Below are 54,256 nucleotides of genomic sequence, written 5' to 3'. Positions count from 1 at the left end.
TCGCCCAGATGTACACCGACAGCCGTGGCGCCCAGGCACGTCTGGAGATGTCGATTCTCAGCCAGGAAGCGCGTCTGAAAACCTGCCTGACCCGCCTGCAGGACACCGCCGAGCACCTGACCGAGCAAGCCAGGCAGTCCGACGCCCTGGCTCACAGCAGCTCCAGTGGCCTGGAACGTCAACGCGTCGAAACCGAGCAAGTGGCCACTGCCGTCAATCAGATGGCCGCCACCACGCAGGAAGTCGCCAGCCACGTGCAGCGCACCGCGGACGCCACTCAGGAAGCCAATCGCCTGACCGGTCGCGGTCGCGACATCGCCGGTGAAACCCGCGAAGCCATCCAGCGCTTGTCGGTGGTGGTCGGTGAAACCGGGATGACCGTGACCCAACTGGCCAAGGACAGCGACGAAATCGGTGGCGTGGTCGATGTGATCAAAGGCATCGCCGACCAGACCAACCTGCTGGCGCTGAACGCCGCCATCGAAGCGGCCCGTGCCGGCGAGATGGGCCGTGGTTTTGCGGTGGTCGCCGACGAAGTGCGTCAACTGGCGCAACGCACCAGCGAATCCACCGGGCAGATTCACGCGCTGATCGCCAAGCTGCAACAAACCGCCAGCACCGCAGTGCAAACCATGGAAGCCGGGCATCGTCAGGCTGAAGAAGGCGTGGCGCGGGTACTGGAAGCGGATCAGGCGCTGGTGGGGATCAGCGAAGCGGTGGCCAACATCACCGACATGACCACCCAGATTGCGGCGGCGACCGAAGAGCAAAGTGCTGTTGCCGAAGAAATCAGCCGCAACATCAGCAACATTTCACAACTGGCTGACCAGACCTCGGAACAGGCACAGCACTCGGCGTTGTTGAGTGAAGAGCTGACGAAGACGGCGAATACCCAGTATTCGTTGGTGGAGCGGTTTAACCGCTAACCGCTAACTGTAGAACTGGAACCCGGGCGGTGAAAACCTCCGGGTTTTTTATATTTGGACATCGTGAAATGTTGACAACCGGAGAGCACCTGTCAGATCTGACAGTAGACGGATAAACCCAGGAGGCTTATCAAAGAGACAGTCGCGTTGTCGATCGGACAATGACGACCAATCTCTTACCAGCAAAAGGATTTCATGATGACAACTCACACTACCTTTATTCCAAAAAAACACGGCACGCTTGCGAATGAAAACATCCTCAAGTGGAAATACGGTGCCATCGAAAAAAAAGCAGAGTTCAGTGACTTCCTCCAAGGTGATTTTAACGGTGAGCGTTACTGGAGTATTGGTGGAGGAATGGGAACAGTCGAAGAGGACAACGTTTTTATTTTCAGTATGACGTTGCCCTACAAAGGTGACGACGCGCTTAAGGGCATCTATACGCTCGCTCACGGACTGACGTTCTTACATAGCCACTCGATTCCCGCACCGCCCGGTTTCCATGGTTTCCGAACGGTGGAGGCAGACTCCGCCACCCTGAACATCATCAGTTACGATCGCAAGACAGACATCGTCGTTGGCACATTCGACGCCCTGTTCAAAAGCCACGGCTATCGTCTGAATCCGAAAGGCACTTTCACAATGAAGAGACTGCGGCCGCCAGCGCAAAAGCCAAGCGAACAAGGAGAAAGCGCCCTGTGAGTCTGAAAGAGTCAAAATAACCGGACGAACCCGCCCCTCATAGGTTTTCAGTGTTGAAAATCTCACTCACAACACAACCCAAAAGTGGGAGCGGGCTTGCCCGCGAAGAGGCCCTCCTCGGCGCTCATTATTTCACTGAAGAAATGCAGCTACTCGACTCGCCGCAGCCGCCAAATGTTGCTCATGGGTAAACCCCGAAGCCTTCAGCGGCTTCAAGTCATGATCCCCCGCGACCAGCCAGAACACCTCGATGCGCGGTGCCAACGTGTACGCCTCGACTGCCTCCCGATTGCCCAGCGCATCCCGCTCACCCTGCACGATCAATGTCGGCGTCTTCAACGAAGACAAATGTTCGACCCGAGGCCTCTCCGGTTTACCCACCGCATAAAACGGATAACCGAGGCACACCAGCGCATCCGCCCCCAGTTCATCCGCCAGAAGACTGGCCATCCGCCCGCCCATGGACTTGCCGCCAATGGCCAGACGCCCAGTGACATGGCGTCGCACCACGGCATAGACCTCACGCCAGCACTCGAGCAGTTTCGGTGCCGGATTCGGTGGGCGCTTGCCCCCGTCAACACGCCGCTGCGCCATGTACGGAAATTCGAAACGCAACACGTTGACGCCTTGATCGGCGAGGCGCGCAGCCATGTCGTTCATCCAGCCGCTGTCCATCGGCGCACCGGCACCGTGGGCGAGGATCAACGTGGCCGATGAAGGTCCTGAGGCGGCATTCCACAACCATCCATGATCCTGCATACACCGCGCCCATTGATCCCCGTCAATACTGGCCTTGTGCTCTTTGTCCATGCTTGCCTCGCTTTTAGTCTGCCTATAACTCCAGGCGAAGGACGCGCTGCTCGCGTTCACTTCGGCTGAACCGTGGATGGGGAACCATGAACACTTCTATCAGTACCGCCTACAACTACAAGGTGGTCCGCCAATTCGCCATTATGACGGTGGTGTGGGGCATCGTCGGCATGGGGCTCGGGGTTTTTCTCGCGGCCCAATTGGTCTGGCCTCAACTCAACTTCGATTTGCCGTGGACCAGTTTCGGCCGGTTGCGCCCGCTGCACACTAACGCAGTGATCTTCGCCTTCGGCGGTTGCGCCCTGTTCGCCAGTTCGTTCTATTCGGTGCAGCGCACCTGCCAGACCCAATTGTTTGCGCCGAAAATCGCCGCGTTCTGCTTCTGGGGCTGGCAAGTGGTGATCCTGCTGGCGGCCATCAGCCTGCCGCTGGGTTACACCAGCTCCAAGGAATACGCCGAGCTGGAATGGCCGATCGACATCCTGATCACCATCGTCTGGGTCGCCTACGCCATCGTGTTCTTCGGCACTCTGGCCAAGCGCAAGACCAAGCACATCTACGTCGGCAACTGGTTCTTCGGTGCATTCATCATCACTGTGGCGATTCTGCACATCGTCAACAACGTTGAGCTGCCGGTGAGTTTCACCAAGTCCTACTCGGTGTACGCCGGTGCCACCGATGCCATGGTCCAGTGGTGGTACGGCCACAACGCCGTAGGCTTTTTCCTCACTGCCGGTTTCCTCGGGATGATGTACTACTTCGTGCCGAAACAGGCTGAGCGTCCGGTGTACTCCTATCGCTTGTCGATCGTGCACTTCTGGGCGCTGATCACCCTGTACATCTGGGCCGGTCCGCACCACTTGCACTACACCGCGCTGCCGGACTGGGCGCAGTCGCTGGGCATGGTGATGTCGCTGATCCTGCTGGCACCAAGCTGGGGCGGGATGATCAACGGGATGATGACGCTCTCGGGCGCCTGGCATAAATTGCGCAGCGACCCGATCCTGCGCTTCCTCGTCGTGTCCCTGGCGTTCTACGGCATGTCGACCTTTGAAGGGCCGATGATGGCCATCAAAACAGTCAACGCGCTGTCCCACTACACCGACTGGACCATCGGCCACGTTCACGCCGGGGCACTCGGCTGGGTGGCGATGATTTCCATCGGCGCGCTGTACCACATGATCCCGAAAATCTTCGGTCGCCCGCAGATGCACAGCATCGGTCTGATCAATGCGCACTTCTGGCTCGCAACCATCGGCACCGTCCTGTACATCGCCTCGATGTGGGTCAATGGCATCGCCCAGGGCCTCATGTGGCGCGCAGTCAACGAAGACGGCACGCTGACCTACTCCTTCGTCGAAACCCTGGTGGCCAGCCACCCAGGCTTCGTCGTGCGACTGGTAGGCGGGGCGATCTTCCTCAGCGGCATGTTCCTGATGGCTTACAACACCTGGCGCACCGTGCGGGCCTCGCAGCCTGCCGAAGTCGCCGCTGCCGCGCAGATGGCCTGAGGAGTCCGCCATGAAACACGAAACAATCGAGAAAAACGTCGGCCTGCTGATGCTGCTGATGGTCCTGGCTGTGAGCATCGGTGGTCTGACCCAGATCGTCCCGCTGTTCTTCCAGGACGTGACCAATAAACCGGTGGAAGGCATGAAGCCCTACACCGCCCTGCAACTGGAAGGCCGCGACATTTACATCCGCGAAGGCTGTGTCGGTTGCCACTCGCAGATGATCCGGCCGTTTCGCGCCGAGACCGAACGCTACGGGCACTACTCGGTGGCCGGGGAAAGCGTGTGGGATCACCCGTTCCTCTGGGGCTCGAAACGCACCGGGCCGGACCTGGCACGGGTCGGCGCACGTTACTCGGATGACTGGCACCGTGCGCACTTGTACAACCCGCGCAACGTGGTGCCGGAGTCAAAAATGCCTGGCTACCCATGGCTGGTCACGCAAGCGGTCGACAGCAGTCACACCGAAACCAAGATCCGCACCATGCGCACCCTCGGCGTGCCGTACAGCGATGACGACATAAGTGGCGCCGTCGCCAGTCTCAAGGGCAAGACCGAAATGGACGCACTCGTTTCTTACCTGCAAGTGCTCGGCACTGCCATCAAGAGCAAGAGGTGAGCCATGACGATGCCCTTCGAAATAGTGAGCGAGATGAGCAGTGGAATGATCCGCGGCCTTGGCACAGTCGTGGTGTTCGTCGCCTTCGTCGGCCTGACGCTGTGGGTGTTCAACAGCAAGCGCAACCCGGAATTCGCCGAAGCGCGTTTGCTGCCGTTCGCCGATGACCCCCTGCCCGACGATGCCACCCAAGAACCTGAAACAAGGAGTACCCGGCCATGACCACCTTCTGGAGTACGTGGATCTGCGTACTGACCATCGGCAGCCTGATCGGCCTGACCTGGCTGCTGATCGGCACCCGCAAGGGCGAAACCAAGGGCAGCGTCGACCAGACCATGGGCCACAGCTTCGACGGCATCGAGGAGTACGACAATCCGCTGCCGCAGTGGTGGTTCATGTTGTTCGCCGGCACGCTGGTGTTTGCCGTGGGCTACCTGATTCTTTATCCCGGCCTGGGCAACTGGAAAGGTGTCCTGCCGGGTTACGAGGACGGCTGGACTGGCGTTCACGAATGGGAAAAGGAGATGAACAAGGCTGACGCGAAGTTCGGGCCGATCTTCGCCAAATTCGCGGCCATGCCCGTTGAAGAAGTGGCCAAGGACCCGCAAGCGCTGAAAATGGGCGGTCGCCTGTTTGCGTCCAACTGCTCGGTGTGCCACGGCTCGGACGCCAAGGGCGCTTTCGGCTTCCCGAACCTGGCCGACAGCACCTGGCGCTGGGGCGGTGATGCCGAGATGATCAAGACCACGATCATGGGCGGTCGCATGGCGGCCATGCCGGCCTGGGGTGAAATCCTCGGTGAGGCCGGCGTGAAGAACGTGGCCGCGTATGTACGTCATGAACTGGCCGGCCTGCCTCTGCCAGCGGACGACACCGCCGATCTGCAAGCCGGACAGCAAGCATTCAGCACCACGTGCGTAGCCTGTCATGGTGCAAACGGCAAAGGCACTGAAGCCATGGGCGCGCCGAACCTGACGCAACCGGCCGGATTCATCTACGGCACCAGCCTGGCGCAACTGCAACAGACCATTCGCCATGGCCGCCAGGGCCATATGCCGGCGCAGAACGAACTGCTCGGCAACGACAAGGTGCAATTGCTGGCTGCTTACGTGTACAGCCTGTCCCACGGCTTGAACACCGACCGTTTGCAAGCCGAAGGCAAACGCGAATAAATCTCGACCGCTCTATTGCCGCATTCTCCCGGATGCGGCAGTTCCCTGCCTCTTTGCGACCAAGTGTCGCACCCCTCCGTTGGTCCTCCTTTCGGTTCACCAGATTCGGGTCTAAGCTTGCTTCGATGCGGACTGGCATGAGCCGGTTCCAGGTCGACCTTGCCCGATGTGTTCGACGAATCTGCTCGATGACAGGCCGCAAAGGCTGGTAGATACCGGCTGTCGTGCCAATTGCCATCCGTCACCCGATCGTTGTGTTTGAACACACCCCGTTACATCCGACCTGACCCCCTCACCCTTTTCGTTCGCTGCGACATTTTGTCCGAGGCCAATTTTGTCCTTACGCTGCGCATGGAAAGGCCGCAGAATCAGCATTTGAAAGCATTGACCCAGGTCATGGCGCGTTGCAATGACCCCCTGCTTTCTCCATACTTGCGGCCGATTTTTACTCCTAATAAAACACCCAAACCGTGGAACCTTAGAATGAGCACAGCAATCAGTCCGACTGCTTATAACTATAAGGTAGTCCGCCAGTTCGCCATCATGACGGTGGTCTGGGGGATCCTTGGCATGGGGCTCGGTGTCTTCATCGCCTCACAGCTTGTATGGCCGGAATTGAACTTCGGTCTGCCGTGGACGACTTTTGGACGCTTACGCCCGTTGCACACCAACCTGGTGATTTTCGCCTTCGGTGGTTGTGCTCTGTTTGCCACTTCTTATTACGTCGTGCAGCGAACCTGCCAAACGCGACTGATTTCCGACAGCCTCGCGGCCTTCCACTTCTGGGGATGGCAAGCGGTGATCGTCGGTGCCGGCATTACATTGCCGCTGGGCTACACCACGACCAAGGAATACGCGGAACTGGAATGGCCGCTGGCAATTTTGCTGGCTATTGTCTGGATCGTTTACGCACTGGTGTTCTTTGGCACCATCGTCAAGCGCAAGACAAAGCACATCTACGTGGGTAACTGGTTCTACGGCGCGTTCATCGTCGTGACCGCGATGCTGCACATCGTCAACCACGCGTCCTTGCCGGTCAGTTTCTTCAAGTCCTACTCGGCTTACTCGGGTGCGACCGACGCCATGATCCAGTGGTGGTACGGCCACAACGCGGTCGGTTTCTTCCTGACCACCGGCTTCCTGGGGATGATGTACTACTTCGTTCCGAAGCAAGCCGAACGTCCGATCTACTCCTATCGCCTGTCGATCGTGCACTTCTGGGCGCTGATCACTCTGTACATCTGGGCCGGTCCGCACCACCTGCACTACACCGCTCTGCCGGACTGGGCTCAGTCCCTGGGCATGGCGATGTCGATCATCCTGCTGGCTCCGAGCTGGGGCGGCATGATCAACGGCATGATGACCCTGTCGGGCGCCTGGCATAAGCTGCGCACCGACCCGATCCTGCGCTTCCTCGTGGTGTCGCTGGCCTTCTACGGCATGTCGACCTTTGAAGGCCCGATGATGGCCATCAAGACAGTGAACTCGCTGTCGCACTACACCGACTGGACCATCGGCCACGTACACGCCGGTGCCTTGGGCTGGGTAGCGATGATCTCGATCGGCGCCATCTACCACATGATCCCGAAACTGTTCGGTCGCGCGCAGATGCACAGCATCGGCCTGATCAACACGCACTTCTGGCTCGCGACCATCGGTACCGTTCTGTACATCGCTTCGATGTGGGTCAACGGCATCACCCAGGGTCTGATGTGGCGTGCAATCAACGACGACGGCACCCTCACCTACTCGTTCGTCGAAGCGCTGCAAGCCAGCCATCCTGGTTTCATCGTTCGCGCCCTGGGCGGTGCGTTCTTCGCCAGCGGCATGCTGTTCATGGCCTACAACGTATGGCGTACCGTACGTGCCTCGAACCCGGCTGAAGCCAAAGCTGCTGAACAGATTGCTGTAGTTGGAGCTCACTGATGAAGCATGAAGCAGTCGAGAAGAACATTGGCCTGCTGGCCTTCTTCATGGTTATCGCCGTCAGCATCGGCGGCCTGACCCAGATCGTTCCGCTGTTTTTCCAGGACGTCACCAACAAGCCGGTCGAAGGCATGAAGCCTCGCACCGCCCTTGAACTGGAAGGCCGCGACATTTACATCGCCAACGGTTGTGTCGGCTGCCACTCGCAGATGATCCGCCCGTTCCGTGCTGAAACCGAACGTTACGGCCACTATTCGGTTGCCGGTGAAAGCGTCTGGGACCACCCGTTCCTGTGGGGTTCCAAGCGTACGGGGCCGGACCTGGCCCGTGTCGGCGGTCGTTACTCCGATGACTGGCAGCGTGCGCATTTGTACAACCCGCGCAACGTGGTGCCCGAGTCGAAAATGCCGGCCTACCCGTTCCTCGTGGAAAACAAGCTCGACGGCAAAGACACCGCCAAGAAAATGGAAGTCTTGCGCACGCTCGGCGTCCCTTACACCGACGAAGACATCGCCGGTGCCAAGGATGCTGTGAAGGGCAAAACCGAAATGGACGCGCTGGTGGCCTATCTGCAAGGCCTGGGCACCATCATCAAAAGCAAACGGTGATTTAGATGGATATCGGGATGATTCGTGGCCTGGGCACCGTTGTTGTGATGGTGGCCTTCATCGGTCTGGCGTTGTGGGTGTTCAGCCCCAAGCGCAAGTCGGAGTTTGAAGACGCGACCTTGCTGCCTTTCGCGGATGATCCCGAAGCCATCAAGCACGTCGAGCAAGCTTCTAGGAGTAACAAAGAATGACTACGTTCTGGAGTCTGTACGTCACAGTCCTCAGTCTCGGCACCATCTTCGCCCTGACCTGGCTGCTGCTGTCCACCCGCAAGGGCCAGCGCGCCGAGCAGACGGAAGAAACGGTTGGCCACTCCTTCGACGGTATCGAGGAGTACGACAACCCACTGCCGAAATGGTGGTTCATGCTGTTCGTGGGCACCATCATCTTCGCCTTGGGCTATCTGGTGCTGTACCCGGGCCTGGGCAACTGGAAAGGCCTGCTGCCGGGTTACAACTACCTGGATAACGAGAAGCAGACCGCGTTCGCCAACGGCCAGACCGGCTGGACCGGCGTTCACGAGTGGGAAAAGGAAATGGCCAAGTCGGACGCCAAGTTCGGTCCGATCTTTGCCAAGTTCGCTTCGATGCCGATTGAAGAAGTCGCCAAGGACCCGCAAGCCCTGAAGATGGGTGGCCGCCTGTTCGCCTCCAACTGCTCGGTCTGCCACGGCTCCGACGCCAAGGGCGCTTATGGCTTCCCTAACCTGACCGACGCCGACTGGCGCTGGGGCGGTGAGGCAGAAACCATCAAGACCACCATCATGGGTGGCCGCCACGCGGTCATGCCGGCATGGGCTGACGTGATCGGCGAACAAGGCGTTGCCGACGTTGCCGGCTACGTGCTGACCAATCTCGATGGCCGCAAGCTGCCGGAAGGCACCAAGGCCGATCCGGTTGCCGGCCAGAAGCTGTTCGCCGCCAACTGCGCCGTGTGCCACGGTCCGGAAGGCAAAGGCACACCAGCCATGGGCGCGCCGAACCTGACTCACCCGGCAGCGTTCATCTACGGTTCGAGCTTCGCTCAACTGCAGCAGACCATCCGTTACGGGCGTCAGGGCCAGATGCCTGCGCAAGAACTGCTGCAAGGCAACGACAAGGTTCACCTGCTGGCCGCTTACGTCTACAGCCTCTCTCACGGTGAGAAAGCGCCGACAGAAGACGCTCAGTAAGGCACACGCCTGACGCAACAAAGAAGGCCCCGCCAGTGATCTGGCGGGGCCTTTTCATGGGCGGCTGGCCCAGATCGATTTTACCGGCACCGTATCCAGCAGCTTTCGGCTCTGCCATTGGTTGTCCTTCACCAGGTTGATGTGCAACTGCTTGCGATCCTCTGAGAAACTGGCAACCAGGTAGGTTTGCTGAGAAGTGGCACCGCTCAGGTACATCGGCACACCATTCACTTCATAGGCATCACCGCCTTGATCATGGAGATGGCCGGCGAAGATGGCAGTGACCTCATACTTCCTGATCATCTGATAAAAGCGCCGTGTTTGCTCACTGTCACCCATCATTTCGTGTGGCTTGTGCATGTTGATAATGATGGCGTAACCCTGAGTCCGAGCGACTCTCAAATCGTTTTCAAGCCAATCCAGGGTACTGGTGATGTCGAACGTCGTCGGGTTTAACGCATGAGAAATCCTGGTCGCATAGGTCGGCTCATTATTGAGTTGCACCATATGGACGTCGCCTATGTTTTTGGAATAGGCGAGACTGCCGGAATATAGCCGACTCAGGAAACTTCCGGTAATTTTCAAATCAAAATTATCAACCTTGTTTTCATGATGCTCTTTGAACTCCACAATACTGCCGGCCGCACAGTTATTGCTGAAACAATCATCCACGTTATTCTCATAATCGTGATTACCCAGGCCATACAAGAAATCGCCATTGAAGTATTTCTTCAACATCGAATTCATGTAAGAGCGCTGCCAGCCGTGACCGAAAGCGGTGATGTCACCATTGATCATCAGTGGTACATGGGATTGCGCATGGTTCTTACGGAAGTCGGCGATACTCGCAAACTGGGTCTCCACCAACCATTTCGAGCGTTTATTGAAATCCGCCTCGGACTCGGGCTCTCTGCGGTCGAGCTTGTCCGTCCACGGGTACTGCGTATCCGAAGCGAAGATCATGTGACGTGGAGCACCTTCTATTGAATAGGCCAAAGGTGCCATAGACAGCAGACACAAGCCCAATACAAACCGCTTAACTTTCTTAGAAATCATAGAATTCCGTTTCCATTAGTATTAGATAAAGTGCGCAACCAGCAAGCCGCGCTCAATTAACTTATTGGAAACAAACCCAAACTTCAAATAACCAACCAACCTCAATTAAATAAATATATTTCCGCCACACATCAACGAACAATCACCCCACTAACTTAAACTTGGCTAGTTATGAGTTTTGCTGGCTTAATACTGCAATGCGTCAAACTATGAGGTTACAGTTGCCATGGCGTGTATTCCAGCGGCAGACCTCCCGGACGGATGAGGTCCGCAGCTCGCCCTCACCTCGTCGGCCACGCAACGGCAGGAATCGCCCCGCCTCTGATTCTGCATCACGAAAAAACGTCCATAATCTACAAGTCAATTGATTCAAGTCACTACACCATCAATTGAGTTTGCCCAACGCGACCAAAGGTCGCACCCTTGAGCTAGAGCGACAGGCGTATCATTGCGCCACTGCAACACCTCTTTTTGACCGCGGTCGGCATGTACTGACCGAGGCATTTTTCCACTGCCGTGGGATGCAATGATGAGCAATCAGATTCCGGTACACGACGTCACACCGCCCGCCAAAGACGCGAACAACAGCGTCGATCTTTATGCCTCTCGAGAAAAAATCTACACCCGTGCCTTCACCGGCCTGTTCCGCAACCTGCGGATGATGGGCGGTGCCGGGTTGTTTCTGCTGTATTTCGGTACGGTCTGGCTGAACTGGGGCGGTCATCAAGCCGTCTGGTGGAACCTGCCGGAGCGCAAATTCTTCATCTTTGGCGCGACCTTCTGGCCCCAGGATTTCATCCTGCTCTCCGGGATCTTGATTGTCAGCGCCTTCGGCCTGTTCTTCATTACCGTGTACGCCGGTCGCGTGTGGTGTGGCTATACCTGCCCGCAAAGCGTCTGGACGTGGATTTTCATGTGGTGCGAAAAGGTTACCGAAGGCGACCGCAACCAGCGCATCAAGCTCGACAAGGCGCCGATGAGCGCCAACAAATTCCTGCGCAAATTCAGCAAGCACTCGATGTGGCTGTTGATCGGCTTCATCACCGGCATGACCTTCGTCGGTTACTTCTCGCCCATTCGCGAGCTGACCATCGATTTCTTCACCGGCGAAGCGGATGGCTGGTCGTATTTCTGGGTCGGCTTCTTCACCCTCGCCACCTACGGCAACGCCGGCTGGCTGCGTGAGCAAGTGTGCATTTACATGTGCCCGTATGCGCGCTTCCAGAGCGTGATGTTCGACAAGGACACGCTGATCGTTTCCTACGATCCGCGCCGCGGTGAAAGCCGTGGCCCGCGTAAAAAAGGTGTCGACTACAAGGCCCAGGGCCTGGGCGACTGCATCGATTGCACCATGTGTGTCCAGGTCTGCCCGACCGGCATCGACATTCGCGACGGTCTGCAAATTGAGTGCATCGGCTGCGCGGCGTGCATCGATGCCTGCGACAGCATCATGGACAAGATGGACTACCCGCGCGGGTTGATCAGCTACACCACCGAGCACAACCTGTCCGGGCAAAAAACCCATAAACTGCGCCCGCGCCTGATCGGCTATGCCGTGGTGCTGCTGGCCATGATGGGATTGCTGGCGGGCGCGTTCTTCATGCGTTCACTGGTCGGTTTCGACGTCAGCAAGGACCGCGTGCTGTATCGCGAGAACGCCGAAGGCCGGATCGAAAACGTCTACAGCCTGAAGATCATGAACAAAGACCAGCGCGACCATACCTACGTACTGGAAGCCTCCGGTCTGCCGGACCTCAAGCTGCAAGGCAAGCGCGAGATCAAAGTCGCCGCCGGGGAGATTTTCAGCCAGCCGGTCGAACTGTCGATCGCACCGGAAAAACTGCCGTCGAGCACCAACGAGGTGAAATTCATCCTCAAGGATGCCGACGACGACAGCGTCCACGTTGAAGCCAAGAGCCGATTCATCGGCCCACAAATTCGTTGAGAGAAGTGATCATGCCCGCAGCAAACGCCGCAAGCCCTTGGTACAAGCATCTTTGGCCATGGATCATCATCGCCATCCTGGCCTGTTCCGTGACGTTGACCCTGTCCATGGTGACGATCGCGGTGAACAACCCGGATAACCTCGTCAACGACAACTACTACGAGGCCGGCAAAGGCATCAACCGCTCCCTTGATCGTGAGCTGCTGGCCCAGACCCTGTTGCTGCGGGCCAGCGTTCACCTGGATGACGTGACCGGCGAAGTCGACCTGCGCCTGAGCGGCAACAGCCAACCTGAAACCCTTGAGCTGAACCTGATCTCGCCGACCCAGCCGGAGAAGGACCGCAAGATCACCCTCGCCCGCAGCGAAACTGAACAGGGCCGCTACATCGGTCAATTGAGCGACAAGATTGAAGGCCGTCGCTTTGTCGAATTGCTGGGCACTCAGGACGACCACATCTGGCGCATGTTCGAGGAAGAGCTGGTCAGCCATGACAAGGATCTGCTGCTGGGTGATGAGCCGCTGCAAGGCGCGGAAGACCTGAAAAAGTAAAAGCCTGCGCTTCGCGCATCGCGAGCAAGCTCGCTCCCACAGTGGATTGTGGCGTTCACACAATCCCTGTAGGAGCGAGCTTGCTCGCGATGAGGCCCTTCCAGACGACATAGATCCAAATCATGACCACGCCAACCCCTTGCTACCACTGCGCCCTGCCCGTCCCGGCCGGCAGCCGCTTCACCGCTGCGGTCCTCGGTGAAATCCGCGAGTTCTGCTGCCCGGGTTGCCAAGCCGTGGCGGAGGCAATCGTGGCCGGTGGGCTGGAAAGCTATTACCAGCATCGCAGCGAGTCATCGGCCAACCCCGAAGCCTTGCCGGTGCAGTTGGTGGATGAGTTGGCGCTCTACGACCGCGCCGACGTGCAAAAGCCCTTCGTGCGCCACGACGGCGAACTCGCCGAAACCACCCTGTTGATGGAAGGCATCAGCTGCGCCGCCTGCGGCTGGCTGATCGAAAAACACCTGCGCGCCTTGCCGGCAGTGGCCGAAGCGCGACTGAACCTGTCCAGCCATCGCCTGCACGTGCGCTGGGCCGACGCGCAATTGCCGTTGAGCCAAGTGCTCAGCGAACTGCGCCACATCGGTTACGCCGCCCACCCGTACCAAGCCGACCGCGCCAGCGAACAACTGGCCAGCGAAAACCGCCTGGCCTTGCGCCAACTCGGCGTGGCCGGGTTGCTGTGGTTCCAGGCGATGATGGCGACCATGGCCACCTGGCCGGAATTCAACATCGACTTGAGCCCCGAGCTGCACACCATCCTGCGCTGGGTCGCACTGTTCCTCACCACGCCGATCGTGTTCTACAGCTGTGCGCCGTTCTTCAAAGGGGCGATGCGCGATTTGCGCACCCGCCATCTGACCATGGACGTGTCGGTGTCGCTGGCCATCGGCAGTGCCTATATCGCCGGAATCTGGACCTCGATCACCGGCGTCGGCGAGTTGTATTTCGATGCGGTGGGAATGTTCGCGCTATTCCTGCTGGCCGGGCGTTATCTGGAACGTCGCGCCCGGGAACGCACCGCTGCCGCCACCGCACAGCTCGTCAACCTGTTACCCGCCTCGTGTCTGCGTCTGAGTACCGACGGCCAAAGCGAACGGATCCTGCTCAGCGAACTGCGCGTCGGCGATCAGGTGCTGGTGCATCCGGGAGCCATCCTGCCGGCCGACGGCAAGATCCTCAACGGCCAGTCGAGCATCGACGAATCGCTGCTGACTGGCGAATACCTGCCGCAACCGCGCACCCAGGGCGACGCGGTCACCGCCGGCACCCTGAACGTCGAAGGCGCGTTGACCGTGGAAGTCCTGGCGTTGGGCCAGGACACGCGATTGTCGGCCATTGTCCGCCTGCTGGATCGTGCCCAGGCCGAAAAGCCACGACTGGCGGAAATCGCCGACCGCGCCGCACAATGGTTCCTGTTGCTGTCATTGATCGCGGCAGCGGCAATCGGCCTGTTGTGGTGGGAACTGGATGCGTCGCGAGCCTTCTGGATTGTCCTGGCGATGCTGGTTGCAACGTGCCCGTGCGCCTTGTCGCTGGCCACGCCCACCGCCCTCACCGCCGCCACCGGCACGTTGCACAAACTTGGTCTTTTGTTGACCCGCGGCCATGTGCTGGAGGGTCTGAACCAGATCGACACGGTGATTTTCGACAAGACCGGCACGTTGACCGAGGGTCGCCTGGCGTTGCGCTCGATCCGTCCTCTCGGCGCGCTCGACAGCGATCAATGCCTGAGTCTCGCCGCCGCCCTGGAAAACCGCTCCGAACACCCGATTGCCCGCGCCTTTGGCCGGGCGCCGCTGGCGGCCGAAGAAGTCCTCAGTACGCCGGGGCTTGGCCTCGAAGGCCTGGTCGGCACGCAACGCCTGCGCATCGGCCAGCCGGGTTTTGTCTGCGAACTCAGTGGCGCGGCCACACCGGTCATGCCCGATGAAGCGGGGCAATGGCTGCTGCTCGGCGACGACCAGGGGCCGCTGGCGTGGTTTGTCCTCGATGATCGTTTGCGTGCCGATGCCCCGGCGCTATTGAAAGCCTGCAAGGCCCGTGGCTGGCGCACCTTGCTGTTGTCCGGCGACAGTTCGCCGATGGTCGCCAGCGTGGCAGCCGAGCTGGGCATCGACGAAGCCCGGGGCGGTTTGCGTCCTGATGACAAATTGCAGGTCCTGCAACAGCTGCACAAGGAAGGCCGCAAGGTGTTGATGCTCGGTGACGGCGTCAATGACGTGCCGGTGCTGGCCGCCGCCGACATCAGCGTGGCGATGGGTTCGGCCACCGATCTGGCGAAAACCAGCGCCGATGCGGTGTTGTTGTCGAACCGTCTCGATGCGCTGGTGCAAGCCTTCAGCCTCGCGCGGCGCACCCGTCGGGTAATCATCGAGAACCTGCTCTGGGCCGGGCTGTACAATGGCCTCATGTTGCCGTTCGCCGCCCTCGGCTGGATCACGCCGGTCTGGGCCGCGGTCGGTATGTCCATCAGTTCGTTGACCGTGGTGCTGAACGCCCTGCGCCTGACTCGCCTGCCGAGCACGCCTGGCGCCCGCCCCACGCCAGAAACCCGCCCGCTGCCGGCCTGAGCCGCGCGGGCATGGAGTCCAGATGCCAGCTCTCTACGTGATGATCCCGGCCGCGCTGCTGATCGTGGCCATCGCTATCTATATCTTCTTCTGGGCGGTCGACAGCGGTCAGTACGACGACCTCGACGGCCCGGCCCACAGCATTTTGTTCGACGACCAGGACCCGAACCACAAAGCCGCGGTCGACGAAGCCAGCGGCCATCCGGCCAAACCGGACGACAAGGCGCCTCCGCATGCTTGAGTTGGCGCCACTGCTGGTGTCTGCGGTGATTCTCGGCCTGCTCGGCGGTGGACATTGCCTGGGCATGTGCGGCGGATTGATGGGGGCGCTGACCCTGGCGATTCCCAAGGAGCAACGCAGCCGCCGCTTTCGCCTGTTGCTGGCGTACAACCTGGGGCGAATTCTCAGCTATGCAACGGCTGGTCTTTTGATCGGCCTGGCGGGTTGGGCAGTGGCCAACAGCCCGGCGGCCATGTTCATGCGCGTGATCGCCGGATTGTTGCTGATCGCCATGGGCCTTTACCTCGCCGGCTGGTGGAGCGGCCTGACCCGTATCGAAAGCCTCGGCCGCGGCCTGTGGCGGCATATCCAGCCGGTTGCCAACAAACTGCTGCCGGTGTCGAGCCTGCCCCGCGCATTGCTGCTGGGCGCGCTGTGGGGCTGGTTGCCATGCGGGTTGGTTTACAGCACGTTGCTGTGGGCGGCGAGCCAAGGCAATGCGCTGGACAGTGCGTTGCTGATGCTCGCGTTCGGGTTGGGCACCTGGCCGGTGCTGCTGGCCACCGGGCTGGCGGCGGAGCGGGTCACGGCGTTGTTGCGCAAACGGTATGTGCGGATGACGGGTGGCTTGCTGGTGATTGTGTTCGGTATCTGGACGTTGCCGGGGCCGCATCAACATTGGCTCATGGGGCATTAGATCGGTGGCGGCCTCATCGCGGGCAAGCCCGCTCCCACAGATTTTGTGAACACTGCAATCCCTGTGGGAGCGGGCTTGCCCGCGATGAGGCCCGAACGGGCAACACAAATCCTGACCGTTGATGCAAATCAAGATGCCCCGACGTCGCACCCCATAGACTTGCGGACACTGCCAGCCTATCCGGGGGAACGCCCGCATGATGCTCGACGCCATTCGTTGGGACACCGATCTGATCCGCCGTTACGACCTGGCGGGGCCTCGTTACACCTCTTACCCCACCGCCGTGCAATTCGACGGACAGGTCGGCACGTTCGACCTGTTCCACGCCCTGCGCGACAGCCGTAAGGCCCTGCGCCCATTGTCGCTGTACGTGCATGTGCCGTTCTGCGCGAACATTTGCTACTACTGCGCCTGCAACAAAGTCATCACCAAGGACCGTGGCCGCGCCCTGCCCTACTTGCAGCGTCTTGAGCAGGAAATCCAGCTGATCGCCTGTCACCTCGACCCGGCGCAAAAAGTTGAACAACTGCACTTCGGCGGCGGCACCCCGACCTTTCTCAGCCACGACGAACTGCGCCAGTTGATGGCCCAGTTACGCAAGCACTTCAATCTGCTGGACGACGATTCCGGCGACTACGGCATTGAGATCGACCCGCGCGAAGCCGACTGGTCGACCATGGGCCTGCTGCGAGAACTGGGTTTCAACCGGGTCAGCATTGGCCTGCAAGACCTCGACCCGGCGGTGCAACGGGCGGTCAATCGCCTGCAAAGCCTGGAAGAAACCCGCGCCGTGATCGATGCCGCCCGGACCCTGCAATTCCGCTCGATCAACATCGACCTGATCTACGGCTTGCCGAAGCAGACCCCGGAAAACTTCGCCCGCACGGTCGACGAAGTCATTGCGCTGCAACCGGATCGGCTTTCGGTGTTCAACTACGCGCACCTGCCGGAACGCTTCATGCCGCAGCGGCGAATCAACAGCAACGAGTTGCCGACGCCGGCGCAGAAGCTGGAAATGCTGCAGCGCACCATCGAACAACTGACCGCTGCCGGTTACCGCTACATCGGCATGGACCACTTCGCCCTGCCCGACGATGAACTGGCGATTGCCCAGGAAGAATCGACCCTGCAGCGTAACTTTCAGGGCTACACCACTCACGGCCATTGCGATTTGATCGGGCTGGGGGTGTCGGCCATCAGTCAGATCGGCGATCTCTACTGCCAGAACAACAGCGATCTGAATCAGTATCAGAACACGCTGGCCTCCGCCCAACTGGCAACCAGCCGTGGCCTGCTGTGCAACGCCGATGACCGCGTGCGGCGGGCGGTGATTCAGCAGTTGATCTGCACGTTCAATCTGGAGTTTGCGGACATCGAACAGGCCTTCAACATCGATTTTCGCGGTTACTTCGGTGACCTGTGGCCGCAGCTACAGACCATGGCCGATGACGGTTTGATCAGCCTCGACAATGAGCGAATCAACGTACTGCCCGCCGGTCGATTGCTGGTGCGATCGGTGTGCATGGTCTTCGATGCCTATCTGCAACAACACAATCACCAGCGGTTTTCACGAGTGATCTAGCTTGCCGGATAGCAAAATGCTGGCTTTACGACCCTGCGGCAAAATCGCCGCGTGCCTGACTGTCCTCCCGTGAGTTACCCTTACGGCTTATGTGTGTTTTCCCACAAGGATTGAAGAAATGTCCGAGCCAGTAAAACTGCGCGCTCATAGCCAAGCCCATTGCAAGGATTGCAGCCTGGCCCCCCTCTGCTTGCCACTTTCTCTGAATCTGGAAGACATGGAAGCGCTGGACGAGATCGTCAAACGGGGTCGCCCGCTGAAAAAAGGCGAGTTCCTGTTCCGCCAAGGCGATACTTTCGATTCCGTTTATGCAGTACGCTCTGGCGCCCTCAAGACCTTCAGCCTGAGCGATGGCGGTGAAGAACAGCTCACCGGCTTCCACCTGCCAAGCGAACTGGTCGGTCTGTCGGGCATGGACACTGAAAAGCACCCGGTCTCGGCACAAGCCCTGGAGACCACGTCGGTGTGCGAAATCCCCTTCGAACGCCTCGACGAACTGGCCCTGCAACTCCCACAACTGCGCCGTCAGTTGATGCGGGTCATGAGCCGCGAGATTCGTGACGATCAACAAATGATGTTGTTGCTATCGAAAAAAACCGCCGACGAGCGCATCGCCACGTTCCTGGTCAACCTCTCGGCACGTTTCCGCGCCCGGGGCTTCTCGGCCAACCAGTTCCGCCTGAGCATGTCGCGCAACGAAATCGGCAATTACCTGGGCCTGGCGGTGGAAACCGTGTCCCGGGTATTCACGCGCTTTCAGCAAAACGAATTGATCGCCGCCGAGGGTAAGGAAATCCATATCCTCGACCCGATCCAGCTCTGCGCACTGGCCGGTGGCTCGCTCGAAGGCTGATGACAATGATTGCGGCTGAGCGAAACGGTTCAGCCGCCGTTATACTGCGTCGTTTGCAGCCTGCCAGGACACCTCGACGATGCTCATCGAATCCTTCGACATCAAATCCCTGATCCGCCCCGTGATCGACTTCCCCAAGCCGGGCGTGATCTTTCGTGACATCACGCCTCTGTTCCAGTCGCCCAAAGCCCTGCGCCTTGTGATGGACAGCTTCGCCCACCGTTATGTCGAGGCGGACTTCACGCACATCGGCGCGATGGATGCGCGTGGTTTCCTGATCGGCTCGGTGCTCGCCTATCAGCTGAACAAGCCGCTGGTGCTGTTCCGCAAGCAAGGCAAACTGCCGGCCGACGTGTTGGCCGAAGGTTATGCGACCGAATACGGCGAAGCCTTTCTCGAAGTGCACGCCGACAGCTTGTGCGAAGGTGACTCGGTGGTGATGTTTGATGACTTGATCGCCACCGGCGGTACGCTGATCGCGGCGGCGAACCTGATTCGGCGCATGGGCGCGCGGGTTCATGAAGCGGCGGCAATTATTGATCTGCCGGAGCTGCGTGGTTCGCAGCGGCTGCAAGAGATGGGGATTCCGACGTTTTGCCTGACGCAGTTTTCGTTGAGCGAGAAGTAAGGCGGCGTTCTCACTGACGCCATCGCGGCAAGCCCGCTCCCACAGTGATCTACGCCGTACACAAGATTTGTGTCTGACGATAATCCTGTGGGGAGCGGGCTTGCCTGCGATGGCGTCAGCCGCTACACCACAAGATTCAAAGCCCCATCTGCTTACTGATGATCTCGTTCATCACTTCCCGCGTCCCGCCGCCAATGGACAGGATCCGGTTATCCCGATACAGCCGCTCCACCAGGCTCTCGCGCATGTAACCGAGGCCACCGAGGATCTGCACCGCATCCGTGGTAATCCGGTCAGCCGTGTCGGTCGCAAAGTTCTTGGCCATGGAAATCTCCTTGATCACGCTCTGCCCCGCCGCAATCTTCGCCGCCTGACGGTAAGTGAACTCCCGTGACACCTCCAGGGCCGTGGCCATTTCCGCGAGGCGGTGCTTGAGCACCTGGAACTTGCCGATGGGTTTGCCAAAGGCTTCGCGCTGACGCGCCCATTTCAGGCTTTCCTCCAGCGCCAGCTGCGCCGTCATGTTAGCCATCAACGCCAACGCCAGGCGTTCGCTCTGGAAGTTGCCCATGATGCAGGCGAAGCCCATGTTCTCGGCGCCAATCAGATTTCCCACCGGCACCCGGCAATCGTCGAAGAACAGCTCGGCCGTGTCCGACGCCCACCAGCCCATTTTCTTCAACTGCCGACCGACGGTGAAACCGGGTGTGCCTTTTTCGATCAGCAGCAAACTGATACCACCGAAACCCGGCTCACCGGTGCGCACCGCCACGGTGTAGACATCCGCGCGCACGCCACTGGTGATAAAGGTTTTACTGCCACTGACCCGGTAAAAGTCGCCGTCACGCACGGCGCGGGTTTGCAGGTTGGCGACGTCGGAGCCACCGCTGGGTTCGGTGACGGCCAGCGCGCTGATCTTCTCGCCGGCCAGCACTTGAGGCACGACACGATCGCGGACTTCAGGCCTGGCCCACTTGAGAATCGGCGGCAGGCCGATGTCCAGCGAACCGAGGCCGGCCACCAGGCCGCCGGAGCCACAGCGCATCAGCTCTTCGCTGGCGGCGACCTTGGCGAACAGATCGCCTTCGTGACTGCCGCCCAGGGATTCGGGATAGCCGATCCCCAGGATTCCTGCTGCACCGGCCTTGAGATAGAGCTCGCGGGGAAAGCTTTCTGCTTCCTCCCACTGATCAATGTCCGGAAGGATCTCACGCTCGACGAAACGTCTGACGCTGTCGCGGACCAATTGGTGGCTGGGATCGAAGTATTCCTGAAAGGCAGGCATCGGCGAACTCCACTGAAGGTTCAGCGAAGTTAACCGAGCGCTTGCTTGGTTTTCAACAGGATTGTGTGAATCAGCTGGATCGAGGTGCCTGGATCGACAGCAAGCCGGCTCCTACAGGGGCGCGTGATACCTCTGTAGGAACCGGCTTGCTGGCGATGGCGTCGGTTCAAACACTACAAGGCTATCGGCTTACGCCCGGCAAACGAATGCGCCAACGTCCCGCCATCCACCAGTTCCAGCTCACCGCCCAATGGCACACCGTGGGCAATACGCGAGGCAATCAAACCTTTGTTACTCAGCAACTGCGCGATGTAATGCGCCGTCGCCTCACCTTCCACGGTCGGGTTGGTGGCCAGGATGACCTCGGCAAACGTGCCCGCCTCTTCAATCCGCGCCAGCAACTGCGGAATACCGATGGCCTCCGGCCCCAGCCCGTCGAGCGGCGAGAGATGGCCCTTGAGTACAAAGTAGCGACCACGGAAACCGGTCTGCTCCACGGCGTAGACGTCCATCGGTCCTTCAACCACGCAGAGCAAGGTGTCGTCACGGCGCGTATCGGCACATTGCGGGCACAGGTCGTCTTCGGTCAGCGTGCGGCACAACCGGCAATGGCCCACCCCTTCCATCGCCTGGCTCAGTGCCGACGCCAGTCGCGAACCACCGCTGCGATCACGCTCCAGCAGTTGCAGCGCCATGCGCTGGGCGGTTTTCTGACCGACACCCGGCAAAATTCGCAGGGCATCGATCAGTTGGCGAATCAAAGGGCTGAAGCTCATGGGGAAACGTCCGACAAATCAACGAGACGCGGTTTATACCCGCGCCTCTGTATAGCGTCAATTATTCAGTCCTGGGCGACCCGCACCACCAGCTTGCCAAAGTTGCGTCCTTCCAGCAGGCCGATGAAGGCCTCAGGCGCATTCTCAAGGCCATCGACTACGTCTTCGCGGAACTTGACCTTGCCGTCACGCACCCACGGTGCCATGGCACTGACGAACTCCGGCTGACGATCACCGTAGTCGTCGAACACGATAAAGCCCTGGATTCTTACGCGCTTGGTCAGCAACGTGCGTTGCAATTGCGGCAGGCGATCCGGGCCGGTCGGCGCTTCGTGGGCGTTGTAGGAAGCGATGAGTCCACAGAGTGGAATCCGCGCCTTGGCATTGAGCAGCGGCACCACCGCGTCGAACACCTTGCCACCGACGTTCTCGTAGTAAACATCGATACCCTCGGGGCACGCCTGGGCCAGTTCATCGGCGAAGTTCGGGCTCTTGTGGTCGACGCAAGCGTCGAACCCCAATTCCTCCACCACGTAGCGGCATTTTTCCGCACCGCCCGCCACACCTACGGCGCGCAGGCCTTTGATCTTCGCCACCTGGCCGACCACCGAACCCACCGCGCCCGAGGCGGCCGCGACCACCAGGGTTTCGCCGGCCTTGGGCTGACCGATGTCCATCAGGCCCATGTACGCGGTCATGCCCGGCATGCCCAGCACACCCAGGGCCATGGACGGGGACGGCAAACCGCTTGGCACCGGAATGATGTTGCGACCGTCGCTGATGCTGTGGCTCTGCCAGCCGGTGGCGCCCACCACCAGATCGCCCTCATGGAATTTCGGGTTCAGCGAGCGCTCGACGCGGCTGACAGCGCCTCCGGTCATCACCTCGCCGATTTCCACCGGCGCGGCGTAGGACGGCGCGTCACTCATGCGGCCGCGCATGTAGGGGTCCAGCGAGAGGTATTGAGTCTTGAGCAGGACCTGGCCGCCGGCAAGTTCCGGCAGTGCTTCCCGTTCCAGGCGAAAATTCTCCGGGGTCGGCGCGCCTACGGGGCGGGACGCCAGGACGATACGTTGGTTGAGGGTCAATGCGTCTGGCATGTGAGCGTCTCCTGTGATCGATGAATTCGGTGGTATAGGGGAGCAGACCTTTGTGGCGTTGTGGCGTTCGATGTTTCTGCCTTTCATTGTGGCGAGGGAGCTTGCTCCCGCTGGGTCGCGAAGCGGCCCGCTCTTTACCTGAAATGAAGGGGACCGCTGCGCAGTCCAGCGGGAGCAAGCTCCCTCGCCACAGGGATTAACCTGGCCTGACAAAAACAAAAATGCCAGGCGCGATGCCTGGCATTTTTTTGTAGCTCATCCGACGCGCTTTGGCGAATCAGAACGGCAGTTTCATACCCGGTGGCAGTTGCATGCCAGCGGTCATGTTGCCCATTTTGTCCTGGCTGTTGGCTTCGATCTTGCGCACGGCGTCGTTGACGGCGGCGGCGAACACGGCTTCCAGCATTTCTTTGTCGTCTTCGCTCAGGCCTTCAACCAGGCTCGGGTCGATGGTCACGCGCTTGACGTCGTGACGACCAGTCATCACCACGGTGACCATATCGCCGCCGGCTTTACCGGTGACTTCAGCGTTGGCCAGTTCTTCCTGCATCTTGGCCATTTTTTCCTGCATCTGCTGTGCCTGCTTCATCAGGCCGGCCATGCCACCTTTCATCATGGGAATCACCTCAAAAGTACTTGGATTTAAACAGCGCCCGGCCCTTGGGGCCAACCGCCTTCAGTTATTAGCCCTGACTGACCAGGGCTTCGACAGGTTCAATAGTATCGTTGCGAACCACCGCACCGAACTGCTGCATCATTTGCTGGATGAACGGATCACCGTGGATCGACTCCTCAGCCTCGCGCTGACGGTTCGCACGACGACGGGAAGCAGCCTGGGCCGGGGTTTCCTGCTCCGGCTTGATCAGTTCAATGCTCAGGGTCAGCGTGCGCCCGTGAAACTGGTTCAGCGCATCGTTGAGACGCCGTTGCTGGGTCGCGTTGAACAAGGCGCTGTGGGCCGGGTCCAGGTGCATCAGCCAGTTGTCGCCATCGACAGCGATCAGCGTGCAGTTGGCGGCGATGCTGCCGGTCATGCCGGAGATCGGCAGTTTCGGGAACAATTCCAGCCATTGCAGGGCCAGACCGGTGGCGGGCATGGCGGCTGGTTCAGGCTCGGCTTCCGGCGCGGGTTCGGCCGTGTGCTCACTGGCCAGTTCATCGAGGTAGCTGTAGGCCGAATCCATGTCCGGCTCGATATAGTCTTCGTCCAGCGGCGGCTCGTCATCCAGGTCCACGCCCGGTGTGGCAGCATCGACGTCGGCCACAGACGGTTCCGGGATCGGCGCAGCGGCCCACTCCGGCGCGTCCGGCACCACGCTGTCCGGCGTCGGCAACGGCATGGGCGGCAGATCGGGTTGTTCGCTGGCGGTTTCCAGGACCGGCTCTACGGCGGGTTGCTGGACGGGCTCCGGCTCGACCGGGTCATTCCACGGCAAGTCGACCACTGCTTCGACCGCGACGGGCTCAACCACAGGCTCGGCCATTACAACGGGTGCAACCGGATCAGGCGCAGGAGCAGGCACCGCCGTAGCGACGGGCTCAGGCACCGGCACAGGCGCAGGGGCAACGGGGGCAACTGCCGTAGCGACTACCGGCGCCACCACCGGCGCGGCAGCCACTGAATTTGCGGAATCAACTGTGGCCTGGCTGATCCCCACTGGCTTTAGCGGTTGCCTCGGGGCGTCCGCGGTGTCCGCCGGTCGGAACGCGAGCATTCGCAGCAGGACCATTTCGAAACCACCGCGCGGGTCTGGCGCCAGCGGCAAGTCGCGACGACCGATCAGGCCCATCTGGTAATAGAACTGCACGTCTTCGGCCGGCAAGGCCTGGGCCAGTGCCAGCACCCGATCGCGGTCGCCGTGACCGTTGTCGACGCCTTCAGGCAACGCCTGGGCAATGGCGACACGGTGCAGCACGTTGAGAATTTCCGAGAGCACGCCGTTCCAGTCCGGGCCTTGTTCCGCCAGATGGCGGACACCTTCGAGCAAAGCCTTGGCGTCGCCTTCGATCAGCGCATGCAGAACGTCGTAGACCTGACCATGATCGAGCGTGCCCAGCATGGCCCGCACGTCGGCAGCCATGACCTTGCCTTCACCGAAGGCGATGGCCTGGTCGGTCAGGCTCATGGCGTCACGCATCGAGCCGTCGGCGGCGCGGCCCAGCAGCCACAGTGCGTCGTCTTCGAACGGCACGTTCTCGACGCCCAGGACGTGGGTCAAATGCTCGACCACACGCTCCGGGGTCATGTTCTTGAGGGAGAACTGCAGGCACCGCGACAGAATGGTTGCAGGAAGTTTCTGCGGGTCGGTCGTCGCCAGGATGAACTTGACGTAGGGTGGCGGCTCTTCAAGGGTTTTCAACAGCGCATTGAAGGAATGGCTGGAGAGCATGTGCACTTCGTCGATCAGGTAGACCTTGAAGCGGCCACGGCTCGGCGCGTATTGCACGTTATCGAGCAGCTCGCGGGTGTCCTCGACCTTGGTCCGGCTCGCGGCGTCGATCTCGATCAGGTCGACAAAGCGGCCTTCATCGATTTCGCGGCACACCGAACACTCGCCGCACGGCGTCGAAGTGATACCTGTTTCACAGTTCAGGCATTTGGCGATGATCCGCGCGATGGTGGTCTTGCCGACCCCGCGCGTACCGGTGAACAGGTAGGCGTGGTGCAGCCGCTGGCTGTCCAAGGCATTGATCAGAGCCTTGAGCACATGGGTCTGGCCGACCATTTCGCGGAACGAGCGCGGACGCCATTTACGTGCAAGAACCTGATAACTCATCGAAAACCGTCGCAACGAAGGAACAGAAGCGGCTAATGCTAGCGGAGCAAGGCCAAAATTGCATCCGGTGCGCTCGTCTAATCTGGCTAAGATGCACTTTGGGGGGCTTTTATCGGCTCAGGTTTGTGAAGCACCGGAGCGTTTATGCGTTTTGCCTTGGGGGCACTGCTGTGGATAAGTCTGAGCGTCGCCGCCGCCGAAGCGCCGCTGCGTTTTGTGGTGCCCGACAGTTGGGCGATGCCGATGGTGCAATTGGAACACGGTCATGTCACCCAGGGCATCCTGTTCGACGTAATGCTCAGCCTCGCGACCCAGGTCGGCGTCCCGGCCGAATTTCACGTGCTACCGCGGGCGCGCGTGCAAAACGCCATGGAACACGGCGAGGTCGATGTGCGCTGCTATGCCGCGCAGTCCTGGCTGCCGAATCAGTCCGGCGACTACATCTGGAGCATTCCGCTGTGGTTTCAGCGCGACATGCTGATCAGCCGGCACGATCCGCTGCCTTCGGTGGTGCCGGCGAACTTGTCGCGACAAGCCATCGGCACCGTACTCGGCTATAGCTACCCGACGTTGCAACCCTTTTTCGATGCCGACCGACTGCACCGCGAAGACGCGCGCAACCAGGAACAGGTGCTGGAAAAACTCCACGCCGGGCGCTATCGCTATGCCGTGAGCAATCAATGGACACTGGACTGGTTCAATCAGCGCCTGTTACCCGACAAGCAACTCAAAGGCGTGGCGGTGCTGCAGGAACAGAGCGTCGGCTGCTACGTGCGCAACGACCCCAAGGTGCCGGTGCAACGTATATTGCGCACGTTGCTGCGGATGAAAATGTCGGGGGAGATTGATGACATTATCCGGCTTTATATAGGCTCGGAACCTGGCCCACGTTAGCGATCTTTCTAATCAACTCGGGCCCCTGTGGGAGCGGGCTTGCTCGCGAAAGCGGTGTGTCATTCAGCGCTGATGTCGACTGATACACCGCTTTCGCGAGCAAGCCCGCTCCCACAGGGGTCCAGCGGTGGTCTCAAAAGTTCAGCCCGCCTGATCCAGCGCCTGCCATTGCGGCGGCGCGACAAACCCGGCGACCCACGCCGGCACATCGGCAGGCGGCATTGGCCGGGCGATGAAATAGCCTTGAGCCACTTCACACCCCAGTCGCAACAGCAACTCACCGTGCTCGATACTTTGCAGCCCTTCAGCGATCACCTGCCGGCCAAACGCCCGGGCCAGGCCGATCACCGCGGTGGTCAGCGCCAAGTCATCGCGATCATCCAGGATGTCGCGCACAAACGACTTATCGATCTTGATGGTTTGGGTGCGCAAGCGCTTGAGGTAGCTCAGCGACGAATAGCCAGTGCCGAAGTCGCCCAGTGAAAACTGCACCCCCAGCGCCTGACAGGCCTGCAAACAGTCGCTGACGTGCTGGATATTCTCGACCGCCACCGACTCGACGATTTCCAGGTCGAGCATCTGCGGCGCAACGTCGGCATGCCGGGCGAGGACGTGCCTGAGCCGGTCGACGAAATCCGCGCGCTGAAAATGCCGTGCCGCGATATTAATACTGATCGGCCAACCCTGCCCCGCCTGCTGCCAGCGGTGCAACTGCGTCAGCACCTGATCCATCACCCATTCACCGATGTCGACGATCAGGTCCGTCTCTTCCACAAACGGCAAAAACTCCCGGGCCGGCACCATGCCGTTTTGCGGATGTTCCCAGCGCAACAGCGCCTCGAAGCCGACCACCACGCCAAGGCGCATGTTGACCTTGGGCTGGAAATGCAGACGCAACTCATCGGCGGCCAGCGCCTGGCGCACGCGCTCGACCGTCTGGTGAGTGGCCTTGACCTCCTGATCCCTGGACACGTCGAACAGATGGAATCGGTTGCGCCCGCGCTGCTTGGCCACGTACATGGCCTGATCAGCGTGACGCAACAGGGTTTCGGCATCTTCATGGTCGAGGGGAAACAGCGTGACGCCGATGCTGGCGAACACATTGATGTCCTTGCCATGCAACGTGTACGGCGCCGAAATCGCCCCCAGCACCCGGTTCAGCGCCGCACGTAATTCCGGCAGATCCCGCACGTAACGCAACACCAGCACGAACTCGTCGCCGGCCAACCGCGCCACGACATCTTCACCACGCACGATGTGGCGCAAACGCTTGGCGACTTCCACCAGCAATTGATCGCCACTGGCGTGACCGTAGCCGTCGTTGACCGCCTTGAACCCGTCAAGGTCGAGCATGCAGACGGCGAGCGGGATGTGTTCCTGCCGGGAGAACTCCAGCGCCTGGTCCAGCAGATCCGAGAGAAACGCACGATTGGGCAGCCCGGTCAGCACGTCGTGCCCGACCCGCCATTGCAGGGAATGCAACAGCTGGCGCTTTTCGCTGATGTCGAAACGAATCGACAGGTATCGATCGACCCGTCCGGTGTCGTCATTGAGTACCGGCACCATGGTGCTTTCGACCCAGTACAGGCTGCCGTCCTTGGCGCGATTGCAGATATCGCCCTTCCAGACGTTGCCCAGCGCGATGGTTCGCCACATGCCGGCGAAGAAATCAGCGGTGTGCACGCCGGAGTTGAGGAGACGGTGGTTCTGCCCGAGCAACTCGTCGCGGCTATAACCGGACACGGCGCAGAACTGATCATTGACGTGGGTGATCCGGCCGCTCAGGTCAGTCTCGGAAAAAATGGCGGCGGCATCCACGGCCCTGCGGTATTTCTCATCCATGAATCAGGCTCGCTGTCGCTAGCGGTGGGACTGCGCAAACACGTTTTCACTCCATGACCCGCATTTGATGACCGCGCAGAACCGAAGATCGGCTAGTCTCAAAAACCTCGTGCAAGGCCGGCAAAGGAGCGCAATGCTGGCGGTTTTGCATCGCCCATTTTTGGGAAACAGATCACCAATCACCCCTTATTGGCGGCGATTCTACGAAACGCATCACATTTTGCAAAGCAAGGTGATGGATCATGCAGTTGCCTAATGCAAAAATCTATCGTTAAGTTCTTGATTCTAAATGGGAATTGAGCGATGCAAATTTCAAGTTTGGGTCCGGCCATCCGACGCTACCGCAAGGTCGCGGGGCTTACTCAGGCTGAACTCGGCGAAAAAACCGGTTTTGACCCCAAAACCATCAGCCGCTTTGAAACCGGAACCTACACCCCCAGCGTCGAAGCCTTGTTCCTGCTTGCCGACGTGCTGGACGTAAAGCTGAAAGCCTTTTTCGCCGATCTGGGCGATGAAGATGAACAGCGGGCGTATCTGTTCGGTGTCATCCACAAAGCCACCCCGAAGGATCTGGGAAAGCTGATCGCAGCGGTTGACCAGGCCTTGTCCAAGCCTTAGTGGCGGAAATGAAAAAGGAGGCCGACGTGTCTTATACGACACGTCGGCCTCCTTTTTACGCTCATTACAGAAATCGGGAACGACAAAGAACCGCCTGGATCAAGCACCCTGGCAGCACACACAATAAGTATTTTCAGACAGAAAACGCGAGAGAGGGCTCGCGGTGCGTTATGGAGGCAACCCCACCAGCCACACCCCGGCACACAATGTTCCCGCTGTGGCTGCTTCCTTCCGGATCTGACCAGGTTCACGGGTAATCGTTGCGGGGGGACCGATGGGGTCACCATAACGACGCTCACCTGACGGCGAGCCGCGCCATTGTACCTATCTGAGACGAAGTTACAACCGTTCGGGGGGATTAAAAAATATGTGCTGGTTCAAGGACATGCAAAGTCTGCAGAACACCGTAGTCATGCAGCCGCTGTCGAGCTTGCGAGGCTGCTGCAAGTGAATGCAGGCGGCTACAGGTCTTGCAACACCTCATCCGCCCTGCCGCCCTCCTGCTGGATCACCAGATGGATGAAGTGCAGTTTGGCGATGACCGCTGGTGGCAGCACGAACGGATAGAAATCCGGCTGCCCCATGCTGCGCGACAGCTCGTTGAGCATGCCGGCCAGCTCGATCCACGCGTTAACGAACGACAGGAATGCCACGCCGCCGGGATGCTGCGGATCGTAGAGCGTGTCGAGCGGGAATGGCTGGTAGTCGAAATCCATCTCCCGCGCGCTCATGCCGAACCCCAGCGCCGTGTCCACCGCGTCCATCATGTGCAGGTAATGCGCCCAGGTTTCCGCCCAGTCTTCCCATGGATGCATGGTCGCGTAGGCGCTGACGCAATGTTGCTGCCAGTCCAGCGGCGCGCCTTGCTGATAATGGCGTTCGAGTGCCTCGGCGTAGCTGGCACGCTCGTCGCCGAACAGCCCGCGAAATGGTTCCAGCCAATGACTGTTGGCGATCAGCCGGTCCCAGTAATAATGCCCGACCTCATGACGAAAATGCCCGAGCAGCGTGCGATAAGGCTCGCGCATTTGCACCCGGACCTTTTCGCGGTGGGCGTCGTCGGCTTCCTTGATATCAAGGGTGATCAGGCCATTGGCGTGACCCGTGGTCGGCGGCTTGCCTTCTAGGTCGACACCGATGAAATCGAAGGCCAGACCGGTCTGTTCGTCGACGCTTTTGGGAATCACCTGCAATCCGAGGCTGATCAACTGCGCGACAAGACGACGCTTGGCGGTTTCGACCTGGCGCCAGCGTTCGTGGTTCTCGGCAATCGACAGATCAGGGATGGTGCGATTCAGGCTACAGGCGATGCACAGCGCATCGTGGTCATTGGCCGGCAGTAGCCAATTACACGCGGCCGGGGAATCGAGGTTGGCGCAGCGTCGGAACAGACCGGCGTCAGGGTCGGCGTCAAGCAACCAGGTATCCGCCTGCACACCCGGTTGCAGCGAGGACAGGCGGCTCTGTTCCGGCTGATAGCCCAACGCTGCCGAACAGGCCAGGCACTGGCTGTTGCGAAAGAACAGCGACTGCCCGCAGCGGCACTGCCAGACCTTGCTGTTGCGCGAACTTTCGCCGATGAAGGGCGCGGCGATGCGCGAGCTGAGCTGTTCGAAGAAGCGGTACATGGCGATCTCTCCCTGGGGCTTGCCAAGACTAGATCATTGCTGCGCGAAGATCGTTCCCACGATAAACCTGGCAGTGTGAATTGCTTTTGTGGCGAGGGGGCTTGCCCCCGTTGGGTTGCGCAGCAGCCCCAGCCCCGGCAATCGCATTATCACAGACAGATTGCGTGCGCCGGTTTTGCGACGACTGCGTCGCCGAACGGGGGCAAGCCCCCTCGCCACAGTCCAGGGTCAGACCGGGATGTCGTGTTTTTTCAGGAAATCGACAAACGCTTCTTCATCGAGCACCTTCAGTCCCAATTCATTGGCCTTGGCCAGCTTCGAACCGGCACCCGGCCCAGCTACCACACAATGGGTCTTGGCCGACACCGAACCGGCCACTTTGGCCCCGAGGCTTTCGAGTTTGTCCTTGGCAATGTCGCGGCTCATCAATTCCAGCGAACCGGTCAGCACCCAGGTCTGGCCCGCCAGCGGCAGGCCTTCGATGACTTTTTTCTCGCTCTGCCAGTGCATGCCGAAATCGCGCAGCTGTTTCTCAGCGGACTCGGCAATCTGGCGATTTTCTGCAATCGCGAAAAAATCTCGAACCGAATTCGCCTGTTTCTCGGGCAAGGCCTGGCGCATGTCCAGCCAGTCAGCGCTCATGACCGATTCCAGCGAACCAAACTTGTCCGCCAGCTTCTGCGCCCCACCCGGCCCGACCGAAGGAATGTGCAGCTTGTCGAGGAAACCGCCCAGCGTCGTGCTGGCGGCAAATTCGGCCCCCAACTCGCCCTGATCCTGAATCTGCAGGCCGTGCTCGAGCAACTTCGCAATAACCTGCTGGTTATGCGCATCTTCAAAGAAGCTGTGAATCTCGTGAGCCACTTCCAGGCCGACATCCGGCAAGTACGTGAGCACTTGCGGCAACGCCTGCTGAACCCGCTCCAGCGAGCCGAGAGAGCGCGCCAGCACCTTGGCCGTCTCTTCGCCGACATCAGGAATCCCGAGGGCGTAGATGAACCGTGCCAGGCTCGGTGTCTTGCTGTCCTTGATCGCAGCGAGCAGTTTATTGCTCGACAGCTCGGCGAAGCCTTCCAGATCAACGATGTCCTCGAACTTCAAGGCATACAGATCGGCGGGAGAACTCACCAGCCCCTCATCGACCAATTGCTCGACGCTCTTGTCGCCCAGACCTTCAATGTCCATCGCACGACGGGAGACGAAGTGAATGATCGCCTGCTTGAGTTGCGCCCCGCAGGCCAGACGACCGACGCAACGGTAGACCGCGCCTTCGCTGACGGTCTCGCGACCCTTGCTGCGCTTGACCAGTTGCGTGCGCTCGACATGCGAGCCGCAGACCGGGCACTTCTCGGGAATCTGCACTGGACGCGCATCGTCCGGGCGACGCTCCATGACCACTTGCACCACTTGCGGAATCACATCGCCCGCGCGGCGAATGATCACGGTATCGCCGATCATCAGGCCCAGACGCGCCACTTCATCCATGTTGTGCAACGTCGCATTGGCCACGGTGACCCCGGCGACCTTGACCGGTTTCAGGCGCGCCACAGGCGTCACGGCGCCGGTGCGCCCGACCTGGAATTCCACGTCGAGCAGTTCGGTGAGTTCTTCCATGGCCGGGAATTTGTGGGCAATCGCCCAGCGCGGCTCGCGAGCGCGGAAACCCAATTCACGCTGGGAAGCGATGCTGTTGACCTTGAACACCACGCCGTCGATTTCATAGGCCAGCCCGTTACGGCGCTCACCGATGTCACGGTAGTAATCCAGGCACTCATCGATGCCGTGCGCCAGTTTCAGCTCGCGACTGATCGGCATGCCCCAGGTCTGGAGCTGTTTGAGATTGCCAATGTGCGTGTCGGCAATGTCCGCCGAAATCTGGCCGATGCCGTAGCAGCAGAACTCCAGCGGGCGGTTGGCGGTGATTTTCGAATCCAGCTGGCGCAAGCTGCCGGCCGCCGCATTGCGCGGGTTGGCGAAGGTCTTGCCGCCGACTTCCAGTTGCGTGGCGTTCAGGCGCTCGAAACCGGCCTTGGACATGAACACTTCGCCGCGCACTTCCAGGGTCGCTGGCCAGCCGGTCCCCTGCAGTTTCAGCGGGATGTTGCGCACGGTACGCACGTTGACGCTGATGTCTTCGCCGGTGGTGCCGTCGCCGCGCGTCGCGCCGCGTACCAACACGCCGTCCTGATAAAGCAGGCTGACCGCCAGGCCATCGAGCTTCGGTTCGCAGCTGTATTCCACCGCCGCGCCGCCGCCAAACAAGTCACCGGCCGGCAGGTCCAGGCCTTCAGTCACCCGGCGATCGAACTCGCGCATGTCGTTTTCTTCGAAGGCGTTGCCGAGGCTGAGCATCGGCACTTCGTGGCGCACCTGAGTGAACGCCGACAGCGCTGCGCTGCCGACGCGCTGGGTCGGCGAGTCGCTGGTGATCAGGTCGGGATGGGCCGCTTCGAGGGCCTTGAGCTCATGGAACAACCGGTCGTATTCGACGTCCGGGATGCTCGGCTCGTCCAGCACGTGATAACGGTAGTTGTGCTGATCCAGCTCAGCGCGCAGCTCTAGAATGCGGGTTTTGGCGGCGGTCATGGGTGTTCTCTCATAAAGCAAAAGAGCAGCCGAGGCTGCTCAATCTGTAAACGCGGTTTAATCATTGTAGGAGCCGGCTTGCTGGCGATGGTAGTTTCGAGGACGCCATCGCCAGCAAGCCGGCTCCTACAAAGGTACGGGGTTATTACGACTTCCCGCACGTTGCCAATTTCAGCGCTTCTGGGTCAGGGCGCGGCGTTCGAATTCGACGATGCGCTGACGGTAATGCTCGATCGTCTGGGCGGTCAGCACGCTGCGCTGGTCGTCTTTCAGTTCGCCGTTCAGCTCCTGGGAAAGTTTGCGCGCCGCGGCCACCATCACGTCGAAGGCTTGCTTCGGATGACGCGGGCCTGGCAGGCCGAGGAAGAAGCTCACCGCCGGCGTGCTGAAGTGGTCGATGTCGTCCAGATCGAAGATGCCCGGCTTGACCGCATTGGCCATGGAGAACAGGACTTCGCCGTTGCCGGCCATGCTTTCGTGGCGGTGGAAAATATCCATCTCGCCGAAACGCAGACCGCTTTCCAGAATGTTCTGCAACAGCGCCGGGCCTTTGAAGCCGGCAGCGTCACGGCAGATCACGCTGATCACCAGCACTTCTTCGGCTTGCGGTTGTTCCTTGTCACTGATCGACGGCGAAGCCTTGGTGTCATCCGGGAAATCGTCGTCACGGCTGCTGAAGCTCGGGCCGCCGTCCAGATCCAGGCTGAGGTTCATGTCGCCCTGGGAAGGCTCGCCATGGCCACGCTTGCCGCGCTTGGAACCCGACTCACGCGGTTCACGGGCAGGCATGCTCACCGACGGCAGATCGTGCTCGTCCAGTTGCGGTTCTTTATGCGTATCAAGCACGCGGGGCGGGCCCAACAGCTCGGCGCTGGTGTCCTCGTCCGGCAGATTGGACAAACTTCGGTCAAGACGGAATTTCAGTTTTCCCTTGCCGCCGCGCATGCGACGCCAGCCATCGAAAAGAATACCGGCAATGACAATAATGCCGATGACGATCAGCCACTCGCGCAGACCGATTTCCATGTAATCCCGTGCCTCTATAAAAAATGCTGAAAAATAAGGGGTTTACAACTCGCAAACCGCTTTAAAACGTGGCGCCAACTCTATGTTCTGACAGGCGTTTTGCCCACGTATACGAAAAATTGACATTAAACTAGCACGACCAAAGGTAACTTTACACCGTCTGTCACAATGGCTTGCGCGAATATGTCGATTGGCCAGCAAGTCGAGACAGGTAAAAAAGTCCTACAGACCAAAAATACTTGCCCTACAAGCGCCGACTCAGGCCTCCACCATCGCCATCGCCTCCTCGACATCCACTGCCACCAGACGCGAACAACCCGGTTCGTGCATCGTTACCCCCATCAGTTGCTCGGCCATTTCCATGGCAATCTTGTTGTGGGTGATATAGATGAACTGCACCGTTTGCGACATCTCTTTGACCAGCCGTGCGTAGCGTCCAACGTTAGCGTCATCCAAGGGTGCATCAACTTCATCGAGCATGCAGAACGGCGCCGGATTCAACTTGAAGATCGCAAAAACCAGGGCCAATGCGGTCAGGGCTTTTTCACCACCGGAGAGCAAATGGATGGTGCTGTTCTTCTTTCCTGGCGGCTGCGCCATGATCGTTACCCCTGTATCGAGTAGATCTTCGCCCGTCAGTTCCAAATACGCGCGTCCTCCACCGAAAACTTTTGGGAAAAGGGCCTGTAAACCACCATTGATCTGATCAAAGGTATCTTTGAAGCGGTTTCGGGTTTCCTTGTCGATCTTGCGAATCACGTTCTCGAGGGTGTCCAGCGCTTCCACCAGATCGTCGTTCTGCGCATCCAGATAACGTTTACGCTCGGATTGTTGCTGGTATTCGTCGATGGCCGCCAGGTTGATCGCACCGAGGCGCTGAATCCGCGCCGTAATGCGTTCGAGTTCTTCTTCGGCGTCCTTCTCGTTAGCCTCGGCGGTCAGCGTGGCGAGCACGCCGTGCAGGTCGTAGCCGTCTTCCAGCAACTGATCTTCGAGCGCCTTGCGGCGCACGGTCAGGGCCTGCCATTCCATGCGCTGGGTTTCCATCTGGCCGCGAATCAACTGCGATTGCTGCTCGGCCTGATTGCGACGTTTTTCCGCATCACGCAATTCACGGTCAGCGTCTTCCAGAGCGATCTGCGCCGTTTTCAGTTCTTCGTCGACAGTCATGCGCTTGTCGAGCAACTCTTCGAGTTTCAGGCGCAGTTCTTCCAGCGGCGCTTCGCCCTCCTCCAGATTAAGGCTCAGCTGTTCACGTTTCTCGGTCAGGCGCTCAGACTGCATCTCCAGCCGCTCCAACGCCTGACGTGTGGAGTCGTGTTGCGCCTTGAGCGAACCCAGACGCACCGCCAGTTGATGGGCGTGATCCTTGTGTTGCCGGGCTTCCTGACGCACCCGATCAAGTCGCTCGCGCAGGCTGTCGCGCTGGGCCAGCAGCAACTCACGCTGCTCGGTATCCAGCGCCATGGCGTCGAGGGCTTCCTGCAATTGCAGGCGCGCTTCACCGATATTTTCGTGCTCCAGCGCGCGTTGCTCAGCCAATTCGGTGAGTTCTTCGTCCAGGCGTGTACGGCGCAAGGTCAGTTGTTCGGCCTTGGCTTTGCCGGCAGACAACTGGGCTTTCAATTCACCTTGCTGACGCGCTTCGTCTTGCAGCAAACGACGCAAATGTTCGCGGCCGTTTTCCTGCTGACGCTGCTGCGCCCTGAGCGTCTGAAGTTGGGTTTCGAGGGTTTCGACCGTGGCCTCGCGCTCTTCGCGCTCGATGCTCAGTCGCTGGATCTCCTGACCCCGGGCGAGTACGCCGCTTTCCGCTTCGCTGGCCCGGCGAACACGTAGAAAGTGTCGGCCAACCCAATAGCCGTCGCGGCTGATCAAGCTCTGGCCGACGGTCAGCTGACTGCGCAGGGCCAACGCTTGCTCAAGATTCTCAACCGGTTTGACCTGCCCCAACCAGGGCGACAGATCGATCTGCGCTTCAACCTTGTCAAGCAGGCTGCCCGGCACTCGCACGCCATCGCTGGCCGGGCTGAGCAAACGCAAATCGCCCTGGGTAAAACCGGCCAGATCGAAATCGCCGAAGTCATCCACCAGCACCGCTTGCAGGTCGGCACCGAGCACGGTTTCCACCGCCAGCTCCCAACCGGCTTCAACTTTCAGGCCTTCGGCCAGACGCGGACGGTCCGCCAAATGTTGTTCGCGCAGCCATTCAGCGGTGCCGGTGCCCGGATCGAGCGCGGCTTGCTGCAAGGCTTCAAGAGACGCGAGACGACCGTTCAGGCGTTGCAAATCGCCCTGGGCCTGCTGCTGATTCTGCAGCGCCAATTGCAATTCCTGACGCAGTTGCTCAAGGCGTTCGACCTGGGCTTCTTCGCTGGCCTGCAAATCTTCGAGGGTTGCTTCGCTCGCGGCCAATTGCTCGCTGAGTTCCATGATCGCCGCGTCTTCCGGGTCCGCCGAGAGCAACGCGCGCTCTTCGCCAAGGCGCTTCTGGCGATCGGCCAGACGCTCCATGCTGGTTTCGAGTTGCTGAATGCGTGACTGCTGGACCTCGGACTGGCGGCGCGGCTCGGCGGCCGTGAGGTTGAAGGTGTCCCACTGCTCCTGCCAGCCGTGCATGGTGGTCTCGGATTCTTCCAGCGCGGCGGCAGCTTCTTCGGCGGCGGCGCTGGTGACTTCCTGCTCCGGCGTGAGCATGTCCAGCTCTTCACCGAGGGTCAGCAGCAACGTGCGGTCGTGGCCGAGGTGCGATTCGGTTTCCAATCGCGCACGCTCGGCTTCTTTCAGATCATCCTGCAACTGCCGCAAACGCTGCTGACCATGCTGGATGCTCTGCTCGACCCGGGCAATGTCGCCGCCGACCGAATAGAAGCGCCCCTGCACCAGATTGAAGCGCTCTGACAGGTCGTGGTGCCCGTCACGCAAGCGCTCGATGGCCGCATCGGCGTTGCGCTGTTCAGCGACCAACGCTTCGAAGGTGACTTCCTGATTGCCAATGACTGCTTCGCGCTGCCCAACCTGTTCGTTCAACGCCTGCCAGCGCAGCGCCGACAGTTGGGCCTTGAGCTGACGCTCCTCGCCTTTGTATTCCTGATACTTCTTGGCGGCCTCGGCCTGGCGGTGCAAACGCTCAAGCTGGCGCTCAAGCTCTTCACGCAAATCGGTCAGGCGGGCAAGGTTTTCATGGGTGCGACGAATGCGGTTTTCGGTCTCGCGCCGACGCTCCTTGTACTTGGAGATACCCGCCGCTTCTTCGATAAAGTTACGCAGGTCTTCGGGCTTGGACTCGATCAGCTTGGAGATCATCCCCTGCTCAATGATCGAATAGCTGCGCGGGCCCAAGCCTGTGCCCAGAAAGATGTCGGTGATATCGCGACGACGGCATTTGGTGCCGTTGAGGTAGTAGGTGGTCTGGCTGTCGCGGGTCACTTTGCGGCGAATGGAAATTTCCGCGTAGGCGGCGTATTCGCCAAGCAGCGTGCCGTCGGAGTTATCGAATACCAGTTCGATACTCGCCTGGCTCACCGGCTTACGGCTGGTCGAACCGTTGAAGATGACGTCGGTCATCGACTCGCCGCGAAGGTTCTTCGCCGAACTTTCGCCCATCACCCAGCGAACGGCGTCGATGATGTTCGACTTGCCGCAGCCATTGGGCCCGACCACCGCCGCCATGTTGCTGGGGAAGTTCACCGTGGTCGGGTCGACGAAGGATTTGAACCCTGCCAGTTTTATGCACTTGAGTCGCACGCTTAAGCGTCCGTCAGGGCAGAAACCACCAGATCGCTGCTGCGCTGGGCATAGGCCGTCAGCACTTCGCGGATCTGCGGAAAGTCACGGGCCAGCACAGCGGCGAGCAAGCGTTCGAACAGTTCGAGGAACTCGCTCATCGAGGCCTTGCGCTGGTCCAGGGCGAGGAAATACGCACGGCTCATCGCCGGTTGCAGGTTCTCGACGGTTTCCTGCAAGTACGGGTTATTGGCAAACGGGTACGCGGCGCGCATCACATTGAAGCTGTCGTCGACGAAGGTGCGGATGTCCTGACGCTCATAGCTGGCGGCCAGGCGCTGCTGGATCTGCACGAACGGCGCCATGTCAGCCTGGACCTGCCAGCCTTTGGCGACGGCGTTGCCGAGCAAAATGTACAGCTCGCTCATCAGCGTGCACAGGCTCTGCACCTTGTGTGCGGTGAGCTCGGTGACGTGGGCACCACGTCGCGGCAGGATCGCGATCAGGTGGCGGCGCTCGAGAATCAGCAAGGCTTCGCGGACCGATCCGCGGCTGACATTGAGGGCCAGCGTGACCTTCTGTTCCTGGATGCGCTCCCCGGGCTTCATTTCGCCACGAATGATGCGTTCGGCGAGGTGGTGAGCAATTTGCTCGGCGAGGCTGTCCGGCGCCTTGAACGTCATGGTTGTCCTTCAAACTCTTCGATCTGCACAAGCGGCGCAGTGTAGCGCACATGAAGGGTCATGGCGGAGTGCCCACTCAGCGGTTTTTGGCACGAATCAAGCAAAAAGCAGGCTAACCCGCGAGGGTCAATAATGAAGGAACGAGTCGTTGATCGACAAAATGCTGTTTCCTGACCTTTAAGTCAGAAAATCATTGACCGCAAAGTCAGACCTGATAAATTCGGTCCAAGTCGGTTAACAACAATAATGAGTCTGCGAGGCCTTCCGTGATCCAGTTTTTACTTAACCAGGAACTCCGTAGCGAGCACGCCCTGGACCCAAACCTGACCGTGCTCAATTATCTGCGCGACCATGTGGGCAAACCCGGCACCAAAGAAGGCTGCGCCAGCGGTGACTGCGGCGCCTGCACCGTGGTGGTCGGCGAGTTGCAAACGGATGACGCTGGCCGCGAACACATTCGCTATCGCAGCCTCAACTCGTGCCTGACGTTCGTGTCGTCATTGCACGGCAAACAACTGATCAGCGTCGAAGACCTCAAGCACCAGGGCGAACTGCACAGCGTGCAGAAAGCCATGGTCGAGTGCCACGGTTCGCAATGCGGCTTCTGCACCCCGGGCTTCGTGATGTCGCTGTTCGCGCTGCAAAAAAACAGCGATCAACCCGATTCCCATAAGGCCCACGAAGCGCTGGCCGGCAACCTGTGCCGTTGCACCGGTTATCGACCGATTCTGGAAGCCGCCGAGCAATCCTGCTGCGGTAAACAACCGGATCAATTCGATGCCCGCGAAGCCGATACCATCGCTCGCCTGAAAGCCATCGCACCTACCGACATCGGCGAACTCAACAGTGGCGACAAGCGCTGCCTGGTGCCGCTGACCGTGGCCGATCTGGCTGACCTCTACGACGCTTATCCACAGGCCCGGCTACTGGCCGGCGGTACGGATCTGGCGCTGGAAGTCACCCAGTTTCATCGCGCGTTGCCGGTGATGATCTACGTCGGCAACGTTGCCGAAATGAAGCGCATCGAACGCTTCGACGATCGCCTGGAAATCGGCGCCGCCACCGCCCTCTCCGATTGCTACGAAGCCTTGAAAGCCGAATACCCGGATTTTGGTGAATTGCTGCAACGCTTCGCTTCTTTGCAGATCCGCAACCAGGGCACCCTCGGCGGCAACATCGGCAACGCCTCTCCGATCGGTGACTCGCCTCCCCTGCTGATTGCGTTGGGCGCGCAAATAGTCCTGTGCAAAGGCGACATCCGCCGCACGATGGCGCTGGAAGATTACTTCATCGATTACCGGGTCACCGCGCGCCAGGAAAGCGAGTTCATCGAGAAAATCATCGTACCCCGTGCCAGCGCCGAACAGCTGTTCCGCGCCTACAAAGTTTCCAAGCGCCTGGACGATGACATTTCCGCGGTTTGCGCCGCCTTCAATCTGCGCATTGAAAACGGCGTGATCGCCGACGCCCGCGTCGCCTTCGGCGGCATGGCCGCAATTCCGAAACGTGCGAATCACTGCGAAACCGTGTTGCTCGGCGCGCCATTCAATCACGCCACCGTCGAACGCGCCTGCGCCGCACTGGCCGAAGATTTCACGCCGCTCTCGGACTTCCGCGCCAGCAAGGAATATCGCCTGCTCAGCGCGCAAAACCTGCTGCGCAAATACTTCATCGAACTGCAAACGCCGCACATCGAGACTCGGGTGACCGCTTATGTCTAACCATCACGCCGTAGAGAAGACCCAGGCCGAACTGGCTGAACTGTTCGCCAAGGACCTGACCACCGGTGTCGGCCGCAGCGTCAAGCACGACAGCGCCGCCAAGCATGTGTCCGGTGAAGCGCAGTACATCGACGACCGGTTGGAGTTTCCGAATCAGCTGCACCTTTACGCACGCCTGTCGGACCGTGCCCACGCGAAAATCATCAGCATCGACACCAAGCCCTGCTACGCCTTCGAAGGCGTGCGCATCGTCATTACCCACGAAGACGTGCCGGGCCTGAAAGACATCGGCCCCTTGCTGCCGGGCGATCCATTGCTGGCCATCGACGACGTGCAATTCGTCGGTCAACCCGTACTGGCCGTCGCTGCGAAAGATCTGGAAACTGCACGCAAAGCCGCCATGGCCGCGATCATCGAATACGAAGATCTCGAGCCGGTGTTGGACGTGGTTGAAGCGCTGCGCAAACGCCACTTCGTGCTCGACAGCCACACCCATCAGCGTGGCGATTCGGCCGGCGCATTGGCGACTGCCGAACACCGTATTCAAGGCACGCTGCACATCGGCGGCCAGGAACACTTCTACCTCGAAACCCAGATCTCTTCGGTGATGCCGACCGAAGACGGCGGGATGATCGTCTACTGCTCGACGCAGAACCCCACCGAAGTGCAGAAACTGGTGGCCGAGGTTCTGGACGTGTCGATGAACAAAATCGTCGTCGACATGCGCCGCATGGGCGGTGGTTTCGGCGGCAAGGAAACCCAGGCTGCGAGCCCGGCATGCCTGTGCGCAGTCGTCGCGCACCTCACCGGCCAGCCGACCAAGATGCGCCTGCCGCGCGTTGAAGACATGCTGATGACCGGCAAGCGCCATCCGTTCTACGTCGAGTACGACGTCGGCTTCGACAGCACCGGTCGCCTGCACGGCATCGCCCTGGAACTGGCCGGCAACTGCGGTTGCTCGCCAGACTTGTCGGCGTCGATTGTCGACCGTGCGATGTTCCACGCCGACAACTCGTACTACCTGGGCGACGCGACCATCAACGGTCACCGTTGCAAGACCAACACCGCGTCGAACACCGCTTACCGTGGCTTCGGCGGCCCGCAAGGGATGGTCGCCATCGAGGAAGTGATGGACGCGATTGCCCGGCATCTGGCCCTCGATCCGCTGGCGGTGCGCAAGGCCAACTACTACGGCAAGACCGAGCGCAACGTCACCCATTACTACCAGACCGTCGAGCACAACATGCTCGAGGAAATGACTGCCGAACTGGAAGAAAGCAGCCAGTACGCCGAGCGTCGTGAAGCGATCCGTCGCTACAACGCCAACAGTCCGATCCTGAAAAAAGGCCTGGCGCTGACCCCGGTCAAATTCGGTATTTCCTTCACTGCCAGCTTCCTCAACCAGGCCGGTGCGCTGATCCACGTCTACACCGACGGCAGCATCCACCTGAACCATGGCGGCACGGAAATGGGTCAGGGTTTGAACACCAAGGTTGCGCAGGTGGTGGCCGAAGTGTTCCAGGTGGAAATGGACCGCGTGCAGATCACCGCTACCAACACCGACAAGGTGCCGAACACCTCGCCGACCGCTGCCTCCAGCGGTGCCGACCTCAACGGTAAAGCCGCACAGAACGCCGCTGAAATCATCAAGAAACGCCTCGTGGAATTCGCTGCGCGCCAGTACAAGGTCAGCGAAGAAGACGTGGAATTCCACAATGGCCATGTACGGGTTCGCGATCACATCCTGACGTTCGAAGCGCTGATCCAGCAGGCGTATTTCGCCCAGGTGTCGCTGTCGAGTACTGGCTTCTACAAGACCCCGAAAATCTTCTACGACCGTAGTCAGGCACGTGGTCGTCCGTTCTACTACTACGCGTTCGGTGCAGCGTGCTGCGAGGTCATCATCGACACCCTGACCGGCGAGTACAAAATGCTGCGTACCGACATCCTCCACGACGTCGGCGACTCGCTGAACCCGGCCATCGACATCGGCCAGGTCGAGGGCGGTTTCATCCAGGGCATGGGCTGGCTGACCATGGAAGAACTGGTGTGGAACAACAAAGGCAAACTGATGACCAGCGGCCCGGCCAGCTACAAGATCCCGGCTGTGGCCGACATGCCGCTGGACCTGCGGGTGAAACTGGTGGAAAACCGCAAGAACCCGGAAGACACGGTGTTCCATTCCAAGGCCGTGGGCGAGCCGCCGTTCATGCTGGGCATCGCGTCGTGGTGTGCGATCAAGGATGCGGTGGCGAGCCTCGGTGACTACAAGCATCAACCGAACATCGATGCGCCGGCGACCCCGGAGCGGGTGTTGTGGGGGTGTGAGCAGATGCGGCAATTGAAGGCGGCGAAGGCTGTTGAGGCTGAAGCCGAGTTGGCTTCGCTCTAAGGACCGAGTCGCGCCCATCGCTGGCAAGCCAGCTCCCACAGGATTTGCCAGGACTCCAAATTCTGTGAACACCACAAAACACTGTGGGAGCTGGCTTGCCAGCGATGAGGCCCGAACAGACAACAGAAATGTTGAGGTGAATATGTACAACTGGATCGACGCCCTCGCCGACCTGCAATCCCGGGGTGAACCCTGCGTGTTGGTGACCATCATCGAAGAGCTCGGCTCGACGCCGCGCAATGCCGGTTCGAAGATGGTCATCAGCGCCACCCAGGCCTACGACACCATCGGTGGCGGGCACCTGGAATACAAGGCCATGCAGATCGGCCGCGAGATGCTCGCCAGCGGCAAGCAGGACACGCACCTGGAGCGCTTCAGCCTCGGCGCCAGCCTCGGCCAGTGCTGCGGCGGCGTGACCGTGTTGCTGTTCGAACCGATGGGCCAGGTCCAGGCGCAGATCGCCGTGTTCGGCGCAGGCCATGTCGGTCGGGCGCTGGTGCCGCTGCTCGCCAGCCTGCCCTGCCGGGTGCGCTGGATCGATTCGCGGGAAGCGGAATTCCCGGAACAGATCCCCCACGGCGTGCGCAAAATTGTTGCCGAAGAACCGGTGGATGAAATCGACAACCTGCCCGCCGGCAGCTACTGCATCGTCATGACCCACAACCACCAGCTCGACCTCGAACTCACCGCCGCGATCCTCAAGCGCAACGACTTCGCCTACTTCGGCCTGATCGGTTCGAAGACCAAACGGGTGAAGTTCGAACACCGCCTGCGGGACCGCGGTTTCGACAGCGCCGTGCTGCAACGCATGCGCTGCCCGATGGGCATCGGCGAAGTCAAAGGCAAGTTGCCTGTGGAAATCGCCATCTCCATCGCCGGCGAGATCATCGCCACCTATAACGCCAGTTTCGGCCAGCAAACAGCCAGCGCCGGATCATCGATTGCCAAACTGCTGCCTGCGTCACGCCGCAGCCAAGCCTCCCACTGAGAAAGCTCATGCCTCTGACTCGCAAAGCCTACCGCGCCGCCATCCTGCACAGCATCGCCGACCCCGCCGAAGTGGGCATCGAAGCCTCGTATGAGTATTTCGAAGACGGCCTGCTGGTGGTCGATAACGGCCAGATCAGCGCCCTCGGCCACGCCAGCGACTTGCTGCCGACCCTGCCCACCGATATCGAGATCACTCATTATCAGGACGCGCTGATCACCCCCGGCTTCATCGACACTCACATTCATTTGCCGCAAACCGGCATGGTCGGCGCTTACGGCGAGCAGTTGCTGGATTGGCTCAACACCTACACCTTCCCGTGTGAAAGCCAGTTTGCTGACAAGGCTCACGCTGATGAAGTCGCGGACATTTTCATCAAGGAACTGCTGCGCAACGGCACCACGACGGCGCTGGTGTTCGGCAGCGTGCATCCGCAATCGGTGAACTCGTTTTTCGAAGCCGCCGAGCAGCTGGACCTGCGGATGATCGCTGGCAAAGTGATGATGGACCGCAACGCCCCGGACTACCTGACTGACACCGCCGAATCCAGTTACGTGGAAAGCAAGGCGCTGATCGAGCGCTGGCACGGCAAGGGCCGCCTGCATTACGCGGTGACCCCGCGCTTCGCCCCCACCAGCACCCCGGAACAACTGACCCTCGCCGGCCAGTTGCTCAGCGAATACCCCGACCTGTACATGCAGACCCACATCAGCGAAAACCTGAAGGAAGTCGAGTGGGTCAAGGAACTGTTCCCCGAGCGCAAGGGCTACCTCGACGTTTACGATCACTACCAGTTGCTGGGCGAGCGCTCGGTGTTCGCCCACGGCGTGCACTTGTGCGACGACGAATGCGCGCGGCTGGCGGAGACGGGTTCGGCGATTGCTTTCTGCCCGACCTCGAACTTCTTCCTCGGCAGCGGCCTGTTCAATTTGCCGATGGCCGAGAAGCACAAACTCAATGTTGGTTTGGGCACGGACGTGGGCGGCGGCACCAGTTTTTCGCTGCTGCAAACGTTGAACGAAGCCTACAAGGTCATGCAACTGCAAGGTGCGCGCCTGAGCCCGTTCAAATCGCTGTACCTGGCGACATTGGGCGGTGCGCGTGCACTGCGTCTGGAAGACAAGATCGGCACGCTGAAACCGGGCACCGACGCGGACTTCCTGGTGCTGGACTACAACGCCACGCCGCTGCTGAGCTATCGCTTGAAGCAGGCCAACAACATTGCCGAGACGTTGTTTGTATTGATGACACTGGGGGATGACCGGACCGTGCTGCAGACGTATGCGGCGGGGAATCAGGTGCATCAGCGCTAAGTTCTTCCGGGCATAAAAAATCCCCCGTTGCTTTACCGCACTGGGGGATTTTTGTTGCCTATCAGATTGCTATCGCGGGCAAGCCTGCTCCCACAGGATCGCGGTGAGCGTGCAACCGACATCCATCCTGTGGGAGCGTGGCTTGCCCGCGATGGGCGCGCCTCGTTCTACCTTAGAGCTTGACCGCAGGCCGCCCCGGCTTCTTGGTCTGCAATAAATGCGAGAACACCGCATGCAAATCATCCGACGCGCTTTCCTCGTCGAGGTTGAGCTTGCTGTCGATGTGATCCATGTGATGCATCATCAGGTTCACCGCCAACGCACCATCACGCGCTTCGATGGCGTCGATCAATTGGGTGTGCTCGTCGTAGGAACAGTGGGAACGGTTGCCGCTTTCGTACTGGGCGATGATCAGCGAAGTCTGGGACACCAGGCTGCGCTGGAAGCTGATCAACGGCGCGTTTTTCGCCGCTTCGGCCAGTTTCAGGTGGAATTCGCCCGACAGACGGATCCCGGCGCCGCGATCGCCACGGGAGAAGCTGTCGCGCTCATCGTTGACCATCTGCCGCAGCTCGGCAATCTGCTCGGCAGTCGCGTGCTGAACCGCCAGTTCAGTGATCGCCCGCTCCACCAGACGCCGCGCCAGGAACACCTGACGGGCCTCTTCAACACTGGGGCTGGCGACCACGGCGCCACGGTTCGGACGCAGCAGCACGACGCCTTCATGGGCCAGGCGCGACAGCGCGCGGCGAATGATGGTGCGACTGACCCCGAAAATTTCCCCCAGCGCTTCTTCGCTCAACTTGGTGCCGGGCGCCAGACGCTGTTCGAGGATGGCCTCGAAGATATGCGCGTAGACAATATCGTCCTGGGTACCGCTGCGGCCTGCTTTGCCTGCTCGCGGTTGTTTCTTTAGGGGCTGCAACTGTTCGTTCATGGGCACTCGAGTCGGGAGAACTGCGGCGAATTGACCGTGACTGTAATACGGCACAGTGGGTCGCTGGCAAGTATCGCGTAAAAAACACCGCGATTGTACACAATGGATGGTGGCAACACGACTGTACGGCTGTTTGTCGCTTCTGCTGTATCGCAACGGTTGGTTACTTTTGAGTTTAGGCTTGATCGCAGAATCCGCAGCCTGAATGCAATCCCTGTAGCAGCTGGCATCTCCATCAGAACAAGGAACACCGCTGTCATGAACGACGCCACGCACACGCAGCTCCGCCCCTTGGCCGATACGTCACCGTCGGCGATCGTCGCCGGCTTCATCGCGATGATGACCGGTTACACCAGTTCTCTGGTCCTGATGTTTCAGGCGGGACAAGCGGCGGGACTGACCAGTGGGCAGATTTCGTCGTGGATCTGGGCGATCTCGATTGGCATGGCGGTGTGCTCGATCGGCCTGTCCCTGCGGTATCGCACGCCGATTACCATCGCCTGGTCGACCCCCGGTGCAGCGTTGCTGATCACCAGTCTCGGCGGCGTGAGCTACGGCGAAGCCATCGGTGCCTACATCACTTGCGCAGTGCTGGTGACGATTTGCGGCCTGACCGGCAGCTTCGAACGGTTGGTGAAAAAGATTCCGGCGTCATTGGCCGCGGCGTTGCTGGCGGGGATTCTGTTCAAGATCGGCAGTGAAATCTTCGTCGCCGCGCAGCATCGCACCGGGCTGGTGCTGGGGATGTTCTTCACTTATCTGTTGGTCAAGCGCCTGTCGCCGCGCTACGCGGTGCTCGCAGCGTTACTGATTGGCACGGCGCTGTCCGGGTTCATGGGGCTGCTGGACTTCAGCGGTTTCCATCTGGAACTGGCAACGCCGATCTGGACCACGCCGCACTTCTCCCTGGCCGCGACTATCAGCATCGGCATTCCGCTGTTTGTGGTGGCGATGACTTCGCAAAACATGCCTGGCATCGCGGTTTTGCGCGCCGACGGCTACACCGTGCCCGCCTCGCCATTGATCACCACCACAGGCATCGCCTCGCTGCTACTGGCACCGTTCGGCTCCCACGGGATCAACCTGGCGGCCATCAGCGCGGCGATCTGCACCGGGCCGCATGCCCATGAGGATCGCAACAAACGCTACACGGCGGCGGTCTGGTGCGGGATTTTCTACGGGATTGCCGGGGTGTTTGGCGCAACGCTGGCGGCCTTGTTTGCGGCGCTGCCTAAAGAGTTGGTGCTGTCGATTGCGGCGCTGGCACTGTTCGGCTCGATCATCAATGGTCTGAGCATTGCCATGACCGAAGTGAAAGAACGTGAGGCGGCGCTGATTACCTTTATGGTCACGGCGTCCGGGCTGACGCTGTTTTCCATTGGGTCCGCGTTCTGGGGGATTGTGGCGGGGGTGTTGACGCTGGTGATCTTGAATTGGCGTAAAGCCTGAAACGAGGCTGCGTGCTTTTGATCTTCCGGACATAAAAAAACGGCGACCCTTGGGCCGCCGCTTCTTTTATGACATCAAGCTACCGGATTGATCGGCTTTTCCGGGTACCAGACGTCGATCAGCGGGCTGACGGTTGCTTCGGTCAGTTCGCTGCGGCCCTTGAGCCAGGCTTCAACAGCAGCGCGCTGCTCTTCGGACACCGAGCCACGCTTCTGCAGGCAAACCAGACCGAAGTCGTCGCCGCCAACATAACCCAGACCGTTGGCTTCCATGGCTTCTTTCAGGAACGCGTCGAGGAAAGCATCAATGGCTTCATCAGCCAAATCTTCTTTGAAATCCAGGTTCAGTTCGAAACCCAGCTCTTGAAATTCATCGACGCACAGTTTTTTGCGCAGACGCTGGGAACGGTTAGTCGCCATTGGAACAATCCTCATAAGTAATAACGGGCGGCACTTTAGCAGTTTAAGCCGCTAATTGCCCGACTCTCTGGGGCGCGTCGTTGACCGTCGGTAAAAAAATTGCGGATTAGAGGGCCACGGCAAGGCACAAGCCGTTACACCTTGGGGCATAATGCCGACACTTTCATGACCACTGAGGGAATTTATCTTCATGCCCTCGCCTTTTTTCCCCTCGAATGCAGGGTTCTATTTCACATGATCAAATCTTTGCGTCCCTTGTTGCTGGCCGGTTTCCTTCTTCCTCTGGCCTTCTCCGTTTCCGCCGCCTCCATCAACACCGGTCTGTCCCCCAACGTCGAAAAAGCCCTCAAGGCCAGCAAGCTTCCGGACAACGCCCTGTCGCTGGTGATGATTCCGTTGAACGGCCCGGGCACGCCGACCATTTACAACGCTGACGTTTCGGTCAACCCGGCCTCGACCATGAAGCTGGTAACCACCTACGCCGCGCTGGAAATGCTCGGCCCGAACCATCAGTGGAAAACCGAGTTCTACACCGACGGCACCCTCAGCGGCGGCATCCTCAACGGCAACCTCTACCTCAAGGGTGGCGGCGATCCAAAACTGAACATGGAAAAACTCTGGCTGCTGATGCGTGACCTGCGCGCCAACGGCGTGACGCAAATCACCGGTGATCTGGTGTTGGACCGTGGCTTCTTCGTGCAACCGCAACTGCCGGAGTTCAACGACGACGGCAATGACGACAACAAGCCGTTCCTGGTCAAGCCCGATTCGCTGATGGTCAACCTCAAGGCCTTGCGCTTCGTGGCACGCAACGACAACGGCCGGGTCCTGGTGTCGGTGGAGCCACCGATTGCCAGCATCAATATTGAAAACCAGGTCAAAGCGGTCAATTCCAAGCAATGCACCGGTGGCGTGCGTTACAACCCGGTGACCCAGGCCGATGGCAGCGTGACCGTGACGGTCGGCGGTCAGTTGGGCGAAGGCTGCAGCTCGCAGACTTATCTGTCGCTGCTTGACCACGCAACCTACACCGCCGGTGCCGTGCGGGCGATCTGGAAGGAGCTGGGCGGCAGCATCCAGGGTAAGGATCGTCTGGCGCCAACGCCGAGCAACGCCAAAGTACTGGCCCGGGCCTACTCGCCGGATCTGGCGGAAATCATTCGCGACATCAACAAATACAGCAACAACACCATGGCTCAGCAGTTGTTCCTGAGCCTGGGCCAGAAATTCCGCACCGACGCCGACGGTGACGACGCCAAGGCTGCCCAGCGTGTGGTGCGTCAGTGGCTGGCGAAGAAAGGCATCACCGCGCCGCACCTGGTGATGGAGAACGGCTCCGGCCTGTCTCGCGCCGAACGCGTGAGCGCCCGTGAAATGGCGGCGATGCTGCAAGCCGCGTGGCGCAGCCCCTACTCCGCCGAGTTCATCAGCTCGATGCCGATTGCCGGCACCGACGGCACCATGCGCAAACGCCTGAAAACCACGGCAATGCGCGGCGAGGCCCACGTCAAGACCGGCACCCTGAACACCGTGCGCGCGATCTCCGGCTACAGCCGTGACGTCAACGGCAACACCTGGGCGGTGGTGGCGATCCTCAACGACAAGGCCCCGTTTGGCGCATCGTCGGTGCTGGATCAGGTGCTGCTGGACCTGTATCGCCAGCCGAAAGTGCCGGAAACGGCTTCGGTGCTCTGACCCCGATCTTCCAAACACTGAAGATCATTGTGGGAGCGAGCTTGCTCGCGATAGCGGTATGACAGTCGACATAAACGTTGAATGTCAGGCCTCATCGCGAGCAAGCTCGCTGCCACAGGGTTTTGCATGCGGTTGTAGAGACACCTCAGATCAAAATGTGAGAGCGGGCTTGTTGGTGGCCTTAGCTGGTCTGCGGCTCGACCCGATCCCGTCCCGCCTGCTTCGCCGCATAAACCCCGGAATCCGCCCGCAGCAACAGCGCATCCGCGCCTTCACCAACTCGCCAGCTGGCAATCCCGAAACTCGCGGTCACGGTGCCCACGCCTTCGATCGGTGAACTGCGCAAGCCTTGCCACAGCTGCAAGGCCAGGACATGGGCATGTTCTGCGTCGATGTCCGGGCACAGCACCATGAACTCCTCGCCACCCAGGCGGCAGAACACGTCGGTACGTCGCAGACGATGACCGATGCGTTCGCACACAACCTGCAACACCCGGTCGCCCACGGCATGGCCATGCTGGTCATTGATGCGCTTGAAGTGGTCGATGTCGAGCATGATCACCGATAACTCGCCACCACCGCGCTCTACCCGGGCCATTTCGGTGGTCAGGCGTTCTTGAAAGTAGCGACGGTTGTGAATTCCGGTCAGAGAGTCGGTAATCGACAGCGCCCGCAACTCTTCTTCCACCCGCTTCAGGTCGGAAATGTCCGAGATGTAGCCATGCCAGAGCACGCCGCCGCCCGGCAGTTCCTCCGGCGTCGCCTCGCCGCGCACCCAGCGCAGGCCGCGCTGAGGCAGTTGCACCCGGTATTCCTCGCGCCACGGACTGAGGGTCTCCGCCGAGGCGCGGATCGAGGCGCGAACGCGGGTCGTGTCCTGGGGATGAATCCGCGTGAAAATCGCCTCCGCGTTGAGCAGCAGCACATCCGGCTCGAGTTCGTAGATCTCGCGAATCCCGTCGCTGGCGTAGATCACGCTGAAGCGACCGTCGAATTCCATCTTGAATTGATAAATGCCACCGGGCACATGGGCGCTGAGTTTTTTCAGCAACAAGTCGCGGGCGGCCAGGGCTTCGTGGACACGCTTGCGTTCGGTGATGTCGATGCAGACTGCCAGATGCCCAACCCACAGGCCCTGCTCGTCAAGGACCGGGGTCGCGAGCATGTTCACGGTCAAATGGCTGCCATCCTGACGGACCAGCGTCCACTCCCGCGCTTCGTGACCGCCCTCCTCTGCGCCTTCGACCAACATCGCCTGACAGGTCGGAATCGGCTTGCCATACCGCACACTCAATTCTGCCGAGCGTGCGACCAGCTCTCGGGGAAGGTGCAGGTTTTCCAGGGTCATGCGTCCCACCACTTCAGCGCTGGAGTATCCCAGCATCTGCTCGGCCCCAGCGTTGAAGGTGCTGATCACGCCACGCAGGTCCGTGGCGATGATCGCCACTTGGGTCGCGGCATTCAGCACGCCGCGCAACTGGCCGTGAGTGCCGCGCAATTCCTGCTCGCGGGCGTGCAGTTCCTGGGTGCGCTGCTCGACCATTTTCAGTGCGCGCTGGCGTTGGCTGACCAACACGTAGAGCAACGCACTGAGCAGCACACTGAGCAAACCACCGAGCACCACCAGGCTGGTCACCGAGGAATGGTTGGCTTTCAGAAAGGCTTCGCTGGGCAGGATATCGACTTGATAGTCGTGGTCGGCCATACGCAACAGGCGTGTCGCGGACAATTCACTGGGCGCAGGCGAGTTATAGGACTCGTAAAGCACTTCATGCTGATCGTCGGTGGACAGGTCAAGGATGCGCACCGAAAGATAGTCATAACTGGCCTCCGGCAACCCGTCCGCCAGCAACTGACGCATGCTGATCACGGCCATGACATAACCGTAGGGTTTGGCGCTCGGCGTCGCCGCATCACTCTGACGCTTCACCGGCGCTACCAGCAGCACGCCACGCGCATATGCCGGCTCGATACCCACCAGATGCATCGGCTGCGAGACGGCCATGCTGCCCAGCTTGTCGGCCCGATCAAGGGTGGCGCGGCGCAAGGGCTGGGCAAACAAGTCGTACCCCAGCGGCGAGCCGAGTCGGCTTCGGGTCTGGCTGTAGAGCACCGCCACGTATTCATCCCGTTCGGCGGCCAATTGCAGCTGGCCCTCGGCATTGAGCTCACGCAGGGTGAAGTCGCTCAAACCTTCTTCTTCGCGCACCTTGCGCTCGAATTCCGCCCGCTCGGCACGGGTGACCCGCGCCGCGAATGAATACGCCTGCGTGCGGTGCAGCAACGGTTGGGTGTAGCCGTCGAACTCCTCGCGGGAGACCGACTCGGAATTGGCGAAGAACCGGCGCAGGCCGTCGAGGCGCTGCTCCTGATCTTCGAAACGTTCTTCGATGCGGCTATAACGTTCGCTGGCGAGCAGCTGGAAACGTTGCCGTAATTGATGGTGATACAGATTCAGCGTCGACCAGGTCAGCAATCCAGTGAGAATCCCACCGACGAGCAATACCAGCAGCGCGACCAGCCAGGCCGAGACATCTTCACTGATAAAACCCAGGATCTTGGGACGCACGGCGTGCAACGACATAAACGCAACTCAAAACGCCAGGTGCGGGAAAGCCCATTGGCCATGAGTTGAGTTATAGCTATTAGCCACTAATTTGACCAGCACAGAAAGAACCAAAGAGCCTTTAAAAATCAAGGCTCTGTGGATCCAATCACTTATCTGTCAACGGGCTGTGATTTTCCAGGCACGGTGGATCTTGCCATTACGGGCGAAATCCGGATCGATGGTCTGGGCAGTGATTTCTTCAACGGCATAACGCGCGGCGAGGTTTTCCTCGAGCGTAAACTTGCGGAAGTTGTTGGAGAAGTACAACACGCCGCCCGGCGCCAGACGCGCCATGGCCAGGTCGATCAATTGCACCTGGTCACGCTGTACGTCGAAGATCCCTTCCATGCGCTTGGAGTTGGAGAACGTCGGCGGGTCGATGAAGATCAGGTCGTACTCGTCACGGCAGGCATCGAGCCACGCCATCACGTCACCCTGCTCCAGACGGTTCTTGTCGGAGAAACCGTTCAGCGACAGGTTGCGACGCGCCCAGTCCAGGTAGGTTTTCGACAGGTCGACGCTGGTGGTGCTGCGTGCACCGCCCTTGGCCGCGTGAACGCTGGCGGTCGCGGTGTAGCAATACAGGTTGAGGAAGCGCTTGCCGGCCGCCTCTTTCTGGATGCGCATACGCATTGGGCGGTGGTCGAGGAACAGCCCGGTGTCGAGGTAGTCGGTGAGGTTGACCAGCAGCTTCACGCCGCCTTCGTTGACCTCGACAAACTTGCCCTGCGCCGCTTGGCGTTCGTACTGCTTGGTGCCGCTCTGACGCTCGCGGCGCTTGACCACCACGCGGCTCTTGTCGATGTTCAAGGCCTGCGGAATCGCCGCCAGGGCATCGAACATGCGTGCCGAAGCTTTTTCCGGGTCGATGGACTTCGGCGCGGCGTATTCCTGGACATGGACCCAATCCTGATACAGGTCGATGGCCATGGAATATTCCGGCATGTCGGCATCGTAGACGCGGTAGCAATCAATGCCCTCGCGCTTGACCCACTTGCCCAACGCCTTGAGGTTCTTTTGCAGGCGGTTGGCGAACATCTGCCCGCCTTCGCTCAAGCGCGGCTGCTCGATCACCACCGGGGCCGGTTTGATCGGGTTGCCGTTCTTGTTGTACTTCTCGTACTTGCCGGGTGCTACGTCGTTGTCGGCGACTTCGACTTCTGCCTGCTCACGTTCCACCTGACGCTGTTCCGGGGTGCGACGCTCGCCGGTGACGAACTGGTCCGGCGTGACTTTGATCAGCAGCAATTTGCACGGCAAGGCGCCGTTCCAGAACGAATACTGTTTGTGGCTGCGGATGCCCATGCGCTTGCCCAGGTCCGGCGCGCCGGTGAACACCGCCGCTTCCCAGTTCAGGCAGGCCTGACGCAGACGCTCGCCAAGGTTCTGGTAGAGGTAGAGCAGGCTCGCCTCGTCACCCAGACGCTCGCCGTAGGGCGGGTTGCAGATCACCAGACCTTTCTGGTTCTGGTCCGGACGCGGCTCGAACGTGCCGACTTCGCCCTGGTAGATCTTGATCCACTCACTCAGGCCTGCACGTTCGACGTTGTTGCGGCCTGGTTGAATCAGGCGCGGATCGGCTTCGTAACCGCGAATCCACAGCGGTGGCTTGGCCAGACCAGCGGCGGCGCGTTCGGTGGCCTCTTCGTGGAGCTTTTTCCACAGCGCCGGCACGTGGCCGAGCCAGGCGGTGAAGCCCCACTGCTCGCGACGCAGGTTCGGCGCCATGTCGGCGGCGATCATCGCCGCTTCGACGAGGAACGTGCCGACACCGCACATCGGGTCAGCCAGTGCGCCGCCATCGGCCGCAATGCGTGGCCAGCCGGAACGGATCAGGATCGCTGCCGCGAGGTTTTCCTTCAGCGGCGCCGCGCCCTGCTGCAAGCGATAACCGCGCTGGTGCAGGCTGTGGCCGGAGAGGTCGAGGGACAAAATGGCTTCGCCACGGTCCAGGCGCAGGTGAATGCGCAGGTCCGGGTTGAGCTTGTCGATGGACGGACGATCGCCCTGCGGAGTGCGCAGTTTGTCGACGATGGCGTCTTTGACTTTCAAGGCGCCGAAGTGAGTGTTGTCGATGCCCGAGCCGTGGCCGCTGAACTCGACGGCCAGGGTGCCGTCGTTGAGCATGTGGTCTTGCCACTCGATGTCGAGTACGCCGTGGTACAGGTCTTCGGCGTCCTTCATCGGGAAACGCTTGAGCACCAGCAGCACCCGGTTCGCCAGACGCGACCACAGGCACAGGC

At 60.2% G+C, this 54,256-nt stretch carries 43 protein-coding genes and 1 other RNA gene (1 of these 44 running past the window's edge); 26 read left to right on the top strand and 18 right to left on the bottom strand.

Going from position 1 to position 54,256, the window contains the following annotated elements:
• Both K0F88_RS32505 and K0F88_RS21075 read left to right on the top strand, forming a co-directional pair.
• Positions 1-926: methyl-accepting chemotaxis protein (locus tag K0F88_RS32505; RefSeq protein ID WP_257605313.1), on the top strand; the 926-nt coding region annotated here is incomplete at its 5' end.
• A 198-nt stretch (positions 927-1,124) separates the two neighbouring features.
• Positions 1,125-1,628, top strand: coding sequence for a hypothetical protein (locus K0F88_RS21075; protein ID WP_094471503.1), 504 nt, complete (start codon positions 1,125-1,127; stop codon positions 1,626-1,628).
• A gap of 132 nt (positions 1,629-1,760) precedes the next feature.
• Here K0F88_RS21075 and K0F88_RS21070 read toward each other — a convergent pair whose 3' ends face one another.
• A complete protein-coding gene (locus K0F88_RS21070) occupies positions 1,761-2,438 on the bottom strand; it encodes an alpha/beta family hydrolase (protein WP_219096416.1) in 678 nt (225 codons plus the stop codon).
• 86 nt (positions 2,439-2,524) lie between these two features.
• Between K0F88_RS21070 and ccoN (K0F88_RS21065) the strand changes: the two genes are divergently transcribed.
• The 8 genes from ccoN (K0F88_RS21065) (at position 2,525) to ccoP (K0F88_RS21030) (ending at position 9,445) form a co-directional block, all read left to right on the top strand.
• Positions 2,525-3,949, top strand: a complete 1,425-nt coding sequence (gene ccoN, locus K0F88_RS21065; RefSeq protein ID WP_219096414.1) for a cytochrome-c oxidase, cbb3-type subunit I — start codon at positions 2,525-2,527, stop codon at positions 3,947-3,949.
• A gap of 10 nt (positions 3,950-3,959) precedes the next feature.
• Positions 3,960-4,568 (top strand): cytochrome-c oxidase, cbb3-type subunit II, encoded by a 609-nt coding sequence (ccoO, locus tag K0F88_RS21060; protein ID WP_010456405.1) that lies wholly within the window; start codon positions 3,960-3,962, stop codon positions 4,566-4,568.
• Positions 4,569-4,589: 21 nt separating this feature from the next.
• Positions 4,590-4,790, top strand: a complete 201-nt coding sequence (locus tag K0F88_RS21055; protein WP_303396110.1) for a CcoQ/FixQ family Cbb3-type cytochrome c oxidase assembly chaperone — start codon at positions 4,590-4,592, stop codon at positions 4,788-4,790.
• Positions 4,787-5,740: a cytochrome-c oxidase, cbb3-type subunit III gene (gene ccoP / locus K0F88_RS21050; RefSeq protein ID WP_219096413.1), complete on the top strand. Its 954-nt coding sequence runs from the start codon at positions 4,787-4,789 to the stop codon at positions 5,738-5,740. The genes K0F88_RS21055 and ccoP (K0F88_RS21050) overlap by 4 nt, the downstream gene beginning before the upstream one ends.
• A 483-nt stretch (positions 5,741-6,223) precedes the next feature.
• Complete coding sequence (ccoN, locus tag K0F88_RS21045) at positions 6,224-7,666, top strand: cytochrome-c oxidase, cbb3-type subunit I (protein ID WP_219096412.1); 1,443 nt, start codon at positions 6,224-6,226, stop codon at positions 7,664-7,666.
• The gene (ccoO, locus tag K0F88_RS21040) at positions 7,666-8,274 is read left to right on the top strand and encodes a cytochrome-c oxidase, cbb3-type subunit II (protein ID WP_018925301.1); all 609 of its coding nucleotides are present in this window, start codon (positions 7,666-7,668) and stop codon (positions 8,272-8,274) included. Before ccoN (K0F88_RS21045) ends, ccoO (K0F88_RS21040) begins: the two co-directional genes overlap by 1 nt.
• A 5-nt stretch (positions 8,275-8,279) precedes the next feature.
• Positions 8,280-8,465 carry a CcoQ/FixQ family Cbb3-type cytochrome c oxidase assembly chaperone gene (locus K0F88_RS21035; protein WP_003175465.1) on the top strand — a complete coding sequence of 62 codons (186 nt, stop codon included), beginning with the start codon at positions 8,280-8,282 and terminating at the stop codon, positions 8,463-8,465.
• The gene (gene ccoP / locus K0F88_RS21030; RefSeq protein ID WP_219096410.1) at positions 8,462-9,445 is read left to right on the top strand and encodes a cytochrome-c oxidase, cbb3-type subunit III; all 984 of its coding nucleotides are present in this window, start codon (positions 8,462-8,464) and stop codon (positions 9,443-9,445) included. Before K0F88_RS21035 ends, ccoP (K0F88_RS21030) begins: the two co-directional genes overlap by 4 nt.
• A gap of 54 nt (positions 9,446-9,499) precedes the next feature.
• Here the strand turns inward: ccoP (K0F88_RS21030) and K0F88_RS21025 are convergent, their stop codons facing one another.
• Positions 9,500-10,501, bottom strand: a complete 1,002-nt coding sequence (locus K0F88_RS21025) for a metallophosphoesterase (RefSeq protein ID WP_094471496.1) — start codon at positions 10,499-10,501, stop codon at positions 9,500-9,502.
• A gap of 529 nt (positions 10,502-11,030) precedes the next feature.
• On the opposite strand from K0F88_RS21025, the gene ccoG reads away from it, so the two are divergent.
• The 8 genes from ccoG (at position 11,031) to K0F88_RS20985 (ending at position 19,550) form a co-directional block, all read left to right on the top strand.
• Complete coding sequence (gene ccoG / locus K0F88_RS21020) at positions 11,031-12,446, top strand: cytochrome c oxidase accessory protein CcoG (protein ID WP_219096406.1); 1,416 nt, start codon at positions 11,031-11,033, stop codon at positions 12,444-12,446.
• An 11-nt stretch (positions 12,447-12,457) separates the two neighbouring features.
• Complete coding sequence (locus tag K0F88_RS21015) at positions 12,458-12,997, top strand: FixH family protein (protein ID WP_010456420.1); 540 nt, start codon at positions 12,458-12,460, stop codon at positions 12,995-12,997.
• A gap of 122 nt (positions 12,998-13,119) precedes the next feature.
• The gene (locus K0F88_RS21010; RefSeq protein ID WP_219096405.1) at positions 13,120-15,570 is read left to right on the top strand and encodes a heavy metal translocating P-type ATPase; all 2,451 of its coding nucleotides are present in this window, start codon (positions 13,120-13,122) and stop codon (positions 15,568-15,570) included.
• A gap of 22 nt (positions 15,571-15,592) precedes the next feature.
• The gene (gene ccoS, locus K0F88_RS21005; RefSeq protein ID WP_007905420.1) at positions 15,593-15,811 is read left to right on the top strand and encodes a cbb3-type cytochrome oxidase assembly protein CcoS; all 219 of its coding nucleotides are present in this window, start codon (positions 15,593-15,595) and stop codon (positions 15,809-15,811) included.
• The gene (locus tag K0F88_RS21000; protein WP_219096404.1) at positions 15,804-16,487 is read left to right on the top strand and encodes a sulfite exporter TauE/SafE family protein; all 684 of its coding nucleotides are present in this window, start codon (positions 15,804-15,806) and stop codon (positions 16,485-16,487) included. Before ccoS ends, K0F88_RS21000 begins: the two co-directional genes overlap by 8 nt.
• A gap of 199 nt (positions 16,488-16,686) precedes the next feature.
• On the top strand, positions 16,687-18,069 hold the full coding sequence (gene hemN, locus K0F88_RS20995) for an oxygen-independent coproporphyrinogen III oxidase (RefSeq protein ID WP_219096463.1): 1,383 nt from the start codon (positions 16,687-16,689) through the stop codon (positions 18,067-18,069).
• Between the two features lie 118 nt (positions 18,070-18,187).
• Positions 18,188-18,922, top strand: a complete 735-nt coding sequence (fnr, locus tag K0F88_RS20990; protein WP_109628922.1) for a fumarate/nitrate reduction transcriptional regulator Fnr — start codon at positions 18,188-18,190, stop codon at positions 18,920-18,922.
• A gap of 79 nt (positions 18,923-19,001) precedes the next feature.
• On the top strand, positions 19,002-19,550 hold the full coding sequence (locus tag K0F88_RS20985) for an adenine phosphoribosyltransferase (RefSeq protein ID WP_219096402.1): 549 nt from the start codon (positions 19,002-19,004) through the stop codon (positions 19,548-19,550).
• 136 nt (positions 19,551-19,686) lie between these two features.
• Here K0F88_RS20985 and K0F88_RS20980 read toward each other — a convergent pair whose 3' ends face one another.
• From K0F88_RS20980 to dnaX, 5 genes are all read right to left on the bottom strand, one after another.
• Positions 19,687-20,835: an acyl-CoA dehydrogenase family protein gene (locus K0F88_RS20980; RefSeq protein WP_219096401.1), complete on the bottom strand. Its 1,149-nt coding sequence runs from the start codon at positions 20,833-20,835 to the stop codon at positions 19,687-19,689.
• Between the two features lie 173 nt (positions 20,836-21,008).
• Positions 21,009-21,611: a recombination mediator RecR gene (gene recR / locus K0F88_RS20975; RefSeq protein WP_219096399.1), complete on the bottom strand. Its 603-nt coding sequence runs from the start codon at positions 21,609-21,611 to the stop codon at positions 21,009-21,011.
• 65 nt (positions 21,612-21,676) lie between these two features.
• Complete coding sequence (locus K0F88_RS20970) at positions 21,677-22,711, bottom strand: NADP-dependent oxidoreductase (protein WP_219096397.1); 1,035 nt, start codon at positions 22,709-22,711, stop codon at positions 21,677-21,679.
• Between the two features lie 277 nt (positions 22,712-22,988).
• The gene (locus K0F88_RS20965) at positions 22,989-23,327 is read right to left on the bottom strand and encodes a YbaB/EbfC family nucleoid-associated protein (protein WP_109628912.1); all 339 of its coding nucleotides are present in this window, start codon (positions 23,325-23,327) and stop codon (positions 22,989-22,991) included.
• Positions 23,328-23,394: 67 nt separating this feature from the next.
• Positions 23,395-25,488: a DNA polymerase III subunit gamma/tau gene (dnaX, locus tag K0F88_RS20960; protein ID WP_219096396.1), complete on the bottom strand. Its 2,094-nt coding sequence runs from the start codon at positions 25,486-25,488 to the stop codon at positions 23,395-23,397.
• Between the two features lie 144 nt (positions 25,489-25,632).
• Between dnaX and K0F88_RS20955 the strand changes: the two genes are divergently transcribed.
• On the top strand, positions 25,633-26,382 hold the full coding sequence (locus tag K0F88_RS20955) for an ABC transporter substrate-binding protein (RefSeq protein ID WP_094471482.1): 750 nt from the start codon (positions 25,633-25,635) through the stop codon (positions 26,380-26,382).
• Positions 26,383-26,523: 141 nt separating this feature from the next.
• Here the strand turns inward: K0F88_RS20955 and K0F88_RS20950 are convergent, their stop codons facing one another.
• Complete coding sequence (locus tag K0F88_RS20950) at positions 26,524-28,224, bottom strand: bifunctional diguanylate cyclase/phosphodiesterase (protein WP_094471481.1); 1,701 nt, start codon at positions 28,222-28,224, stop codon at positions 26,524-26,526.
• Between the two features lie 303 nt (positions 28,225-28,527).
• Here K0F88_RS20950 and K0F88_RS20945 point away from each other — a divergent pair, with 303 nt between their 5' ends.
• Positions 28,528-28,842 (top strand): helix-turn-helix domain-containing protein, encoded by a 315-nt coding sequence (locus K0F88_RS20945; protein ID WP_094471480.1) that lies wholly within the window; start codon positions 28,528-28,530, stop codon positions 28,840-28,842.
• Between the two features lie 180 nt (positions 28,843-29,022).
• On the opposite strand, the gene ffs is transcribed toward K0F88_RS20945, so the two are convergent.
• The 6 genes from ffs to K0F88_RS20915 form a co-directional block, all read right to left on the bottom strand.
• An RNA gene (ffs, locus tag K0F88_RS20940) (signal recognition particle sRNA small type) lies at positions 29,023-29,119 on the bottom strand.
• A gap of 184 nt (positions 29,120-29,303) precedes the next feature.
• Positions 29,304-30,470, bottom strand: a complete 1,167-nt coding sequence (locus K0F88_RS20935) for a putative zinc-binding metallopeptidase (protein WP_219096394.1) — start codon at positions 30,468-30,470, stop codon at positions 29,304-29,306.
• A gap of 228 nt (positions 30,471-30,698) precedes the next feature.
• Positions 30,699-33,056 (bottom strand): NAD-dependent DNA ligase LigA, encoded by a 2,358-nt coding sequence (ligA, locus tag K0F88_RS20930; RefSeq protein WP_219096392.1) that lies wholly within the window; start codon positions 33,054-33,056, stop codon positions 30,699-30,701.
• Positions 33,057-33,227: 171 nt separating this feature from the next.
• Positions 33,228-34,082, bottom strand: a complete 855-nt coding sequence (gene zipA / locus K0F88_RS20925; RefSeq protein ID WP_094471477.1) for a cell division protein ZipA — start codon at positions 34,080-34,082, stop codon at positions 33,228-33,230.
• Between the two features lie 258 nt (positions 34,083-34,340).
• The gene (gene smc / locus K0F88_RS20920) at positions 34,341-37,829 is read right to left on the bottom strand and encodes a chromosome segregation protein SMC (protein WP_219096391.1); all 3,489 of its coding nucleotides are present in this window, start codon (positions 37,827-37,829) and stop codon (positions 34,341-34,343) included.
• 2 nt (positions 37,830-37,831) lie between these two features.
• Positions 37,832-38,491: a GntR family transcriptional regulator gene (locus K0F88_RS20915; RefSeq protein ID WP_109628876.1), complete on the bottom strand. Its 660-nt coding sequence runs from the start codon at positions 38,489-38,491 to the stop codon at positions 37,832-37,834.
• 266 nt (positions 38,492-38,757) lie between these two features.
• Here K0F88_RS20915 and xdhA point away from each other — a divergent pair, with 266 nt between their 5' ends.
• From xdhA to guaD, 4 genes are all read left to right on the top strand, one after another.
• The gene (gene xdhA, locus K0F88_RS20910; RefSeq protein ID WP_219096390.1) at positions 38,758-40,212 is read left to right on the top strand and encodes a xanthine dehydrogenase small subunit; all 1,455 of its coding nucleotides are present in this window, start codon (positions 38,758-38,760) and stop codon (positions 40,210-40,212) included.
• A complete protein-coding gene (xdhB, locus tag K0F88_RS20905) occupies positions 40,205-42,604 on the top strand; it encodes a xanthine dehydrogenase molybdopterin binding subunit (protein ID WP_219096389.1) in 2,400 nt (799 codons plus the stop codon). The genes xdhA and xdhB overlap by 8 nt, the downstream gene beginning before the upstream one ends.
• Positions 42,605-42,746: 142 nt before the next feature.
• Entirely contained in the window at positions 42,747-43,592 is an 846-nt protein-coding gene (xdhC, locus tag K0F88_RS20900; RefSeq protein WP_219096388.1) for a xanthine dehydrogenase accessory protein XdhC, read from the top strand.
• An 8-nt stretch (positions 43,593-43,600) separates the two neighbouring features.
• Entirely contained in the window at positions 43,601-44,905 is a 1,305-nt protein-coding gene (gene guaD, locus K0F88_RS20895) for a guanine deaminase (RefSeq protein ID WP_219096387.1), read from the top strand.
• A gap of 172 nt (positions 44,906-45,077) precedes the next feature.
• Here the strand turns inward: guaD and K0F88_RS20890 are convergent, their stop codons facing one another.
• On the bottom strand, positions 45,078-45,842 hold the full coding sequence (locus K0F88_RS20890) for a GntR family transcriptional regulator (protein WP_219096386.1): 765 nt from the start codon (positions 45,840-45,842) through the stop codon (positions 45,078-45,080).
• A gap of 258 nt (positions 45,843-46,100) precedes the next feature.
• Here K0F88_RS20890 and K0F88_RS20885 point away from each other — a divergent pair, with 258 nt between their 5' ends.
• On the top strand, positions 46,101-47,291 hold the full coding sequence (locus K0F88_RS20885) for a benzoate/H(+) symporter BenE family transporter (RefSeq protein ID WP_219096385.1): 1,191 nt from the start codon (positions 46,101-46,103) through the stop codon (positions 47,289-47,291).
• A 74-nt stretch (positions 47,292-47,365) separates the two neighbouring features.
• Here the strand turns inward: K0F88_RS20885 and K0F88_RS20880 are convergent, their stop codons facing one another.
• A complete protein-coding gene (locus K0F88_RS20880; RefSeq protein ID WP_007896965.1) occupies positions 47,366-47,710 on the bottom strand; it encodes a YggL family protein in 345 nt (114 codons plus the stop codon).
• 234 nt (positions 47,711-47,944) lie between these two features.
• Here K0F88_RS20880 and dacB point away from each other — a divergent pair, with 234 nt between their 5' ends.
• Complete coding sequence (gene dacB / locus K0F88_RS20875) at positions 47,945-49,405, top strand: D-alanyl-D-alanine carboxypeptidase/D-alanyl-D-alanine-endopeptidase (RefSeq protein WP_219096384.1); 1,461 nt, start codon at positions 47,945-47,947, stop codon at positions 49,403-49,405.
• Between the two features lie 181 nt (positions 49,406-49,586).
• Here the strand turns inward: dacB and K0F88_RS20870 are convergent, their stop codons facing one another.
• Both K0F88_RS20870 and rlmKL read right to left on the bottom strand, forming a co-directional pair.
• Positions 49,587-51,989, bottom strand: a complete 2,403-nt coding sequence (locus K0F88_RS20870; protein ID WP_094471466.1) for a diguanylate cyclase — start codon at positions 51,987-51,989, stop codon at positions 49,587-49,589.
• Between the two features lie 141 nt (positions 51,990-52,130).
• Positions 52,131-54,256, bottom strand: the 3' portion of a protein-coding gene (gene rlmKL, locus K0F88_RS20865; RefSeq protein WP_219096383.1) for a bifunctional 23S rRNA (guanine(2069)-N(7))-methyltransferase RlmK/23S rRNA (guanine(2445)-N(2))-methyltransferase RlmL. Its footprint extends 145 nt past the window's final position; the window shows 2,126 of its 2,271 coding nt (coding positions 146-2,271); its start codon lies off the right edge, out of view; the stop codon is at positions 52,131-52,133.

Origin of the sequence: Pseudomonas sp. UMAB-40, assembly GCF_900095275.1 — a bacterium.
GTDB lineage: Bacteria > Pseudomonadota > Gammaproteobacteria > Pseudomonadales > Pseudomonadaceae > Aquipseudomonas > Aquipseudomonas mandelii_B.
The sequence above is the reverse complement of the archived record's forward strand: the minus strand, read 5'-3'. Positions and strand labels throughout refer to the sequence as shown.

Excerpts from the sequence above, each read along its gene's own strand:
- K0F88_RS21075 (WP_094471503.1), top strand. The coding sequence starts at position 1,125 with ATGACAACTCACACTACCTTTATTCCAAAAAAACACGGCACGCTTGCG.
- K0F88_RS21070 (WP_219096416.1), bottom strand. The coding sequence starts at position 2,438 with ATGGACAAAGAGCACAAGGCCAGTATTGACGGGGATCAATGGGCGCGG.
- ccoN (WP_219096414.1), top strand. The coding sequence starts at position 2,525 with ATGAACACTTCTATCAGTACCGCCTACAACTACAAGGTGGTCCGCCAA.
- ccoO (WP_010456405.1), top strand. The coding sequence starts at position 3,960 with ATGAAACACGAAACAATCGAGAAAAACGTCGGCCTGCTGATGCTGCTG.
- ccoP (WP_219096413.1), top strand. The coding sequence starts at position 4,787 with ATGACCACCTTCTGGAGTACGTGGATCTGCGTACTGACCATCGGCAGC.
- ccoN (WP_219096412.1), top strand. The coding sequence starts at position 6,224 with ATGAGCACAGCAATCAGTCCGACTGCTTATAACTATAAGGTAGTCCGC.
- ccoO (WP_018925301.1), top strand. The coding sequence starts at position 7,666 with ATGAAGCATGAAGCAGTCGAGAAGAACATTGGCCTGCTGGCCTTCTTC.
- K0F88_RS21035 (WP_003175465.1), top strand. The coding sequence starts at position 8,280 with ATGGATATCGGGATGATTCGTGGCCTGGGCACCGTTGTTGTGATGGTG.
- ccoP (WP_219096410.1), top strand. The coding sequence starts at position 8,462 with ATGACTACGTTCTGGAGTCTGTACGTCACAGTCCTCAGTCTCGGCACC.
- K0F88_RS21025 (WP_094471496.1), bottom strand. The coding sequence starts at position 10,501 with ATGATTTCTAAGAAAGTTAAGCGGTTTGTATTGGGCTTGTGTCTGCTG.
- ccoG (WP_219096406.1), top strand. The coding sequence starts at position 11,031 with ATGAGCAATCAGATTCCGGTACACGACGTCACACCGCCCGCCAAAGAC.
- K0F88_RS21015 (WP_010456420.1), top strand. The coding sequence starts at position 12,458 with ATGCCCGCAGCAAACGCCGCAAGCCCTTGGTACAAGCATCTTTGGCCA.
- K0F88_RS21010 (WP_219096405.1), top strand. The coding sequence starts at position 13,120 with ATGACCACGCCAACCCCTTGCTACCACTGCGCCCTGCCCGTCCCGGCC.
- ccoS (WP_007905420.1), top strand. The coding sequence starts at position 15,593 with ATGCCAGCTCTCTACGTGATGATCCCGGCCGCGCTGCTGATCGTGGCC.
- K0F88_RS21000 (WP_219096404.1), top strand. The coding sequence starts at position 15,804 with ATGCTTGAGTTGGCGCCACTGCTGGTGTCTGCGGTGATTCTCGGCCTG.
- hemN (WP_219096463.1), top strand. The coding sequence starts at position 16,687 with ATGCTCGACGCCATTCGTTGGGACACCGATCTGATCCGCCGTTACGAC.
- fnr (WP_109628922.1), top strand. The coding sequence starts at position 18,188 with ATGTCCGAGCCAGTAAAACTGCGCGCTCATAGCCAAGCCCATTGCAAG.
- K0F88_RS20985 (WP_219096402.1), top strand. The coding sequence starts at position 19,002 with ATGCTCATCGAATCCTTCGACATCAAATCCCTGATCCGCCCCGTGATC.
- K0F88_RS20980 (WP_219096401.1), bottom strand. The coding sequence starts at position 20,835 with ATGCCTGCCTTTCAGGAATACTTCGATCCCAGCCACCAATTGGTCCGC.
- recR (WP_219096399.1), bottom strand. The coding sequence starts at position 21,611 with ATGAGCTTCAGCCCTTTGATTCGCCAACTGATCGATGCCCTGCGAATT.
- K0F88_RS20970 (WP_219096397.1), bottom strand. The coding sequence starts at position 22,711 with ATGCCAGACGCATTGACCCTCAACCAACGTATCGTCCTGGCGTCCCGC.
- K0F88_RS20965 (WP_109628912.1), bottom strand. The coding sequence starts at position 23,327 with ATGATGAAAGGTGGCATGGCCGGCCTGATGAAGCAGGCACAGCAGATG.
- dnaX (WP_219096396.1), bottom strand. The coding sequence starts at position 25,488 with ATGAGTTATCAGGTTCTTGCACGTAAATGGCGTCCGCGCTCGTTCCGC.
- K0F88_RS20955 (WP_094471482.1), top strand. The coding sequence starts at position 25,633 with ATGCGTTTTGCCTTGGGGGCACTGCTGTGGATAAGTCTGAGCGTCGCC.
- K0F88_RS20950 (WP_094471481.1), bottom strand. The coding sequence starts at position 28,224 with ATGGATGAGAAATACCGCAGGGCCGTGGATGCCGCCGCCATTTTTTCC.
- K0F88_RS20945 (WP_094471480.1), top strand. The coding sequence starts at position 28,528 with ATGCAAATTTCAAGTTTGGGTCCGGCCATCCGACGCTACCGCAAGGTC.
- K0F88_RS20935 (WP_219096394.1), bottom strand. The coding sequence starts at position 30,470 with ATGTACCGCTTCTTCGAACAGCTCAGCTCGCGCATCGCCGCGCCCTTC.
- ligA (WP_219096392.1), bottom strand. The coding sequence starts at position 33,056 with ATGACCGCCGCCAAAACCCGCATTCTAGAGCTGCGCGCTGAGCTGGAT.
- zipA (WP_094471477.1), bottom strand. The coding sequence starts at position 34,082 with ATGGAAATCGGTCTGCGCGAGTGGCTGATCGTCATCGGCATTATTGTC.
- K0F88_RS20915 (WP_109628876.1), bottom strand. The coding sequence starts at position 38,491 with ATGACGTTCAAGGCGCCGGACAGCCTCGCCGAGCAAATTGCTCACCAC.
- xdhB (WP_219096389.1), top strand. The coding sequence starts at position 40,205 with ATGTCTAACCATCACGCCGTAGAGAAGACCCAGGCCGAACTGGCTGAA.
- xdhC (WP_219096388.1), top strand. The coding sequence starts at position 42,747 with ATGTACAACTGGATCGACGCCCTCGCCGACCTGCAATCCCGGGGTGAA.
- guaD (WP_219096387.1), top strand. The coding sequence starts at position 43,601 with ATGCCTCTGACTCGCAAAGCCTACCGCGCCGCCATCCTGCACAGCATC.
- K0F88_RS20890 (WP_219096386.1), bottom strand. The coding sequence starts at position 45,842 with ATGAACGAACAGTTGCAGCCCCTAAAGAAACAACCGCGAGCAGGCAAA.
- K0F88_RS20885 (WP_219096385.1), top strand. The coding sequence starts at position 46,101 with ATGAACGACGCCACGCACACGCAGCTCCGCCCCTTGGCCGATACGTCA.
- K0F88_RS20880 (WP_007896965.1), bottom strand. The coding sequence starts at position 47,710 with ATGGCGACTAACCGTTCCCAGCGTCTGCGCAAAAAACTGTGCGTCGAT.
- dacB (WP_219096384.1), top strand. The coding sequence starts at position 47,945 with ATGATCAAATCTTTGCGTCCCTTGTTGCTGGCCGGTTTCCTTCTTCCT.
- K0F88_RS20870 (WP_094471466.1), bottom strand. The coding sequence starts at position 51,989 with ATGTCGTTGCACGCCGTGCGTCCCAAGATCCTGGGTTTTATCAGTGAA.